The organism is Glycomyces algeriensis, from assembly GCF_027622855.1.
Classification (GTDB): domain Bacteria; phylum Actinomycetota; class Actinomycetes; order Mycobacteriales; family Micromonosporaceae; genus Glycomyces; species Glycomyces algeriensis.
The window spans coordinates 157734-215404 of sequence record NZ_JAPZVR010000003.1 but is presented as its reverse complement, the minus strand read 5'-3'; the positions used below and the strand labels follow the sequence as shown (position 1 = coordinate 215404).

46 protein-coding genes (2 of these 46 cut by a window edge) are annotated in these 57671 nt (G+C 71.7%); 20 read left to right on the top strand and 26 right to left on the bottom strand.

Features of this window, described 5'->3' with window-relative positions:
* The 3 genes in view from O2L52_RS07205 to O2L52_RS07195 are tightly spaced (each overlapping or abutting the next) and all read left to right on the top strand, a layout consistent with a single transcriptional unit that may run on beyond the window.
* Nucleotides 1-166 carry the end of a phosphotransferase family protein gene (locus O2L52_RS07205; protein WP_270114680.1) on the top strand. The gene continues 884 nt to the left of window position 1, outside the view, so the window shows 166 of its 1050 coding nt (coding positions 885-1050); its start codon lies off the left edge, out of view; its stop codon occupies nucleotides 164-166.
* Nucleotides 142-1377: an acyl-CoA dehydrogenase family protein gene (locus O2L52_RS07200; protein WP_270114679.1), complete on the top strand. Its 1236-nt coding sequence runs from the start codon at nucleotides 142-144 to the stop codon at nucleotides 1375-1377. Before O2L52_RS07205 ends, O2L52_RS07200 begins: the two co-directional genes overlap by 25 nt.
* On the top strand, nucleotides 1374-2957 hold the full coding sequence (locus O2L52_RS07195) for an AMP-binding protein (RefSeq protein WP_270114678.1): 1584 nt from the start codon (nucleotides 1374-1376) through the stop codon (nucleotides 2955-2957). The genes O2L52_RS07200 and O2L52_RS07195 overlap by 4 nt, the downstream gene beginning before the upstream one ends.
* On the opposite strand, the gene O2L52_RS07190 is transcribed toward O2L52_RS07195, so the two are convergent.
* Nucleotides 2954-3385, bottom strand: coding sequence for an acyl-CoA thioesterase (locus tag O2L52_RS07190; RefSeq protein ID WP_270114677.1), 432 nt, complete (start codon nucleotides 3383-3385; stop codon nucleotides 2954-2956). The two genes, O2L52_RS07195 and O2L52_RS07190, sit on opposite strands and share 4 nt — an antisense overlap.
* A 91-nt stretch (nucleotides 3386-3476) precedes the next feature.
* On the opposite strand from O2L52_RS07190, the gene O2L52_RS07185 reads away from it, so the two are divergent.
* A complete protein-coding gene (locus O2L52_RS07185; protein WP_270114676.1) occupies nucleotides 3477-4661 on the top strand; it encodes an acyl-CoA dehydrogenase family protein in 1185 nt (394 codons plus the stop codon).
* Between the two features lie 11 nt (nucleotides 4662-4672).
* Complete coding sequence (locus O2L52_RS07180) at nucleotides 4673-5911, top strand: acetyl-CoA C-acetyltransferase (RefSeq protein WP_270114675.1); 1239 nt, start codon at nucleotides 4673-4675, stop codon at nucleotides 5909-5911.
* A 98-nt stretch (nucleotides 5912-6009) separates the two neighbouring features.
* On the opposite strand, the gene O2L52_RS07175 is transcribed toward O2L52_RS07180, so the two are convergent.
* The 13 genes from O2L52_RS07175 to O2L52_RS07115 form a co-directional block, all read right to left on the bottom strand.
* The gene (locus O2L52_RS07175) at nucleotides 6010-6471 is read right to left on the bottom strand and encodes a MaoC family dehydratase (RefSeq protein ID WP_270114673.1); all 462 of its coding nucleotides are present in this window, start codon (nucleotides 6469-6471) and stop codon (nucleotides 6010-6012) included.
* Nucleotides 6468-7220: a 3-oxoacyl-ACP reductase FabG gene (gene fabG / locus O2L52_RS07170; RefSeq protein WP_270114672.1), complete on the bottom strand. Its 753-nt coding sequence runs from the start codon at nucleotides 7218-7220 to the stop codon at nucleotides 6468-6470. Before fabG ends, O2L52_RS07175 begins: the two co-directional genes overlap by 4 nt.
* A 31-nt stretch (nucleotides 7221-7251) precedes the next feature.
* Entirely contained in the window at nucleotides 7252-8340 is a 1089-nt protein-coding gene (locus O2L52_RS07165) for an alcohol dehydrogenase catalytic domain-containing protein (protein WP_270114670.1), read from the bottom strand.
* Nucleotides 8341-8539: 199 nt separating this feature from the next.
* Nucleotides 8540-9463, bottom strand: coding sequence for an LppU/SCO3897 family protein (locus O2L52_RS07160; protein ID WP_270114669.1), 924 nt, complete (start codon nucleotides 9461-9463; stop codon nucleotides 8540-8542).
* Nucleotides 9464-9537: 74 nt separating this feature from the next.
* On the bottom strand, nucleotides 9538-10608 hold the full coding sequence (locus O2L52_RS07155) for an alpha/beta hydrolase (protein WP_270114668.1): 1071 nt from the start codon (nucleotides 10606-10608) through the stop codon (nucleotides 9538-9540).
* Nucleotides 10605-11726: a serine hydrolase domain-containing protein gene (locus tag O2L52_RS07150; protein WP_270114667.1), complete on the bottom strand. Its 1122-nt coding sequence runs from the start codon at nucleotides 11724-11726 to the stop codon at nucleotides 10605-10607. The genes O2L52_RS07155 and O2L52_RS07150 overlap by 4 nt, the downstream gene beginning before the upstream one ends.
* Nucleotides 11727-11888: 162 nt before the next feature.
* Nucleotides 11889-14162 (bottom strand): helix-turn-helix domain-containing protein, encoded by a 2274-nt coding sequence (locus O2L52_RS07145; RefSeq protein ID WP_270114666.1) that lies wholly within the window; start codon nucleotides 14160-14162, stop codon nucleotides 11889-11891.
* Nucleotides 14163-14251: 89 nt separating this feature from the next.
* A complete protein-coding gene (locus O2L52_RS07140; protein WP_270114665.1) occupies nucleotides 14252-15307 on the bottom strand; it encodes a LacI family DNA-binding transcriptional regulator in 1056 nt (351 codons plus the stop codon).
* Between the two features lie 92 nt (nucleotides 15308-15399).
* The gene (locus O2L52_RS07135) at nucleotides 15400-17175 is read right to left on the bottom strand and encodes a glycoside hydrolase family 35 protein (RefSeq protein ID WP_270114664.1); all 1776 of its coding nucleotides are present in this window, start codon (nucleotides 17173-17175) and stop codon (nucleotides 15400-15402) included.
* Nucleotides 17176-17284: 109 nt separating this feature from the next.
* A complete protein-coding gene (locus tag O2L52_RS07130) occupies nucleotides 17285-18601 on the bottom strand; it encodes an ABC transporter substrate-binding protein (protein WP_270114663.1) in 1317 nt (438 codons plus the stop codon).
* Nucleotides 18602-18677: 76 nt separating this feature from the next.
* Nucleotides 18678-19580, bottom strand: a complete 903-nt coding sequence (locus tag O2L52_RS07125) for a carbohydrate ABC transporter permease (RefSeq protein WP_270114662.1) — start codon at nucleotides 19578-19580, stop codon at nucleotides 18678-18680.
* Between the two features lie 2 nt (nucleotides 19581-19582).
* Entirely contained in the window at nucleotides 19583-20500 is a 918-nt protein-coding gene (locus tag O2L52_RS07120) for a carbohydrate ABC transporter permease (RefSeq protein ID WP_373897068.1), read from the bottom strand.
* A gap of 223 nt (nucleotides 20501-20723) precedes the next feature.
* A complete protein-coding gene (locus O2L52_RS07115) occupies nucleotides 20724-21203 on the bottom strand; it encodes a GNAT family N-acetyltransferase (protein WP_270114660.1) in 480 nt (159 codons plus the stop codon).
* Nucleotides 21204-21373: 170 nt separating this feature from the next.
* Between O2L52_RS07115 and O2L52_RS07110 the strand changes: the two genes are divergently transcribed.
* The 7 genes from O2L52_RS07110 (at nucleotide 21374) to O2L52_RS07080 (ending at nucleotide 27892) form a co-directional block, all read left to right on the top strand.
* Nucleotides 21374-22357, top strand: a complete 984-nt coding sequence (locus tag O2L52_RS07110) for an NADP-dependent oxidoreductase (RefSeq protein WP_270114659.1) — start codon at nucleotides 21374-21376, stop codon at nucleotides 22355-22357.
* Nucleotides 22358-22404: 47 nt separating this feature from the next.
* Nucleotides 22405-23262 (top strand): alpha/beta fold hydrolase, encoded by an 858-nt coding sequence (locus O2L52_RS07105; RefSeq protein WP_270114658.1) that lies wholly within the window; start codon nucleotides 22405-22407, stop codon nucleotides 23260-23262.
* A gap of 18 nt (nucleotides 23263-23280) precedes the next feature.
* On the top strand, nucleotides 23281-24063 hold the full coding sequence (locus tag O2L52_RS07100) for a hypothetical protein (RefSeq protein ID WP_270114657.1): 783 nt from the start codon (nucleotides 23281-23283) through the stop codon (nucleotides 24061-24063).
* A gap of 118 nt (nucleotides 24064-24181) precedes the next feature.
* Complete coding sequence (locus O2L52_RS07095) at nucleotides 24182-24784, top strand: TetR/AcrR family transcriptional regulator (protein ID WP_270114656.1); 603 nt, start codon at nucleotides 24182-24184, stop codon at nucleotides 24782-24784.
* A 206-nt stretch (nucleotides 24785-24990) separates the two neighbouring features.
* Nucleotides 24991-26034 carry an ABC transporter permease gene (locus tag O2L52_RS07090; RefSeq protein ID WP_270114655.1) on the top strand — a complete coding sequence of 348 codons (1044 nt, stop codon included), beginning with the start codon at nucleotides 24991-24993 and terminating at the stop codon, nucleotides 26032-26034.
* Between the two features lie 32 nt (nucleotides 26035-26066).
* Nucleotides 26067-27101 carry an ABC transporter substrate-binding protein gene (locus O2L52_RS07085; RefSeq protein ID WP_270114654.1) on the top strand — a complete coding sequence of 345 codons (1035 nt, stop codon included), beginning with the start codon at nucleotides 26067-26069 and terminating at the stop codon, nucleotides 27099-27101.
* Complete coding sequence (locus tag O2L52_RS07080; protein WP_270114653.1) at nucleotides 27098-27892, top strand: ATP-binding cassette domain-containing protein; 795 nt, start codon at nucleotides 27098-27100, stop codon at nucleotides 27890-27892. The genes O2L52_RS07085 and O2L52_RS07080 overlap by 4 nt, the downstream gene beginning before the upstream one ends.
* A gap of 35 nt (nucleotides 27893-27927) precedes the next feature.
* Here the strand turns inward: O2L52_RS07080 and lacZ are convergent, their stop codons facing one another.
* The 6 genes from lacZ to aztB all read right to left on the bottom strand — a co-directional run bounded on the left by lacZ (nucleotide 27928) and on the right by aztB (nucleotide 38929).
* Nucleotides 27928-31674: a beta-galactosidase, LacZ type gene (gene lacZ, locus O2L52_RS07075; protein WP_270114652.1), complete on the bottom strand. Its 3747-nt coding sequence runs from the start codon at nucleotides 31672-31674 to the stop codon at nucleotides 27928-27930.
* A 19-nt stretch (nucleotides 31675-31693) separates the two neighbouring features.
* Nucleotides 31694-34537, bottom strand: a complete 2844-nt coding sequence (locus O2L52_RS07070) for a glycosyl hydrolase family 95 catalytic domain-containing protein (protein ID WP_270114651.1) — start codon at nucleotides 34535-34537, stop codon at nucleotides 31694-31696.
* A gap of 260 nt (nucleotides 34538-34797) precedes the next feature.
* Complete coding sequence (gene aztD / locus O2L52_RS07065; protein WP_270114650.1) at nucleotides 34798-35943, bottom strand: zinc metallochaperone AztD; 1146 nt, start codon at nucleotides 35941-35943, stop codon at nucleotides 34798-34800.
* A 50-nt stretch (nucleotides 35944-35993) separates the two neighbouring features.
* Nucleotides 35994-36917, bottom strand: a complete 924-nt coding sequence (gene aztC, locus O2L52_RS07060) for a zinc ABC transporter substrate-binding protein AztC (RefSeq protein WP_270114649.1) — start codon at nucleotides 36915-36917, stop codon at nucleotides 35994-35996.
* Complete coding sequence (locus O2L52_RS07055; protein ID WP_270114648.1) at nucleotides 36911-38080, bottom strand: YncE family protein; 1170 nt, start codon at nucleotides 38078-38080, stop codon at nucleotides 36911-36913. Before O2L52_RS07055 ends, aztC begins: the two co-directional genes overlap by 7 nt.
* Entirely contained in the window at nucleotides 38081-38929 is an 849-nt protein-coding gene (aztB, locus tag O2L52_RS07050; protein ID WP_270114647.1) for a zinc ABC transporter permease AztB, read from the bottom strand. It lies immediately after the preceding gene.
* A 60-nt stretch (nucleotides 38930-38989) separates the two neighbouring features.
* Between aztB and aztA the strand changes: the two genes are divergently transcribed.
* Entirely contained in the window at nucleotides 38990-39709 is a 720-nt protein-coding gene (gene aztA, locus O2L52_RS07045; RefSeq protein ID WP_270114646.1) for a zinc ABC transporter ATP-binding protein AztA, read from the top strand.
* On the opposite strand, the gene O2L52_RS07040 is transcribed toward aztA, so the two are convergent.
* The gene (locus O2L52_RS07040) at nucleotides 39652-40341 is read right to left on the bottom strand and encodes a response regulator (RefSeq protein ID WP_270114645.1); all 690 of its coding nucleotides are present in this window, start codon (nucleotides 40339-40341) and stop codon (nucleotides 39652-39654) included. The genes aztA and O2L52_RS07040 overlap by 58 nt on opposite strands.
* Nucleotides 40338-41486 (bottom strand): sensor histidine kinase, encoded by a 1149-nt coding sequence (locus O2L52_RS07035; RefSeq protein WP_270114644.1) that lies wholly within the window; start codon nucleotides 41484-41486, stop codon nucleotides 40338-40340. Before O2L52_RS07035 ends, O2L52_RS07040 begins: the two co-directional genes overlap by 4 nt.
* Nucleotides 41487-41596: 110 nt before the next feature.
* Between O2L52_RS07035 and O2L52_RS07030 the strand changes: the two genes are divergently transcribed.
* On the top strand, nucleotides 41597-42304 hold the full coding sequence (locus O2L52_RS07030; protein ID WP_270114643.1) for a hypothetical protein: 708 nt from the start codon (nucleotides 41597-41599) through the stop codon (nucleotides 42302-42304).
* Between the two features lie 39 nt (nucleotides 42305-42343).
* Nucleotides 42344-42982 carry an HAD family hydrolase gene (locus O2L52_RS07025; protein ID WP_344473101.1) on the top strand — a complete coding sequence of 213 codons (639 nt, stop codon included), beginning with the start codon at nucleotides 42344-42346 and terminating at the stop codon, nucleotides 42980-42982.
* A gap of 6 nt (nucleotides 42983-42988) precedes the next feature.
* On the opposite strand, the gene O2L52_RS07020 is transcribed toward O2L52_RS07025, so the two are convergent.
* Entirely contained in the window at nucleotides 42989-43969 is a 981-nt protein-coding gene (locus tag O2L52_RS07020) for a TIGR00341 family protein (RefSeq protein WP_270114641.1), read from the bottom strand.
* Between the two features lie 185 nt (nucleotides 43970-44154).
* Here O2L52_RS07020 and O2L52_RS07015 point away from each other — a divergent pair, with 185 nt between their 5' ends.
* Together O2L52_RS07015 and O2L52_RS07010 are read left to right on the top strand one after the other, a co-directional pair.
* A complete protein-coding gene (locus O2L52_RS07015) occupies nucleotides 44155-51171 on the top strand; it encodes a DUF5979 domain-containing protein (protein ID WP_270114640.1) in 7017 nt (2338 codons plus the stop codon).
* A gap of 401 nt (nucleotides 51172-51572) precedes the next feature.
* Complete coding sequence (locus O2L52_RS07010; protein WP_270114639.1) at nucleotides 51573-52874, top strand: hypothetical protein; 1302 nt, start codon at nucleotides 51573-51575, stop codon at nucleotides 52872-52874.
* Here O2L52_RS07010 and O2L52_RS07005 read toward each other — a convergent pair.
* Together O2L52_RS07005 and O2L52_RS07000 are read right to left on the bottom strand one after the other, a co-directional pair.
* The gene (locus O2L52_RS07005; protein WP_270114638.1) at nucleotides 52871-54265 is read right to left on the bottom strand and encodes an MFS transporter; all 1395 of its coding nucleotides are present in this window, start codon (nucleotides 54263-54265) and stop codon (nucleotides 52871-52873) included. The two genes, O2L52_RS07010 and O2L52_RS07005, sit on opposite strands and share 4 nt — an antisense overlap.
* Nucleotides 54266-54349: 84 nt before the next feature.
* Nucleotides 54350-54709: an ArsR/SmtB family transcription factor gene (locus tag O2L52_RS07000; RefSeq protein WP_270114637.1), complete on the bottom strand. Its 360-nt coding sequence runs from the start codon at nucleotides 54707-54709 to the stop codon at nucleotides 54350-54352.
* 388 nt (nucleotides 54710-55097) lie between these two features.
* Between O2L52_RS07000 and O2L52_RS06995 the strand changes: the two genes are divergently transcribed.
* From O2L52_RS06995 to O2L52_RS06985, 3 genes are all read left to right on the top strand, one after another.
* Complete coding sequence (locus tag O2L52_RS06995) at nucleotides 55098-55835, top strand: hypothetical protein (protein WP_270114636.1); 738 nt, start codon at nucleotides 55098-55100, stop codon at nucleotides 55833-55835.
* Nucleotides 55836-55890: 55 nt separating this feature from the next.
* Entirely contained in the window at nucleotides 55891-56799 is a 909-nt protein-coding gene (locus O2L52_RS06990; RefSeq protein ID WP_270114635.1) for an alpha/beta fold hydrolase, read from the top strand.
* Nucleotides 56800-56860: 61 nt separating this feature from the next.
* Nucleotides 56861-57352 carry a hypothetical protein gene (locus O2L52_RS06985; RefSeq protein WP_270114634.1) on the top strand — a complete coding sequence of 164 codons (492 nt, stop codon included), beginning with the start codon at nucleotides 56861-56863 and terminating at the stop codon, nucleotides 57350-57352.
* Between the two features lie 29 nt (nucleotides 57353-57381).
* On the opposite strand, the gene O2L52_RS06980 is transcribed toward O2L52_RS06985, so the two are convergent.
* A protein-coding gene (locus tag O2L52_RS06980; protein WP_270114633.1) for a nuclear transport factor 2 family protein crosses the window boundary here: on the bottom strand, nucleotides 57382-57671 show its 3' portion. Its footprint extends 109 nt past the window's final position; 290 of the gene's 399 nt are visible here — the last part of the coding sequence; the start codon falls outside the window, past its right edge; it ends in the stop codon at nucleotides 57382-57384.

Here is a 57671-nt window from a genome sequence, read left to right as displayed (position 1 = left end):
GCGCTGGTACCGGGCCTTCGCCTGCTACAAGCTCGCCGTCATCCTCGAAGGCGTCCACTACCGGTTCACCAAGGGGCAGACCGTCGGCGAGGGATTCGATGCGATCGGCGCGCTCGTCGCGCCGCTGGCCGAGGAGGGCCTGTGGATTTCCGACCGGACGAGATGACCGTCGCCTTCGCGGACGAGGCGCGCGCGTTCCTGGACGAGCACGTGCTGCCCGCCGAACCCGTGCTCGCGAAGCAGATCGAGGACGGGCCCGGCGACTGGACCGTGCGCCCCGTCGTGCGCGCCCTCCAGGAGACCGCGCAGGAGCGCGGCCTGTGGAACCTGTTCCTGCCGCCCGGCCCGCACGGCTACGGCGGCGGCCTCTCGAACCTGCGCTACGCGCCGGTCGCCGAGCTCACCGGCCGCAGCCCCCGGCTCGCTCCGGCCGCCATGAACTGCGCCGCGCCCGACACCGGCAACATGGAGCTCCTCGCGCACTTCGGCACCGCCGAGCAGCGGGAGGCCTGGCTCGAACCGCTCCTGGAGGCGCGCCTGCGCTCGGCGTTCTGCATGACCGAGCCCGGCACCGCCTCCTCCGACGCCTCCCAGATCGGCACCCGCATCCACCGGGACGGCGGGGAATGGGTGGTCAACGGCCGCAAGTGGTTCGCCACCGGCGCGATGAACCCCGACTGCAAGCTGCTGATCGTCATGGGCAAGACGGACCCGAACGGGCCGCGGCACCGCCAGCAGTCCATGCTCCTCGTCCCGCGCGACACCCCCGGCGTCCACATCATCCGGCCGCTCACCGTGTTCGGCTACGACGACCGCGACCACGGCGGCCACGCCGAGATCCTCTTCGAGGACGTGCGCGTGCCCGCCGCGAACCTCCTCGGCGGCGAGGGCGACGGCTTCGCCATCGCTCAGGCCCGCCTCGGCCCCGGCCGCATCCACCACTGCATGCGGGCGCTCGGCATGGCCGAACGCGCCCTCGACCTGATGCGCGGCAGGGCGAACGACCGCGTCGCCTTCGGCGGCCCGCTCGTCCGGCAGGGGGTCGTGCGCGAATGGGCGGCCGACGCCCGCGTCGAGATCGAGGCCCTGCGGCTCCTGGTCCTCAAGACCGCCTGGCTCATGGACACCGCCGGGAACCGCGCCGCCATGAAGGAGATCCAGGCGATCAAGGTCGCCGTCCCCCGTGCGGTGCAGCGGATCCTCGATCATGCGATCCAGCTGTTCGGGGCCGCCGGGCTCACCGGCGACCACCCGCTCGCCGAGATGTTCGCCGCCGCGCGGTCCCTGCGCCTCGCCGACGGCCCCGACGAGGTCCACGCGGCCGCGCTCGGGAAGACCGAACTGGCGCTCGAACCATTGGAAGGAGTGGCGCGATGACGCACCGCAACGACCCCGCCGTCGACGGCCCCGGACACGGGACCCTCTCGATCGCGGCCATCCTCGCCGAGAGCGCCCGCCGCCGGCCCGACGCCCCCGCCCTGCACTTCATGGGCCGCACCGTCAAGTACGGCGAGCTGTGGGACCAGACCCGCGCCTACGCCGGGGCGCTCGCCGCCCGCGGCATCGGGCGCGGCTCCCGGGTCGCCATGCTCGTGCCCAACGTCCCCGACTTCCCGCGCGTCTACTACGCCGCGCTCGCGCTCGGGGCCGTGATCGTCCCCATCCACCTCCTGTTCAAGGCCGACGAGATCGCGTTCGTCCTCGAGGACGCCGAGGCCGACCTCCTGGTCGCCGCCGCACCGCTCCTGGTCGAAGCCGCCCCGGCCGCCGCCCGCGCCGGCGTCCCCCTCGTCTCGGTGCTCGCCCCGGAGGGCCTCGAGATCGGCGGCCATCCGCTGCCGCGCTTGGAAGCCGAAGCGGCGCAAGCCGAACCGATCCAGCGGTACACCTCCGTCAACCCGCTTGACGCCGCCACGATCCTGTACACCTCCGGCACGACCGGGACCCCGAAGGGCGCGGTCGGCTCGCACCTGGCCATGGTCGAGCAGGTCCACGTCTCGCTCATCGACTCGTTCCCGCTGCGCAGCGACGACGTGGTCTACGGCGGCCTGCCGTTCTTCCACTCCTTCGGGCAGATGGCCGTGCTCAACATCGCGTTCCGGCGCGGGGCGGCGATCATCCTGCTCCCGAAGTTCGACCCGGACGAGGCGCTGGCGCTGCTCAACCAGTACGGGGCGACGGTGTTCACGGCGGTGCCGACGAACTTCGCCGGGATGGTCGAGGCCGCCGGGCGCACCGCGTACCGGCCGCCGCTGCGGTACGCCGTCTCCGGCGGCGCGGCCCTGCCGGTGGCGCTCCTGGAGGCGTTCGAGCGGGCCTTCGGCGCGCAGGTCCACGAGGGCTACGGGCTCACCGAGACCGCGCCGTCGTGCACGTTCAACAAAGTGGACGAGCCGATCCGGCCCGGCACGGTGGGCACCCCGATCTGGGGCGTGGACGTCGCGGTCGCCGACCCCGACACCGAGGACCGGATCGACCTCCTCGGCCCCGGGGAGCTCGGCGAGATCGTCGTGCGCGGCCACAACCTCATGAAGGGCTACCTCGGGCGGCCCGACGCGACCGCGCAGACCATCGTGGACGGCTGGTTCCGCACCGGCGACCTCGGCACCGTCGACGCGGAGCATGTGGTCACCATTGTGGACCGAAAAAAGGACATGATCATCCGCAACGGCTACAACGTGTACCCCACGGAGGTCGAGGCGGTCCTCGCCCGTCACCCGCACGTCTCGATCGCGGCCGTCTTCGGCGTCCCGCACGAGACGCACGGGCAGGAGGTGCACGCCGCGGTCGTCCCCGCCCACGGCGCCGCCGTCGACGCGGCGGAGGTCGTGGCCTACATGAAGGAGAAGGTCGCGGCGTACAAGTACCCCCGGGTCGTGCACGTGGTCGAGGAGCTCCCGCTCGGGGCGAGCGGGAAGGTCCTCAAGCGCGCGCTCGTCGAGGAGTACGGATCCTAAGGAGCCGCTACCTCGCCGATCCGCAGTTCCGCTTCGACGGCGGTGCGGATCGGCGGGGGCACCGGCACCGGGCGCCGCCCGGCGCGGTCCACGAACACGTGCGTGAACCGCCCCAGCGCGATCGGGGCGCCCCGATCGGGGGCGCCCTCGCGCAGGATCGCCAGGTCCCAGGTGATCGAGGTGGACCCGAGGCGGGCCACCGCGATGTCGACCTCCAGGACCTCCGGGAACGAGGCGGGCGCCAGGAACTCGCACGACGACGCCCGGGCCAGCCCGATCACGTCCCCGGCGGGGTCCAGGGCGGCGCGGTGCACCATCCAGGTGTTCACCGCCGAATCCATCGCCTCGTAGTACACGGTGTTGTTCATATGGCCGTACTGGTCGTTGTCGTTCCAGCGCAGCGGGAATCGGTGGCGATTGTTGTGCATGGTCGCTCCTCGGAGTGGACTGGACACCTATACTAGTTACATACCGACCGGTCGGTTTAAGCGGCTCGGTCCGAACCCGACAGGAGATGCCATGACCACCGCGCCCACCGGCCTCGACGCCGACTTCTACCACTTCCAAGACCTCCTCACCCCCGTCGAACAGGAAGCCGCCCTCCGCATCCGCGACTTCATGGAACGCGAGGTCCGCCCCATCGCCGACGACTACTGGGAACGCGCCGAGTTCCCCCACCACCTCATCCCCGGCATCGCCGCCACCGGCGTCATCGGCACCATGTGGCCCGAATCCCGCACCTTCGAGAACAGCGCCCTCTTCCGCGGCTGGGCCGCCGTCGAGATCGCCCGCGTCGACGCCTCCTTCGCCACCTTCGTCGGCGTCACCTCCGGACTCGCCATGGGCGCCATCGGCGTCGGCGGCTCCGACGCCCAACGCGCCCAATGGCTCCCTGCCATGGGCCGCGGCGAGGTCATCGGCGCCTTCGGCCTCACCGAACCCCTCGCCGGCTCCGACACCGCCCGCGGCCTGCGCACCACCGCCACCCGCCGCGGCGACACCTGGATCCTCGACGGCGCCAAACGCTGGATCGGCAACGCCACCTTCGCCGACATCACCCTCATCTGGGCCAAGGACATCGACGACGGCCAGGTCAAAGGCTTCGTCGTCCGCAAAGACACCCCCGGCTTCACGCCTGCGAAGATCGAACGCAAGCAGTCCCTGCGCGGCGTCCAGAACGCCGACATCACCCTCGAAGGCGTCGAAGTCCCCGAGACCGACCGCCTCCAGCGCATCGACTCCTTCAAAGACCTCGCCGGCGTCCTCGGCCCCACCCGCATCGGCGTCGCCTGGGAGGCCATGGGCATCGCCGTCGGCGCCTACGAGGCCGCCGTCCGCTACGCCAAGGAACGCGAGCAGTTCGGCCGCCCCATCGCCAGCTACCAGCTCGTCCAGCAGAAACTCGCCGAATCCCTCGCCGACGTCACCGCCGGCCTCGCCGTCTGCGTCCGCGTCTCCCAGATGGACGACGCCGGCACCCGCCGCGACGAGCACGCCGCCATGGCCAAGGCCTTCTGCACCGCCCGCATGCGCGAGACCGTCGCCCGCTGCCGCGAAGTCCTCGGCGGCAACGGCATCCAACTCGACCACGGCGTCGCCCGCTTCTTCGCCGACGCCGAGGCCGTCTACTCCTACGAAGGCACCTACGACATGAACACCCTGATCGTCGGCCGGGCGATCACCGGACACCAGGCATTCGTCTGAAAGGAACCGACATGACCGAGGCCTACATCGTCGCCACCGCCCGCTCGCCCATCGGGCGCGCCCACAAAGGCTCACTCAAGGACACCCGCGCCGACGACCTCGCCGCGCAGATGGTCCGCGCCGCCGTCGACAAGGTCCCCGGGCTCGACCCGGCCCGCATCGACGACCTCCTCCTCGGCTGCGGCCTGCCCGGCGGCCGCCAGGGCATGAACATGGCGCGCATCGTCGCCGTCATGCTCGGCTGGGACACCGTCCCCGGCGCCACCGTCACCCGCTACTGCTCCTCCAGCCTCCAGACCACCCGCATGGCCTTCCACGCCATCAAGGCCGGCGAAGGCGACGTCTTCGTCTCCGCCGGCGTCGAATCCGTCTCCGGCATGGACATCGGCTCCGCCGACGCCATCCCCGGCGCCGACCTCGAGAACCCCCGCTTCGCCGACGCCCTGCAGCGCACGGCGCTGCGCTCTTCAACGACGTGCGCCGGAGGCGGCGACCCCGCCTGGACCGACCCGCGCGACGAGGGCCTCCTCCCGGACCCCTACATCGCCATGGGCCAGACCGCCGAGAACGTCGCCGCCATTCGCGGCATCACCCGCGACGAGCAGGACGCCTTCGCCGCCCGCAGCCAGCAGCGCGCCGCCCGCGCCATCGCCGAAGGCTTCTGGGCCAAGGACATCACCCCCGTGACCCTCGCCGACGGCACCGTCGTCAGCGCCGACGACGGCCCCCGCCCCGGCACCACCATCGCCAAACTCGCCGGCCTAGACCCGGTGTTCCGTCCGAACGGGACGGTCACCGCCGGGAACGCCTGCCCGCTCAACGACGGCGCCGCCGCGCTTGTCATCGTCTCCGACCGCGTCGTCGCCGAACTCGGCCTCCAGCCGCTCGCCCGGATCGTCGCCACCGGCGTCAGCGGCATCTCCCCGGAGGTCATGGGGCTCGGACCCGTCGAGGCCTCGCGGCGCGCACTCGCGCTGGCGGGCATGGGGATCGAGGACATCGACCTGGTCGAGATCAACGAGGCGTTCGCCGCGCAGGTGATCCCCTCGGCGCGCGACCTCGGCATCGACGAGGACCGCCTCAACGTCAAGGGCGGCGCGATCGCCGTCGGCCACCCGTTCGGGATGACCGGCGCGCGGATCACCTCGACGCTCCTGAACGCCCTGGAGGACACCGGCGGACGCTACGGCCTGGAGGCCATGTGCGTCGGCGGCGGGCAGGGCATGGCGATGGTGCTCGAACGCCTCTGAGGCCGACGCCCCCAAAACCATATAGGATATATCCTATAGGATCTTGATTCCACACGAAAGCGGCGCAGGCCCACAAGGCCTGCGCCGCTTCGGCGTCGCTATTCGGGGACGTACAGCGTGATGGTCCTGGCGACGAGCGCGGGCTTCTCGGCGCCCTCGATCTCCACGGTCACGTCGTACCCGGCGCGCACGCCGCGCCCGGTGGCCTCGGCGGACGCGAGCACCACGACCGCCCGCACCCGAGCCCCGGCCGGGACCGGCTGGAGGAACCGGAGCCGGTCGAGCCCGTAGTTGACGGACATGGCGAGCCCGTCGATCGCGATGAGACCCTGGAGGAGCCGGGGGAGGAGCGACAGCGTGAGGTACCCGTGGGCGATCGGGCCGCCGAAGGGCCCGGCGGCGGCGCGCTCGGGGTCGATGTGGATCCACTGGTGGTCGCCGGTGGCGTCGGCGAACGCGTCGATGCGGTCCTGCTCGACCGCGAGCCACTCGCCGGTCGCCTTGGCGCCCAGGATATTCGCAAGATCCGCGGGTGAGGCCGCGGTGATCGGGCCGCTCATGCCTTCGGCCCTCCCGCCACGTACAGGACCTGGCCGGAGACGAACCCGGCGTCTTCGGAGCAGAAGTAGGCGACCGCGGCGGCGACGTCCTCGGGCTGCCCGACACGGCCGACCGGCGCCTCCTTGGCGGCGTGGGCGAGGAAGTCGGCGAACGGCACGCCGATGCGCTCGGCGGTGGCCTTCGTCATCTCGGTCTCGATGAACCCGGGCGCGACGGCGTTCGCGGTGACCCCGAAGCGGCCCAGCTCGATCGCGAGGGTCTTCGTGAGGCCCTGCATGCCGGCCTTCGCGGCGGCGTAGTTCGCCTGGCCGCGGTTGCCCAGCGCGGAAGTGCTGGAGAGGTTGACGATCCGGCCCCATCCGGCGTCCACCATGGACGACTGGACGGCGCGGCTCATGAGGAACGCGCCCCGCAGGTGGACGCTGAGGACGGCGTCCCAGTCCGAAGCGCTCATCTTGAACAGCAGGTTGTCGCGGAGGATCCCGGCGTTGTTGACGAGGATCTGCGGCGGGCCCAGTTCGGCGGCGACGCGCTCGACCGCAGCCGCGGCGGCGGCCTCGTCGGCGACGTCCGCGCCGACGCCGATGGCCTTGCCGCCCTTGGCGTTGATCGCTTCGGCGGTCGCTACCGCCTGCTCCTCGGCGAGGTCGAGCACGGCGACGGCGTGCCCGTCGGCGGCGAGCCGCCGGGCGGTGGCGGCCCCGATGCCGCGCGCGGCACCGGTGACGATGGCGGTCCTAGAGGTCATTGAGCACCTTTTCCATAAGAGGGTCAGTAGGTCAGAACACGATGAGCTGGCGCAGCGCCTCTCCCGAGGCGAGGCGGTCCAGTGCGGCCGGGAGGCCGTCAAGGCCGATCCTGTCGGAGACGAGCCGGTCGAGCGGGAGGCGCCCGGCGCGCCACAGCTCGGCGTAGCGGGGGACGTCGTCGCCGGGCACGGCCGAGCCGAGGTAGGAGCCGACGACGGTGCGGGCCTCGGCGGTCAGGAGCAGCGGGGAGATCGCGGCGCGCGCGTCGGGATGCGGCAGGCCCACGGTGACCGTGGTGCCGCCGGGCGCGGTGAGCGCGAACGCGGTCTCGAACGCCCGCGCCGAGCCGGCGGCCTCGACGACCACGGGCGCCCGCAGGCCCCCGACCTCGCCTGGGGCGCGGGCCTCGGCGCCGAGCGAGCGGGCCAGGTCGAGCTTGGCCGGCACGGTGTCCACGCCGACCACTGTGTGGCCCAACGCCTGTGCCACGAGGAGCGCCGCCATGCCGACGCCGCCGAGGCCGACCACGACCACCGTCTCGCCCGCGTTCGGCCTGCCCGCGTTGACGACCGCGCCGCCGCCGGTGAGCACCGCGCAGCCCAGGAGGGCGGCGATGTCCGGCGGCACCTCGTCGTCGACCGCCACCACCGAGCTCTCGCTGACCACGGCGTGCGTGGCGAAGGCGCTCACGCCGAGGTGGTGGCTCACGCGCTCGCCGTCGCGGCTGATTCTGACGGCGCCGCCGACCAGGGTCCCGGCGGCGTTCGCGGCGCTGCCCACCGAGCAGGGGAGCCGCCCGCCGGTGCCGCACGCCGCGCAGCTTCCGCAGCGCGGCAGGAAGGTGAGCACGACTCTTCGTCCGACCGCGGTCGCGGTGCCGGGCCCGGCCGCCTCGACGATCCCGGCGGCCTCATGGCCCAGGAGCATCGGCACCGGCCGCACCCGGCTGCCGTCCACGACGGACAGGTCGGAGTGGCACAGCCCGGCCGCCTCCACCCGCACCAGCAGCTCGCCGGGCCCGGGCTCGTCGAGCTCCAAGGGCCCCACAGTGATCGGCCTCGACTCGGCGTAGGGCGCGGGCGCGCCGCACCGCTCCAGCACGGCTCCGGTGATCCGCACGGCGACCTCCTCGTCGTCACGTCCGCTGAGACCAAGTCAGCATACCGACTGGACGGTTTGTAGCGCTACCCCCTCGCCCGGACTTCGGGCGCGGGCGGCGCACCGGATCGGATGGCGGGACCACGATGCACCCCGGCAGCGACCGCTGGGCCGAGCCGGGCCAAGTCGAGGTGGCGGCTTGCCCGGGATCCGAAGGGCCTCAGAGCCAGGCCCAGCAGACCGTGTAGGCGTGGTCGGGGAAGGCGGTGCTCCGCCAGGTCGCCCAGCCGTAGCCGTCGCAGAAGTCGTAGGCCTCGTAGTCCGAGGTGCGGCCGGTGACGTAGACGTTCGACTGCGAGCAGTCGGCGAACGCGAAATGCATGTCGTCGTCGGATCCGCTTGCGTACAGGCAGGTGTCGACCCCGGCGAAGCCGATGTCGTCGGGGTACACGATCCGCATGCAAAGCAGCAGGTCCTGCTCGTCGATATAACCGGGGAAGTCGACCGAGCCGTTGTAGTACTCCCATTCGGAGCACTCGTACGTGCCCTCCTCGCCCCAGAACCGCTCCAGCACCTGGTAGTCGCCCGGTTCGCAGTCGGTGATCGCATAGGTGCCGTCGTCGAGGAGGGTGACGCACTCGCCGGGCTCGGCGTAGTAGGCGTCGCCCCACGGGTGGAGGTAGCTGAGGCAGAGGATCGCGCCGCCGTCGCCGGGGTCGTGGCTGAACAGCGAGCGGGGGACGCCCTCGCAGTCGTCCGTGTCGCCGCCGTCGTAGACGTCGACCACTTCGAACGCGCCCGGGTCGCAGCCGGTGGACTCCAGCTCGAAGACGTCGGTCGAGCCCTCGTTCGTGAAGCATTCGCCCACTTCAGGGACGGCGACGGCGTCGGTCGTCGTCTCCTCGGCCTCCGGTTCGATGGGGAACGGGGACTGCGACGGCTCCTCATCGGGCAGCGCTTGGTCGTATGCCGACTCCGATGGGGCGGGCGGTTCGTAGATCGGCTTGTCATCGCCGCCGAGGGCCAGGAATCCGATCACGAGCCCGGCCAGCACCTCGATCACGATCGCCATGCCCACCTTGCCGAACAGGCGGGAACCGGGTGAATCGTCGGCCTGGTCCGGGCCGTCGGGCGCATTCGTCACGCTCTCCTCCTCTCCGCGGCGGGGGAGCTAACGCGGCGCGGCGATGTGGGTCGCCGCGCCGCCTCGGTGGTGGGTCAGGGGTGCTCGAGACCGGTCATGATCAGCGAGACGAAGTGGTCCATGTCGGCCTGGAGGCACGCCTGCTGCGAGTGCTTGCCGGTGCAGCCGGGCGCCCACGAGCTGCCGTCGCCGTAGTCGAGGAAGTCGTGCGCGATGCCCGCGGCGTCGAGGTAGTCCGAGGTCACGACGGCCGTCTGGCGGGCGCGGTGCTCCACGATCGCCTGGACCGGGTCGACGGTGAGATCGCCGCCGTTCCCCGCGTACAGTGCGATCCCCATGCCGCGCAGGGGTTCGACGTGCTGCGCCGGGCTCAGCCGGTTCCAGCCGCCGTCGAGCGGCCAGAACGGCGGGCCGAAGATCGCGTCCGGTGCCACGGTCGGTGTCCCGAAGGCCGCCAGCTGGGTCGAGCCGAGCACGGCGGCGCGCATCTCCTGGTTCAGCAGGTCGAGCCCGCCGGAGAACGACCCGACGTAACTGAACAGGTCGGGGCGCCGCTCGGCGTATCCGAGGGCGCCGAAGCCGCCCATGGAGTGGCCGGAGACGGCCCGCCCCTCCTTCCCGGCGATGGTCGAGAGGTTCGCGTCGATGAACGGGATGAGCTGCTCGAGGTGGAAGTCCTCCCAGTCCTGCAGGCCGAGCCCGCCCGGGTATTGCCAGTTCGTGTACCAGCCGCGCCCGCTGCCGTTGGGCGACACGGTGATCACGGGTTCGTCCGCAGTGGACGACTCGACGATCGTCCGGAGCCGCGCGCTGTTCGGGTAGTCGCCGCCGCCGTGGAGCGTGTAGTGCACCGGGTACTCGATGCTCTCGTCGTAGCCCTCCGGCAGCGTCACCATCACGACGTGCTCGCCGGAGACCTGGCCGGGCATCACCGAGTACGCCGGGACCTCCGCCGTCGCCACCGTGAAGGTGAAGGTGCGGTCGCTGCCCCCGGCCCATTCGGGCTGCTCGAGGACGGTGAGCCCGTGCTCGTCGCTGAACTGCGGCAGCGCGGTCGCCGCGTGCGCCGCAGGGGCGGCGAGCCCGCCCGCCGCAGCGGCCGCTACTGCGGTGACGAGGCCGAGTGCTCGCGTCAGGCGCTTCATGCGGACTCCCCTTCGCACAGTGCGGCGTCGAGGACCGCGACGCGGGTCGGGGCGGGCGGGTCCTTGATGAACGTGTTCGTGACGAGCGAGGCGAAGCGGCCGTCGTCGGTGACCATCGTGATCGACGAGGTGCCGGTGAGGATGTTCCCGGCATGGCCCCATGCCTGGCCGCCGCACGAGAGGTCCCAGCTCATGAGGCCGAGCCCGTAGTCCGCGCCGTACGCGGTGGAGGGCACGGCCGTGCGCATCTCGGCGAGAGCGTCCGCGGAGACCACGGATCCGGCCGCGAGCGCCCGGTAGAACGCGACCAGGTCCTCCATCGTGGAGGTCATGGCGCCGGCGGTGGTGTTCACGGACATGTCCTGGTTGAACGTGGTGTCGAACCAGTAGAAGAACGGGCCGAGCCGCCCGCCCGAGTACCCGGGGAGGTACGGGCTCGGCAGCGTCCCGTTGTCGGGCACCGGGAACGAGGTGCCGGTCAGGCCCAGCGGCTCGATGATGCGCGCGGTGATCGCCTCGGCGACGGTCGTGCCGGTGAGCTCCTCGATGAGCATCCCCGCGATGAAGTAGTTGACGTTGGAGTAGCCCCAGCCGGTCCCGGGCGCGAACTGCGGCGGCTGGGCCAGGCCCGCCCGCACGAGCTCGGTGAGGGTGTAGGTGCCGTCGGCCCCGGGCGCGGCGTCGAGCGCGTCGCGGGCGATCCCGCTGGTGTGCTGGAGCATCTGCCGGACCGAGATCGCGTTCCCGTCGTAGTCGCCGGTCAGCAGGCCCGGCAGGTACTGCTCGATCGGCGCGTCCAGGTCCACCAGGCCCTCGTCGACCAGCTGCAGCACCACCGAGGCGGTGAACGTCTTGGTCTGGCTGGCGATGCGGAAGTGGTCCTCGGCCGTGATCGGCCGGTTCGCGAAGATGGTCGCGGTACCGCTGGTGAGCGTCCACGATTCGGTGCCGTCGCCGGCATGCAGGCCCGCGCCCGGGCCCGCCTGCGACTGGTACTGGTTCAGCAGCGTCTGCGCCGCGGCGTGGTCGGCCGCCTGCGCCTGCACCGGCGCGGCGGGCAGCACCGCGGCGATCGCGAACGCGATCACCGGGAGCCACTGCCTGATCGTTCTCGTCATGGTCTGCCCCTCGCTCATGACAGCGGGGCGCCGGGGTGGTCGTGCCTCCCGGGGTGCCGCTGTCTCCTTGCCGCCGACCGGAAGTCGGCGGCATCGACTCTTTCGATGATTCAAGGAGCGGCGGCGGATCGGAAGGACATCGACCCGGACAAAATCAGGACATCAGCGCTGACCTGCTGATCGGTACGATGCGGCGAGGTGGTCCTGGAGCCGCGCGTGCCGGAACTGGTAGACCACACCGGACCGGCGCAGGACGCCGAGGCGGTACGCGTCGTCCAGGAACTCGGGCACCGCCCACGGCAGCCGGCCCGTCAGCGGCAGCCAGAACCGGCCGAAGACGGCCCACTGACCCCACGCCGACAGGCCGAGCACGTAGCCGAGGGAGCCGAATCCGGCGGCATACAGGCCCAGGACCATGCCTTCGGCAGGGCTCCAGTGCCATTCGCCGAACCGGGGCGGGAGCAGCTGGAGGAGTTCGACCAGCGCCCAGACGGTGCCGGGGACGACGAGCGCGAGCGCGGGGGCGAACAGCAGCGCCTGCACGACGACCGTTCTGCGGCTGGAGCGGATGAGCCCGGCCGGGCTCTGCACGGACGCCAGGTCGAGCGGGCGCTCCCAGATCGACATGAGCGCGTAGGTGGTCCCCGCGCCGAACCCGAAGACGAGGGCGAGCAGCACCGAGTTCACCAGGACGAGGCTGAGGACGGTGCGCGGGTCGAGGCCGAGGATGAGGCCGCGCGCGACCTCGCGCGTGACGCCGTAGGCGAGGCCGAGCAGGACTCCGGCCGCGAATCCGATCCCGAACCGGCGGGCGAGGCTCCTCCGCGGGGCGGACCGCTTGCCGCGCAGCCGGATCTGGATCCCCGACGGTTCGAAGGCGGCGCCCCGGTACTTGGCCAGGAGGCCGTGCGCGATCCCGATCGCAGCTCCGGCGGCGAGGTCGACGACGACGCCCGCGGTGAACTGGATCGGGTCGAAGCCCAGCAGCAGGCCGAGCAGGACCGAGTCGACAAGGGCGAAGGCCAGGCTGAGCGCCAGCGACATGGCGAGGACGCGCGCGGGCCGGCGCATCGAGGTGCCCAACCGCCACCAGGCGAGGTCGTGCTCGCCGAGCCGGTTCAGGTGGTGGGCGAGGTAGCCGAGCCAGCGCTCCGCCCGCTCGGGCTCGAAGCGCCGCTGCTCGGTCCGGAACCGGTAGACGGTGGGGACGAGGTTCCCCAGGAGGTGCGCCTCGACGGCTGCGGGAGCGGGGAACCGTTCCTCGTCCAGGAGTTCGGCCGGGTTGTGGGTCGGCGCGTCGCTGTAGATGGTGCGGGCCAGGGCGACCATGAGCGGGGTGGTGAAGACCGCGGCGAGCGTCTCGCCGGCCGCAGTGCGCTCCTCCCTGCGGAGCTCGTCGAGGACCGGCTGCCAGAGCGGGGCGCCGTCGCCGGACGTGCGGACCGTGGTGAGCGGCAGGTAGTCGGCCAGGTCGTCGACGGTGAGGTCGGTCAGTTCGATGCAGGCCGCCGCCGTCAGCACGTCCGATTCGGCCACGGCCTCGCGGTACTCCGCGGCCCGGCTGGTCAGGACCAGCGGCATGCGGGCGGTGCGGTTCAGCTTCTCGAGCGGGTCGCGGACGAGGCCGCCGGCGATCTCGTCGAAGCCGTCCATGACCGGCAGGATGCAGTCGTTCTCGACGAGCGCGGCGGCGAGCGTCGACCCGTCGGGCAGCACCTGCCCCAAGCCGGGGTGGTCGCGCAGGAGCTGCGCGGCGAGCCAGGCGCGCAGGTCGACCGCGGGGTCCCACGAGCCCAAGCTGAAGATCACCGGCACGGGCTCGCCGGACCGGCGGGTCTCCAGCAGGTCCGTCACCAGCCGGAGGGCGAGCACGGTCTTGCCCGACCCGGCCTTGCCGAGCAGCACCAGCCGCCCGGAGGGGACGCGCCGGTAGACGTCCGCGATCTGCTCGAGCTTCCCAGACAGGTCTGGAACATCCTGCGCGCCAAGGGATTTCGACCCGAGTACGACCTCCCAGTGGTCGCTGAGCCCGGTTTCGGCCTGCCACCGGACGGCCAGCGGATCCGGGTCGAGGACCTGGCGGTGCTCCACTTCGCGCTTCCAGTGGACGCGGACCGCGGCCGCGAGCTTGTCGGCGGCCTCGACCAGCCGGCTCTGGAACAGCGGTTCGGCCCGCGGCGGGGCGTGTTCGCGGGCCGTTCCGGGGGGCGGGTCCGGGCGGTACCCGGCGGCGGCCAGGAGATCGGCCTGCTCGTCCGGTGCCAGGTCCAGCGCCTTGGCGAGCCGTTCCGCGGTTTCGCGCTTGGGGAGGAGCTCGATGTTCTCGTATCTGCTGATCATGCGGACCGACACGCCGGACCGCTCCGTCAGCCGGTCCTGCGAGAGCCCTGCGCGTGACCGGAGGTCTCGGAGCTTCTTGCCGAAGGGGGTGGGCATCGGTCGATTCTAATCGCCGCGCCCGATTCCGAACTCCCGCAAGGAGGTCCGGAACGCTCCACTAGGCCGGGACCCTCGCCGGCAGCGCTTCAGGAGGCGGGAGGCGCGGTGCTCTCGCGCACGACGAGCTCGACCGGGACGGTCTCATGCACGTCCTCGAGCCGTTCGCCGTTGCGGATCTGCCGCAGCAGCAGTTCGAGGAGGCGCTCGCCGATCTGGGCGAAGTCCTGGCGCACCGTGGTGAGCGGGGGCCAGACGTCGGCCGCGAGGGCGATGTCGTCGAAGCCCGCCACCGAGACGTCGGCGGGGATCCGGCGGCCGGCCTCGTGGAGGGCGTGCATGACGCCGATCGCCGTCTCGTCGTTGGCGCAGAACACCGCCGTCGCATCCGTGTCGCGGGCGATATGCTTCCCGGCCTCGTAGCCGGACCGGCCCGTCCAGTCGCCCCGGAAGATCGGCGGCGCCGGGCGCTCAGCCTGGTCGAGCGCGGCGCGCCACCCGTCGATGCGCAGCTGCGACGGGCCGGAGCTGTCGGGGCCCGCGACATGGTGGACCGTGCGGTGCCCGAGCCCGAGCAGGTGCTCGACGGCCCGCCGCGAGCCCTCGAGCTGGTCGGCGCCCACGGCCGGGTGGTGGCCGACGAAGCGGGAGTCGGAGACGACGACCGGGAGCCCGGCCGGGATGGAGAGCATCGCCGGCGTCACCGACTCGGCCCGGATGATCACCAGCCCGTCGATCGACTGGTTGGAGAGCCGGGTGACGGCGTCGGAGACCTCCGTCGACACCGGACTCTCGACGTCGACCAGGGTCACGGTGTACTGCGCGCTCCGTGCCGCCTCGACGATCGCCTCGACGGTCCGGGACTCGCCGGTGCGGCTGAACTTGTGGGTGATGACCCCGATGGTCTGGAACGTGCCGTAGCGCAGCGCCCGGGCGGCCGAGTTCGGGGAGTACCCGAGCTCGGACATGGCGGCGAGGACCTTGTCGCGCGTCGCGGGGCGCACATTGGTCGCGCCCATCGACACCCGCGAGACGGTCTGGGCGGAGACGCCCGCGCGGACCGCCACGTCGAACATCGAAGGCTTCGACTTGGATCGCGTGCGCTTCCCCGAAGCCTCACCGCCCGAAGCCTCACCGTCGTCCATGAAAACGCTCTCGTTCGCTGTCGCCGTCCATCGGATCCTTGAGGATACAACCGCCCGGGCCCTGCTAGGCGCTCACACCTGCAGGGACCCGGTCAGACCGCCGTGACCCCGAGGTCGGGGGCTTCGACGAAGCTTGCCTTCCGGGACGCCGCGCCGTGCAGCTCGAGGAGCACCAGCTCATTGCCGCGTTCGCGCAGGAGCGGGCCGGGCACGTACAGCGTGCCGGTCGGCCCCGCGCTCCAGTAGCGGCCGAGGAGTTCGCCGTTGATCCAAGCGAGCCCCTTCGTCCAGCCCGCGAGCCGCAGGTGGTGGTCCGCTCCGGCGACGGTGTCGAAGACCCCGCGCGCGAGCACCGGCCCCGCCAGCGGTCCCAGGCCGGACCCGTCCCGCCAGGGACGCGAGGCCAGGAACTCAGGGGCCCGGTCGAGCGCGACCGGCGCCGCCTCCCACTCGGTGAGCTCGCGCGTAGCCGTGCGCGCAGTGCCGATGAGGCCCTTCGGTTCCCCGATGCGCGGACCGTAGTTGACCCGGCCCTGGTCCTCCACGAGCAGTTCCAGCAGGCCGTCGCGCTGCGGCAGTGCGATCGCGCGGGTGTGCGTGCCGCGGTCCAGGACCCCGACGGGCTCGCCGTCGAGCATCACGACGGCGCGGTCCCGGATCTCATCGACCACGAGCACCGCGTCGTCGGCGCGCACACGGGTCCGGTACAGCGCGAACCCGGACCACTGCCGCATCGCGTCCATGGTCGGGGCCCGGTCGTAGGAGCGCATTGGCGCCGGCAGCTCGGCCGCCTCGCCGAGCGGCAGGTACTCGGTGAGCGCCACGTCGAACGCCGGGGCCGGCGCGGGAGGCTCGGGGAGCTCGTCGGGCACCGGGGCGTGCTTGTCGATCACTGCCCGCATCGCGTGGTACTTCTCGGTGACGGCCCCGTGCTCGGCCAGCGGCGCGTCGTAGTCGTACGACGTCGCGATCGGACGGTAGAGGCCCTTGTCGTTGGCGCCGTTGGTCAATCCGAAGTTCGTGCCGCCGTGGAACATGTACAGGTTCACCGACCCGCCCGCGGCGAGCAGCTCGTCGAGGTCGCGCGCGTTCGCCTCGGAGGGCGCGAGGTGGTGCTCCATGCCCCAGGAGTCGAACCAGCCGTTCCAGAACTCCATGCACATCAGCGGCCCGGTGGGCTGGTGCCGGCGCAGCGTCGCCAAGCGCTCGGTGCTCCGGGAGCCGAAGGTCGCGGTCTTGTGCAGCTCGGGGAGGCCGCCGCGGGAGAGCATCGCGTCGTCGGCCTGGTCGCAGGTGAACAGCGGGACCTCGATGCCCTGGGCGCGGGTGAGGTCGACCAGGGCGCGGAGGTAGCGCTCCCGGTCGGGCGCCGGGTCGTCGCCGTACGCGCCGTACTCGTTCTCGATCTGCACCATCAGGACCGGCCCGCCGCGGGTGACCTGGCGTTCGGCGACCACGGGCAGCAGCCGCTCGAAGTAGTACCCGACCGCCGCCATGAACCGCGGCTCGTACCGCCGCATGCCCACGCCCTCGACGGCCGAGAGCCACGCCGGCAGTCCGCCGCCGTCCCACTCCGCGCAGATGTACGGGCCCGGCCGCACGATCGCGTGCATGCCCGCGTCCGCGACGAGGTCGAGGAACCGGCCGAGGTCGCGCCGGCCGGACAGGTCGAACACCTCGGGCTCGGGGGAGTGGAAGTTCCACGGGACGTAGGTCTCGATCGTGTTGAGGCCCATCAGCTTCGCCTTGCGGAGGCGGTCGGCCCAGAGGTCGGGGTGGACCCGGAAGTAGTGCAGGGCGCCGCTGATCACCTGGTGCGGGCGGTCGTCGAGCAGGAAGTCCCGCTCGCCGATCTCGAAGGTCGGCATGGAGGTCTCCAAACGGTGGTGGGAGGGTCGGACTCGGTCGGCACGGCTCCGCCCGGCCTCCCCGGTCTCGCGAGGGGGTCGGGCGGAGCCTGGGTTCGTCTGGCGGGGGCTAGCCCATGGTGAAGCCCTGGTCGGAGCCGTACGTGATGCACTGCTCCTGCCAGGCGGCCAGGCCTTCGTCGAGGGTCGTGCCGCTGACGTACGCCTGCCCGACCGTGTCGTTGAAGACCGAGTTGGCGTATACCTGGAACGGCAGGTACTGCCAGCCCTCGACGACGTTAGCGGCCGAGTCGGCGAGGATCTCGTTGACCTTCTGCCCGCCGAAGTACTCGAACTCCTTGCCGCGGAAGTCGGCCGACTCCAGCTGCTCGGTGGTCGCCGGGAAGGCGCCGCCGTCGACGCGGGTCTGCGCGCCCTCGCCGGTGGTGGCGTACTCGGTGAACGCGTAGGCCAGGGCGCTGTTCGCGCTGGCGGCCGGGACCGCGAGCGAGGAGCCGCCGTTCTCGGAGGTGGCGTGCGCACCGGCCTCCCACTGCGGCATCTCGGCCACACGCCAGGCGCCGGAGCCCTGCGGCACACCGGATTCGAGGTTCGCGGGCATCCAGGCGCCGATGGTGAGCGAGGCGATCGTGCCGCTGCCCAGGCCCTGGTACCACTCGTCGCTCCAGGAGCCGACGGGGGCGAGGAGCTCTTCGTCGATCAGCTGCTGCCACATCGCGGTGAAGGCCTTCGTGCCCTCGTCGGTGAAGTCGACGCCCACATCGGTGCCGTCCACCTGGTACGGCCGGCCGCCGGCCTGCCAGATCATGCTGGTGGCGAAGCCCGCGTCGCCGATGTCGTTGGCGATGTAGGCGTTCGGGTCGGCGGCGTGGATCGCCCGCGCGGCCGCGAGGTACTCGTCCCAGGTGGTCGGCACGGCGACGCCGAGGCGGTCGAAGACCTCCTGGTTGTAGAACAGCGCCATCGGTCCGGAGTCCATCGGCAGGCCGTACAGGCCCTCGCCGCTGTGGACGGAGTCCCACGGGCCGGTGCTGAAGGTGCCTTCCAGGTCGGACGCGCCGAGCGGGCCGAGGTCGGCGAGCGACTCGGAGATGGCGAACTGCGGCACGGCGTAGTACTCGATCTGCGCGACGTCGGGCACGCCGTCGCCGGCGGAGATCGCGTTCTGCAGCGCCGTGTACTGGTCGTTACCGGTGCCGACGTTCTCGAGGTTCACCGTGACGTTCGGGTACTTCGCCTCGAAGTCGGCGACGACGGCCTCGAGGGTGGGCTCCCAGGCCCAGACGGTGATCTCCCCGCCCTCCTCGAGGGCCGAGGCGGTGTCGACGGGCCCTTGGTCCTCGGCTCCGCCGCAGGCGGTCAGGCCCAGGGCCAGCAGCCCGGCGACGGCGGTGCCGGCCAGGGCGCGGCGCGGTCGTGTGCTCATTGGTCTCTCACTTCATCGTGTGAACGGTTTCGGGCGGTGCCGGCGGCCTCGCCTGTGGACAGTGGGTGGCGGTGGCTCACTCCTTCACGCTCCCGAGCGTCAGGCCCGACTGCCAGTAGCGCTGGAGCAGGAGGAAGGCCGCGAGGAGCGGCAGGATCGTCAGCAGCGAGCCGGTGATCACGAGGTTGAAGATCGCCTCGCCGCCGGCGGTCGAGGCCTGCGCGTTCCAGGCGTTGAGCCCCAGCGTGAGCGGGTACCAGTCCGCGTCGCGCAGCATGATCAGCGGCAGGAAGTAGTTGTTCCAGGTCGCGACCGTGGTGAACAGCAGCACGGTCACGGTCCCGGGCGCCAGGAGCGGCAGGCTGATCTGGAAGAACGTGCGGAACTCCCCGGCGCCGTCCATGCGGGCGGCCTCGAGCAGTTCGGCGGGGATCGACTCGGCGGCGAAGACCCACATGAGGTAGAGCCCGAACGGCGAGATCAGGGACGGGATGATCACGGCCCACGGCGTGTTCGTCAGGCCCATCTGGCTGAACATGAGGAACGTCGGCACGGCCAGCGCCGTGCCCGGCACGGCCACGGCCCCGATGACGAGGGCGAACACGCCGCGCCTGCCCGGGAAGTCGAACTTCGCCAGGGCGTAGCCGCCGAGGACGGCCAGGAACGTGGCGCCGCCCGCGCCGGCCACCACGTACAGCACGGTGTTGGCGAACCAGCGCCCGAAGACGCCGTCGTCGTACGCGAGGGTCTGCTGGATGTTGTCCCACAGCGCGAAGTCACCGCCGAACCACAGTCCGAACGAGTCGAACAGGTCCGCCTGGGTCTTGGTGGCGTTGATGAACAGCCAGACCAGCGGGGCGAGCGAGTACACGAGCACGATCAAGGTGAGGGCCGTCAGCAGCGGGCTGCGCCGGGGCCGGGTGAGGGAGCGGTGCTGGGCGCGCAGGCGCGGCAGGCGCTGCTTCGTGGAGGTCGTCATGGTCACTGCTCCTTGCGCATGCCGCGCAGCTGGACCGCGTAGGCGACCACCATGGTGACCAGGCCCATGATGATGGCGACCGTCGCGGAGTAGTTGTACTGCTGCCCGGAGAACGAGAGCGAGTAGGCGTACAGGTTGGGCGTGAACGCGGTCGTGATGGCGTTGGGCGCCAGCGACTGCAGGATGGTCGGCTCGTTGAACAGCTGGTAGCTGCCGATGATGGAGAAGATGAGGGCGACGACCAGTGCGCCGCGGATCGCGGGCAGCTTGATCGCGGTGATGACCCGCCACTCCCCGGCGCCGTCGATCGCCGCCGCCTCGTAGAGCGAGTGCGGGACGACGCGCAGGGCGGCGTAGAAGATGAGCATGTTGTAGCCCACGAACTCCCAGGTCACGATGTTGCCGATGGAGGCGAGCACGAGTCCGGGGGAGAGGGGGTCGGGCAGGTCGATGCCGAAGGCGTCGTTGAGGTTGGCCACGAGGCCGAACCGGGTGCCGTACATGAAGCCCCACATGAGGGTCGCGACGACGGCCGGGACCGCGTAGGGCATGAACACGGCGACTCTGAAGAAGCTGCGGCCCCACAGGCGTCCGCTGTCGATCGCGAGCGCCACGAGCAGGGCGATGCCGAGCATGATCGGCACCTGCACGACGAGGAAGAGGCTGACCCGGCCGAGGCCGTCCCAGAACTGGGCGTCCTGGAGCGCCCGGGAGTAGTTCTCGAGGCCGACGAACTTCGTGCCGCCCACCATCTGGGTGCGGAACACGGAGAGGTAGACCGAGTAGGCGATCGGCGCGAGGAAGACCAGCGCGAACACGGCGATGAACGGACCGACGAACAGCCATCCGGTCCAGCGCCGTCCCCGGCGGCGCCGGCGCGGGAGGGCGCTCGCCTCCGGTGGCGCGGGCGTCTCGGCGATTGCGGTCACGGGAGCACTCCTTCGGCCGATACCAAAATGTTTACGTAAACAATCAACACGAACCATAGTGCTTCGGCGTGAAGGCGGTTGTCAAGCAGATCCCGAGCGGGAAGGATTCCAGTTCGGTCACGAAGCGGCGGCACGGTTCGCGCACGCACGCGGCCGCACGGCCCGCTCGCGTGAGCCGTTTCGGGGAGGTTCGATCGGGGTCGCGGGCGAGGCGTCAGGCCTCGAGCGGTTTCGCCATCTGCCAGGTTCCGTGCGCGTCCTGTGATCCCGGAACGTCGTAGAACCCGTTGCGCCGGTACATCGCCGCCGCGGCGGCGTTTTCCGCGGCGACGGAGAGCCGCAGTGTTCCGGCGCCTGATCGCCGCGCCCACTGCTCGACCGCGGTGATCAGGGCGTCGCCGACGCCGCGCCCGCGGGCCTCGGGCGCGACCCACATGGAGATGAGATCGACCGTGCCCGGGTCCTCGGTCTCGATGCCGCTCGCCATGCCGACCGGGCTGTCCCCGTCCTCGGCGACGAGGTCGTGCGTGTTCGTGCCGGCCAGGCGTGCGCGCCACCGCTCCTCGGTGTCCGACGGCCCCTGCCAGTCGGCGAGCCGGGACATGAACGCATACGGGGCCTCTTCGAGCGCGGCCAATCGCAGGCGCCGCCAGATCTGCCAGTCGTCGGCGCCGAGCTCCCGAATTTCGATCACGTCGAACATTCTGCCGCCGCCCCGGCGCTCCGATCCAGCGAGTTTCATGCCCGGCCGGGGCCGCTCGAGCGGCTCACACCGCGGTTTCCTTGACAATATTTCTGAGTCGAGTCATATTTGAGTTCACTCATAAAAATGAGCGGTAGGACAAACGAGAACGGAGCAAGCACGTGAAAGCGTTCGTCGTCAGCAAGTACAAGGCCCCGCTGCAGCTCGAGGAGGTCGCGGAACCGCGAGTCGGCGACAGCGACGTGCTCGTCGAAGTGCAGGCCGCCGGCCTCAACCTCCTCGACGAGAAGATCCGGCTCGGGGAGTTCAAGCAGCTCCTGCCGTACCGGACGCCGTTCGTCCTGGGCCACGATGTCGCCGGCACCGTCATCGAGACCGGCGCGAACGTGCGCGGGTTCAAACCCGGCGACGAGGTGTACGCCCGCCCCGGCGACCACCGCATCGGCACCTTCGCCGAGCGCATCGCCGTCGCCGAGGCCGACCTGGCCCTCAAGCCCGCTTCGATCAGCATGGAGGAGGCGGCCTCGCTGCCGCTCGTCGCACTGACCGCATGGCAGGCCCTCGTCGAGAAGGGGCGCGTCCGCCCCGGCCGGCGCGTCCTCATCCACGGCGGATCGGGCGGCGTGGGATCGATCGCGGTCCAGCTCGCCAAGCACCTCGGTGCATCGGTCGCCACCACGGCGAGCGCCGACTTCGTGCGCGAGCTCGGCGCCGACACCGTCATCGACTACCGCACGCAGGACTTCGAGCAGCTGCTCGACGGCTACGACCTGGTGCTGGACAGCCTCGGCGGGGAGAACCTCGAGAAGTCCCTGCGGGTGCTCAAGCCCGGCGGCAAGGCCATCGGCATCGCCGGGCCCCCGGACCCGGCCTTCGCGCGCGAGATCGGCGCGAGCGCGGCGATCCGGCTGGCGATGACCGGACTCAGCGCCGGCATCCGCCGCAAGGCCCGCGGGCTCGGCGTCACCTACGAGTTCCTCTTCATGCGCGCGAGCGGCGACCAGCTCCGCGAGATCACCGCTCTGGTCGACGGCGGCGCGCTGCGCCCGATCGTGGGCAGGACGGTGTCCTTCGATCAGCTTCCCGAGGCGCTCGAGGCGCTCGGCCGGGGAGGCATCCGAGGCAAGGCCGTCGCAACCGCCTGACCTGGCGCTCGGCCGCCAGTAGGCTCGATCATCTACGGGGAGCAACCATGAACATGCAGGATAAACCGGTCACGTCGTACGTCGATGCGCCCACGAGCACCGTCACTGCGAACGGCGCCACCTTCGTCTACCGCGAGCTGGGGCCGCAGGGCGGCATCCCGGTCGTCTTCTTCGTCCATCTCGCCGCGACCCTCGACTACTGGGACCCGCGGATCGTCGACGCGATCGCGAAGGACCGCCACGTCATCACCTTCGACCAGCGCGGCGTCGGCGCCACCACCGGCGACGTGCCGGACAGCATCGAACTGATGGCCGACGACGCCTACGCCTTCATCAAGGCGCTCGGCTTCGACCTGGTCGACGTCTTCTCCTTCTCACTGGGCGGCTTCATCGCCCAGGCGCTCATCGCCGAACACCCCGAGCTGGTCCGCAGACTGGTCCTCACCGGGACCGGCCCCAAGGGCGGCAAGGACATCGACAAGGTCGCCGGCGTGACCTACCGCGACATCCTGCGTTCGACGCTGACGCGCTCGGACGCCCGGGAGTTCCTGTTCTTCGCCCGCGACGACGAGGGCAAGCGCGCCGCGAAGGCGTACGTCGAGCGGACCACCGGAGCGCGCACCGAAGCACTCGACGCGCCGATGAAGCTGAAGGGGTTCCAGACCCAGCTGAAGGCCATCAAGCGGTACGGGCGCGGGAAGCCGCACGACCTGTCGAAGCTCACCCAGCCGACGCTGATCGCCAACGGGGACCACGACCGGATGGTGCCCTCGGTCCTCTCCGAGGACCTGCACCGCCGCATCAAAGGCTCTGAACTGGTCATCTACCCGGACTCCGGGCACGGCGGCGTCTTCCAGCACCACCGGGAGTTCGCGCCGGTCGCCGCCGAGTTCCTGAACCGCTGAGGTCGGACCATGACACACATGCCGCGTTACACCAGGAAACCGCTGGTCTCGTCCATCCCGCTGTGGATGCGCGACGACCGGCCCCGCCGGCAGGGCATGGACCGCTGGAAGGGCCCGCACTCCCAGATCATCAGCGCCACACCGGGACTCGAGGAGTACCGCCAGATCCACCTGGCCGAGTCCAACCCGGGTCTGTGGCCCGCGATCGACGGCGTCGAGACGGCCGCTCCCACCGACCGCAGGATCGACGGGGTCGCCGAGGTCACCATGAAGTCGCTGCTCTCGCCGCTGCTGGGCCGCGAGCAGACCAAGCTCGCCCACCTCGACGAGGTGAACCTGTTCCGGCGCACCGTGCTCTACGCGGGACCGCCGTACTCGGCCCGCTGGTACGACGTCGGGACCGGCGAGCGGCCCGGGGCCCGGGCGCTGGTCTACCTCAGGAGAAGGGCGAGCGTCGGCACCGGCGCCTTCCGGAAGGTCGTCACGGACCGGCTCGTCCCCGCGCTCGCCCGCGCCGCCGCGCTCAAAGAGCTGCGGACCCAGATGTTCATGCAATGGCGCAGGGGCCTCTGGGACTCGCCGAACGTCGCCCACGACAACCCGGTCGAGAGCCGGTTCCACGCCTCGCTGATCCTGGGGTTCACCGACGCGGACGCACTCCGGGCGTTCTTCGCCGGCAGCGCGGTCGCCGAGGTGTCGTCCCGGCTCCCCGCGTTCGCCTCGGCGGTACACGCCTATGAAGTCGAGGAGACACTGACCTTCGTGGAGCACGGGCGGGCACTGACGAGCGCTCACAGCTGAGCGGTCACGACCGCCCGACCTCGGGCCGGCGTGGGAGAATGCTGCACGGCACTCCCGGGCCCGCCCGGCAGCGACACCAGCAACGACCGGCCAGATCCCAGTCCCGAAGGATGCACCCATGCCAGCCGCCCCGCAGCGGGTCGGGCGGCGTGAGCGGAACAAGCAGGAAAAGCTCGACCGCATCACCGCCGCCGCCAGCGAGCTCTTCGCCGAGCACGGCGTCGACGAGGTGACCACCCAGCAGGTCGCCGAGAAGGCCGACATCGGCACCGGCACCCTGTTCCTCTACGCCAAGAACAAGGGCGAGCTGCTCCTGCTCGTGCAGAACTCCACCTACGCCGAAGCGCTCGTCGAAGGCCGGGCCGCCGCCGAGCACCTCGCCGACGTCCTCGACGCGGTCATGGCCGTCATCGCGCCGGTCGTGGCGTGCAACCGCAAGCAGATCGACAACGGCCGCACCTACCTGCGCGAGATGGTCTTCGGCGACCCCGCCGAGCCCCACCACCGCGAAGCCCTCTCCCTCACCGCGCAGACCGAGGGCGCGGTCGCCGAGGTGCTGCAGCGGGACCCGCGCATCGACGCCGGCACCGCGGCCACCCTGGCGCACATCGTCTCCGCCATCATGTTCGTCAGCATGGCCGCCACCGTCAACATCGACCACTCCGTCGACGAACTCCTCGGCGAGATCCGACACCAGGTGCAGGCCCTCCTGCCGCGCTGAACCCCCGGGCTGGAACACGAAGGGCCCCTGAGCCTCACGAGGCCACAGTGCTCATCTGATGTATGTCCGCTGTCCACCCTCCAAAGGCGCGAATCTCGCCCTTGCCATGGGAGATACCGCCATGAAATGATGACGTCTGCTCGTGTATACGTCTGACCTTTGGTCGCCGAGCGGCGGCCCGCGGTCAGGAGGAGGCAGCGTTGCCCATGCGTCGTCCACCCCGATCCGACCGGCCGGACACGGCCGCGACCGGCATCGAGCCCGCCCTCGGAACACGCGACCGGCTGCACGCCCGGCTGCAGGAGCACCTCGCCTCCGCCGTCTCCGAGTTCACGGCCGCAACCGCACTCGTCGTGCTCGTCATCGCCCTCAGCTTCGCCAGCCCCAACTTCCTCACCGCCGACAACCTGTTCAACATCGGATCCCAGACGGCCGTCATCGCGATCATCGCCGTGGCCCAGACGATGGTCATCATCACCAAGGGGATCGACCTGTCAGTCGGCTCAGTCGCCGCGCTGGCGGGCGTCGTCGGCGCCATCGTCGTGCGCGACCTCGGCTTCTCCGTATGGGAGGCCACCGTCGTCGCGATCGCCGTGGGCGCGGCGGCGGGCCTCGCCAACGGCCTGCTCGTCGCGGGCGCGCGGCTCCCGCCCTTCATCGCCACCCTCGGCATGATGTCCGCCGGGCGCGGCCTGGTCTTCATCATCACCGGGGCCGTGGGCGTCTACAGCCTTCCGGAGTCGTTCCAGCTCCTCGGCAACGGCCAGATCGCCGGCATCCCCTTCGCGATCGTCATCACGGCGATCGTCGCCGTATCCGCGGCGTTCATGCTCTCGCAGTCCCGCTTCGGCCAGTACGTCTACGCCATGGGCTCCAACATGGAGGCCGCTCGCCGCTCGGGGATCGCCGTGCGCCGCAACCTCACCGCCGTCTACGTGCTCGCCGGCGCCCTCGTCGGCCTCGGCGGCATGGTCGCGGCCTCCCGCGTGAACTCGGGCCAGCCGAACTACGGCATCGGCCTCGAACTCGACGTCATCGCCGCGGCCGTCATCGGCGGCGCCAGCCTCTTCGGCGGCCAGGGCCGCATCGCCGGCACCCTCATCGGCGCGTTCCTCATCGCCGTGGTGCGCAACGGCTCCGTGCTCCTCGGCATCAACATCCACTACCAGCAGGTCATCGTCGGCCTCATCATCTGGGCCGCCGTCTACTTCGACCAGTACCGGCGGCGCCGCCTCGAAGCCCGCGGGTGACGCGCCCACCGCTCACGACGGAAGGACCAGCCATGTCCAGCAACACGAGAACCCGCAGAGGACTCGCCGCACTCGCGGCCCTGGCGGCCATGACCGCCGGCGCGTGCGGCGGCGTCGAGGTCCGCGACGACTCCGGCGACGGCGGCGCCGCGACCACCGACGGCCCCCTCGAGCTCGCCGTCGTCCCCAAAGCGGTCGGCCACGAGTTCTGGAGCACCGTCCAGGCCGGCGCCGAATGCGCCGCCGAACTCGACGGCGACGTCACCGTCAACTGGGACGGCGTCAGCGCGGAGACCGATGTGGAGGGCCAGGTCAACCTCATCCAGAACTTCGTCACCCAGGACGTCGACGGCATCATCTACGCCGCAACGGATTCCGCGGCCCTGGCCCCCGCGACCCAGCAGGCCCTCGACGCGGGCGTCCCCGTCGCCATGATCGACTCCGGCACCGACCCGCAGCCCGACGAGGTCCCGCTCTACGCCACCGACAACCGCGCCGGGGCCGCCGAGGCCGCGAACCTCCTCGCCGAGGCGCTCGGCGAAGGCGACCACCAGGTGGCCCTCATCGAGTTCCAGCCCGGCTCGCAGACGAACACCGAGCGGGTCGAGGGCTTCACCGACGGGCTCGCCCAGCACGCCAACCTGACCCTGGTGGGCCAGCAGCCCAGCCACAGCGATGTGAACGAGGCCCGTCGCGTCACCGAGGACCTCCTCATCGCCAACCCGGACCTCGCCGGGATCTTCGCCGCCAACGAGCCCAGCGTCCTCGGCGCCGTCCAGGCCGTCGAGGCCGCCGGCCGGACCGGCGAGGTCGTCATCATCGGCTGGGACGCCGCCCCGGACGAGATCGCGGGCCTGCGCGCGGGCCAGATCTCGGCGCTGGTGGTGCAGAACCCGTTCCGGATGGGCTTCTTCGGGGTCCAGAACATGGTCGAGCACCTGCGCGAAGGCACGCCGATGGCGTCCGCCGACACGGGCGTCACCTTCGTGACCCCGGAGAACATCGACACCGAGGAGGTCAAGGCCGTGCTCGAGCCCAGCTGCGACAACCCGCCGGTGGACCAGTGAGCACGGTCGAGGGCGCCGACCCGCCGGTGCTGGAGGCGCGTGGGATCGTCAAGCGCTTCGGCCACGTCGAAGCGCTCCGCGGCGCCGACTTCGCCGTCCACCGCGGCGAGGTGGTCGCGCTGATCGGCGACAACGGCGCCGGCAAGAGCACCTTGATCAAGGTGCTCTCCGGGGCGCAGCCGCACGACGAGGGGGAGATCCTCATCGGTGGGCGCCCCGAGCGCTTCAGCTCCCCAGTGGACGCCCGAAGGGCGGGCGTGGAAACGGTGTACCAGGACCTCGCCGTCGCCGACGACCTCAGTGTCGCGGCCAACCTCTACCTCGGCCGCGAGATCATGCTCGGCGGGCTCGGGGGACTGCTCGGCCTGCTCGACAAGCGCGCGATGCGGCGCGGCGCGGCCGAAGCCCTCGAGCAGCTCGGGGTCCGGATTCCGCGCGTCACGACGCCGATCGCCATGCTCTCGGGCGGCCAGCGCCAGAGCGTCGCCGTCGCCCGCGCGGTCATCTGGGCGACGAGCGTGGTGATCCTCGACGAGCCGACCGCGGCGCTCGGCGTGGTCCAGACCCAGCGCGTCCTGGAGGTCGTGGACCGGGCCCGCGACGCTGGTATGTCGGTGGTCCTGGTCAGCCACAACATGCCGCAGGTCCTGGAGATCGCCGACCGGGTCGAGGTCATGCGGCTGGGGCGGCGCACGGCCCGCTTCAGAGCGGCGGACGCCACCACCGACGACCTGGTCGCGGCCATGACCGGGGCGCTCGTCACCGAGCCGGAGGACGCGGACCTGCGTTGAGGGCCGGCGCGCCGATGGCGCGCCGGCCCTCAGCGTCACATGCGCTGGAGGTTGAACCGCTGGTTCGCGCCGCCGCCGGTGTTCCACTGCGAAATGCGGGAACCGTCCGCAGTGGACGCGCTCCAGACGTCCATCGCGAGGCCGCTGGCGCGGTTGACGAACCCGACCGTGCCGCCGCCGTGGTCGACGACCTGCCACTGCTGGGTCGTCGCACCCGAAGACGCCTGCTGGGTGATGTCGGCGCCCGTGCCGGTGCCGGACACCTGGAGCACCAGCCCGGAGTGGCGCGCCCTGATCCGCCAGTACCCGCCCCCGGCGTCCACGAAGTCGAACTGCTGGTTGGCGCCGCTGTTCGCGGTCCACTGCACGAGCGCGGCACCGGCGGCGGTGGAGGCACCGGTGATGTCGGCGGCCTTCCCGCTGTGCTGCGCCACCAGGCGGTAGTGCACGCCCGGCTGCACGGGTCCGCCGCTGCCGCCGCCGGTCTCGGTGGGCTTGCGGGACAAGGCGAACGCCTGGCCCACGGCGGGCAGCGGCTTGAGCCGGTAGGTGAACGAGTACTCGCGGGTGGGGAACAGCTTGTACTGGTCGAGCGGCTGCGCGCCCCAGCTGTTGTCGCCGCCGACGCCGGTCTGCCGGTGGTTCAGTCGCAGCACGACCTCCTGGCGCGGGGTCAGCTGGTAGTCATGGCGGACGCCGCCCGAGAGGTCCTCGGGCGTGTAGTGGGAGGCGTTCACCTCCAGCGGCGCGTCGCCGGTCGCGAGCAGGCCGCGCCCTGAGCCGTCGACCAGGGCGGCCCAGCGGACGTCGGTCTTGTTGCCGTTCTCCTGCGGCCGGATGTAGCCGGTCCACTGTCCAGACACAGTGGACGAGTAGCGGCCGATGTCGGTGCCGGTGCGGCGGTCCCAGTGGTTCTCCTCCGGGCCGCGCCCGTAGTAGTGCAACTGCTCCAGCGCCCCGGGCAGCATCAGGATCGTGCCGACCTCCGGGATGTAGGGCAGGCTCGACGAGCCGGGGCGCAGCGTGCTGTCCACTTTGATCTCACCGTTGCCGTACACGGTGTACGCCAGGGTGAACGACGACGGTGTGCTCGTCGGCAGGGTCCCGGTCACGACGATCCTCCGGGACCGGTCGGAGGGCCGCGTGATCGCCGTCCCGGTCACCGTGCGGTTGCGTCCGGCCGCCCGCCAGGTGCCGTTGCGGTTCGGGTGGCCGTTGCCGCGGTCGTTGTCGGTGGGTGCGCGCCAGAAGTTGGGGACCGGGCCGGAGTTGACCAGCCGCATGCCCATGGCGTCGTACGCGGTGATCTCGCCGGTCGCCTTCGAGACGGTGAGCGAGAAGCCGCTGCCGGTGATCGTGATCCGGTCGCTGGTCTCGGCGTCGGTCAGCGTCGGGACCTCGCCCAGCGGCACCGGGACGACCGGCGGGCTGCCGAAGTCGACCGGGAGCTGCTGCGCGGCCACCTCGTGCCCCGCGTCGGCCCAGAGGTTCGCGGCCTTGAGCTTGAACGAGAACTCCAGGAAGTGCTCGGTCCCCGGCGCGACGGCGGTCGGACGCTGGACCGGCACTTGGATCGATTTGCCGGTCAGCGGAGCGACGTCGAGCTGCGCGGCCGTCAGGTCGCCGCTCTGGACCACCGCGCCGTCGGCGACCAGCGTCCAGGAGCCGGCGAACTCGTTCACGTTCGCGAAGGCGAACTCGTTGGTGATGCGCACCTCCCCGGCGGCGAGGTTGCTCCCAGCGGACACATTGATCGCCTGGTAGACCCGTTTGACTTCGGCGGCCTTGCCCGCCGCCTTCCGCTCGGCGGACACGATGCCGTTGGCGCAGAAGTTGCCGTCGTTGGGGTTGTCGCCCCAGTCGCCGCCGTAGGCGAGGTAGGTCGCCCCGCCGCCGAGCGGGATCGGCCAGCGCAGCCCCTCGTCGGCGAAGTCCCAGATGTAGCCGCCCTGCAGGACCGGGTACTGGCGGATGACGTCCCAGTACTCCTTGAAGCCGCCGTTGGAGTTGCCCATCGCGTGGGAGTACTCGACGAGGATGTAGGGCCTGGTGTCGCCGGTGTCGTTGGCGCGGTCGCGGATGCCGGCGGCGGTGTTGTACATCTGGGAGCGGATGTCGCTGACGGAGGACCGGTTGTCGCCCTCGTACTGGACGATCCGGGTCGGGTCGGCGGCCTTGATCCAGTCGCGCATGGCGACGAAGTTGGAGCCGCCGCCGGCCTCGTTGCCGAGGGACCACATGACGACCGACGGGTGGTTCTTGTCGCGGTGGACCATCTGGGCGGCGCGGTCGATGACGGCCGCGGTCCACGCCGAGTTGGAGGCCGGGTAGGTGTCGCGGACGCCGTGGGTCTCCAGGTTGGCCTCGTCCATGACGTACATGCCGTACTCGTCGGCGAGGTCGTACCAGACGGGGTTGTTGGGGTAGTGCGAGGTGCGCATCGCGTTGATGTTGAGCCGCTTCATGACCTCGATGTCGCGGACCATGTCCTCGCGGGTGAGGGCCGCGCCGTGGTCGGGGTCCATCTCGTGCCGGTTGACGCCGCGCAGCGAGACCGGCTTGCCGTTGATCCGCATGAGTCCGCTGCGGATCGCGAACTCGCGGAACCCGATCCGCGCCGAGACGGTCTGGGTGACCGCTCCGGAGGGGTCGCGCAGGCGCAGCACCGCCGTGTAGAGGTGCGGGTGCTCGGCCGACCAGAGCTTCGGGGCCGCGACGGCCTTGGTGCCGCGCGCGGTCGCGTCCTGTCCCACCGGGACCGAGCCGATGGCGACCTGCGTCGCCAGCGGGGCGGGCCAGAGCGGCTGGTCGTTGTCGTCGTAGAGCTGGGTCTCGACCGTGTAGGTCCCGGACTGCTGGGCGCCGCGGTTGCGGACGGCGACCGCGACGGCCAGGTCGGCGTTGGTGTAGTTGTCGCGCAGCGGCGTGTCGATCTTGAAGTCGCGCAGGTGGACCGCGGGGAGGGAGTAGAGGAAGACCGGGCGGAAGATCCCGGAGAGGCGGATCATGTCCTGGTCTTCGAGCCAGTCGCCGTCGGGGAAGCGGTAGACCTCGACCGCGATGAGGTTGGTGCCGGTGCGGACGTGGTCGGTGATGTCGAACTCAGCGGGCGTGTAGGAGCCTTCGCGGTAGCCGACCTTGGTGCCGTTGACCCACAGGTAGAAGCCGGATTTGACGCCTTCGAAGTGGAGGTGGACGCGCCGGCCCTGCCAGGCGGTCGGCAGGTCGAAGGTGCGGCGGTACTGGCCGACCGGGTTGAACCTGGTGGGCGCGTAGGGCGGTTGGGCGTTCTCGTTCTGGCCGTTGGCGCCCCACCACGGGTAGGTGAAGTTGAGGTAGATCGGGAAGTCGTATCCGGCGAGCTGCCAGTTGGCGGGCACCGGCATGGTGTCCCACTCGCTGTCGTCGCGGTCGGTGCGCCAGAACTCGGTGTCGCGGTCGGCGGGCCGGCCGGCGTGCTGGAACCGCCAGTCGCCGTCGAGGCCGAGCCGGTAGGGGGAGTCGGTGCGGTCGGCCCGCAACGCCTGCTGGAGGTCGGCGTACGGCATGTACGTGGCGTGGGCGGGCTCGGAGCCGACCTGGAAGATCCCGATGTTGTTGTTCCACTCGGGGTAGCCGTTGGGCGGGTCGGTCCACGCCGCCGCGGTCACGTCGGGAACGTCGTCCTGGGCGGCGACGGGGTTGGCCCCCAGAGGAATAGAAGCGCTCCCAAGCGCGGCGAGGCCGCCCCCGAGGAGGGTGCGGCGCCGCGCTTGGGCGCGCTTGACGGGTTCTTCGGACATGGTCGGTCTCCTTGGGGGCTTAAGCGCGCCGGAGTTCGAAGCGCTGGTTGCTGCTGCCGGTGTAGTTCCATTGGGAGAGGCGGGCGCCGTCCGCAGTGGAGGCGCTCCAGACGTCGAGTGCCAGGCCGCTGGCGCGGTTGACGAGGCTGACGATGCCGCCGCCGTGGTCGGTGACCTGCCACTGCTGGGTCGTCGCACCCGAAGACGCCTGCTGGGTGATGTCGGCGCCGGTCCCGATGCCGGACACCTGGAGCACCAGCCCGGAGTGCCGGGCCCTGATGCGCCAGTACCCGCCTCCGGCGTCAACGAAGTCGAACTGCTGGTTGGCGCCGCTGTGGATCGCCCACTGGATCGCCGTCGCACCGGCCGCGGTGGACGCGCCGTTGACATCGGCGGCCTTCCCGCTGTGCTGCGCCACCAGGCGGTAGTTCACGCCGGGCTCGACCGCTGATCCGCCGCCGAGCGCGGTCGCCCGGTAGGTGCGGCCGGCCTGGGCGTCGAACTCGATCACGTCGCCCTCGGGCTCGCGCGGCACGATCACCGCGCCGTTCGACTCGTCGACAAGCTCGTAGTCGCCGGTGAACATGCGGCTGCGGACCTTGACGGCGCCGGTGCGGTCGGGCCTGACGGTCAGGTCGTCGATCGTGCCGCCGCTCCAGGTGGCGCCGATGGTGTGCCCGCCGCGCCCGCGCAGGCCGGACACGGACCCGGCGGGCCAGGCGGCCGGCAGCGCGGGCAGCAGGTGCAGTTCGCCGTTGTGGCTCTGGAGCAGCATCTCGGCGATCCCCGAGGTCGCGCCGAAGTTCCCGTCGATCTGGAACGGCGGATGGAGGTCGAACATGTTGGGCGCGAGCCGTTCCGGCGTCACGAGCTGGCGGATCAGGTCGTGCGCCCGCGTTCCCTCCTCCAGGCGCGCCCAGTAGTTGATCTTCCAGGCGAGGGACCAGCCGGTGCCCGCGTCGCCGCGCAGCTCCAGGGTCCGGCGGGCGGCCGTGAACAGCTGCGGGGTGCCGCGCTTGGTGATCTGGTTGCTCGGGTGCAGGCCGTAGAGGTGCGAGACGTGCCGGTGCTGCGGGTCGGTCTCGATCCAGTCGTGCAGGTACTCCATGATGTTGCCGCGCGAGCCGACCCGCATGGGGGCCAGCCGGTCGCGCGCCGCCCGGACCTGGGTCCGGAAGTCCGCGTCGATGCCGAGGACCTCACTGGCGCTCGCGCACCCGTTGAAGAGGTCCCGCAAGATCTGATTGTCCATGGTGGGCCCGGCGCAGACCGTGGCGTCGTTGTGGTGCAGCATCTCCGGCGAGTTCGACGGGTTGGTCACCAGCCAGCCCAGGCTCGGGTGCTCGACCAGGGTCTCCAGGAAGAACTGCGCCGCGCCCTTCATGGCCGGGTAGTTCGCCTCGAGGAAACCGCGGTCGCCGGTGAACCGGTAGTGGTCCCAGATCATGGTCGCCAGCCAGGCGCCGCCGGTGGGCCACATGCCCCAGCGGGCGTCGTCGACCACTGAGGACCCGCGCCAGCCGTCGGTGTTGTGGTGCGCGACCCAGCCGCCCGCGCCGTACTGGACGTCGGCGGTGCGGGCGCCGGTCTCCGTGAGGTCCTCGATCATGTCGAAGACCGGCTCGAAGCACTCGGCCAGGTTGGTGGAGTCGGCCGGCCAGTAGTTCATCGGCAGGTTGGCGTTGAGCGTGTACTTCGACTCCCATGACGGGGTCAGCGAGTCGTTCCAGATGCCCTGCAGGTTCGCCGGCTGGGTGCCGGGCCGCGAGGAGGAGATGAGCAGGTAGCGGCCGTACTGGAACAGCAGGGCCGAGAACTGGGGATCGGTGCCCGAACCGTGCTGGGAGATGCGGGTGTCGGTCGTCTGGTCGGCGGCCGCGGTGCGGCCGAGGTCGATCACGGTGCGGTCGAACAGCTCCCGGTAGTCGGCCGCGTGCCGGGCCCGGAGGTCGGCGTACGAGCGGTTCCCGGCGGCGTTGAGGCGGTTCCAGGCGGCTCCCTGGTAGTCGCCGTTCGCGTTCTGGTAGTCCACATAGCTCGTGCCGATCGAGACCAGCAGTGTCACGGCGTTCGCGTTCGTCACCTGGAGGCTGCCGCCGGAGGAAGAGGTACTGCCCCCTTCGGCGACGGCCCGCGCCAGCGCGAGGAATCTGACCGCGCCCGGGATGCCCCGCTGGTCGCCCGATCTCCCGTCGAGGGCGATGGTCCGGGAGTCGGGGCTGGACTTGGTCGCGCGCTGCGGGGTGTTGAACGAGGCGGTGAACGAGATCCGGCCCGCGGTGCCCGCAGTGAGGCGGACGGCGATGACCTGGTCGGGGGCCGTGGCGATGACCTCGCGCTGGTAGCGCACGCCGTTCGCGAGGTAGCTGACGCCGGTGGCGGCGGTGGTGAGGTCGAGCCACCGCTCGTACTCGGAGGTCCCGCCGATGCCGGGGAAGGCGAGATTGAGGTCGCCTACGGGCTGGTAGGCGAGCTGCCCGGCGGGTTTGCCGAGCATGGTCTGGTTGATGAGGTCCTGCGCCTGGCCCCACTGGTCGGCGAAGACCAGCTGCCGGATCTGCTGGAGGGAGTTCGCCCCCGCGGTGTTGCTGTAGTCGTGCGGGCCGCCCGCCCAGACGGTGTCCTCGTTGAGCTGCAGGCGTTCCGTACCGCTGTTGCCGAACACCATCGCGCCGAGGCGGCCGTTGCCCACGGGGAGGGCGCGCAGCCAGTCGGTGCCCGCCTGCTCGTCGTACCACAGGGACAGGTCGCCAGCGGGTCGCGCGGCCGCCGAGGCGGTGCCGGGGGCGGCCCACTGCAGCGGGGCCGCTAGAGCGCTTGCCGCTCCGTACTTCATCACCTGTCGTCGCCGCAGCGCTGCCATGTCGATCCTCCGAGGGGTGGTCGCGAGCGCGGCCAAAGGCTGAATATCGAAGACAGTCTATATAGGTTGGATCTTTGTAGTCAAGTATGTACATATAGAGCCGTATGGGGTCGGATGTGAAGGCGGTGCGGGAGGGAATCATCCGATCAATGAGCCTCGGACCTGCATGGACACGGCGAACGGCCGCCGCCTGCTTCCCTAGGAAGCGGGCGGCGGCCGGGTCGCTCATCGCGTCATCACGCGTGCTTTCAGGCGCGCTGTCAGACCCCGGTCATCTCGTTGGCCGGCTTCGGCAGGTCCGCTTCGGCGGTGACCTCGCCGGTCGCGATGTCCACCGAGTAGATCTTCGAGGCGGTCGGGTCGTTCACGTAAGCGGTGCCGCCGCGGACGAACACGGACGGGCGGGCCTCCTGCCATTCGAGCGGCTCCTCCCAGGCGTCGACCACCGGGAAGGACTCGACGACCGCGGCGTTCGCCATGTCGATGACGTGGAGCGCCCCGTCGGTGCCCAGCAGCAGGCCCTCGCCCTCCGGCCCGCGGGCCAGCGAGCGGAAGCTGTAGCTGGTCCCCACGTCGAGCAGCCTGAGCTCGCCGGTCTCGGTGTCGATGATCGAGACCCGTTCGGGGCGTTCGAGTTCGGCCTCGGGGTCGACCTTGTAGTCGCCGAGGATGAACGGGGACTCCTCGTGCCCGCGCGAATTGCCGATGCGGCCGTAGGCGTCAGGGCTGGAGACCTTGGTGATGACCCCGTCGCGGTAGATGAGGACGCCGTTCTCGCAGCCGACGACGACCGCCTCGTTCAGCCCGGCGGACTCGCCGTGCACGCCGGGGCAGTCCTCGCTGCGGGTGATCTCGTTGCGGTCGGCGTCGAGGACCTTGATGCCGGAGCGGGTCTCCGCGTCGCCGAGGGTCACGAGGAGTTCGCCGTTCTCGAGCTGCACGGCGACGCCGTGGTGCGGCTGCTCGGCCGTGTAGGTCTCGGCCTCCGGCAGGCCGTCGCCCAGGTCGTCAGGATCGAAGACGGTGACTTCACCGGCGCCGTCCGAGAACAGCGCGGTGACGCCGGCGTGGTTGACCGCGTGGCCGGGTTCGGGGGCGGCGAACTCGTCGTCGGTCAGTTCGGCCGCCACCGCGTCCATGATGCGGAACCCGTCAGCGGTCGAGACGAGGACGTGGCGGTCGTCGCCGGCGGGGTTGAGGCGGTTGAAGCCCTCCAGGGGGAGGTCCGCCTTCACTTCGAGGGTCGTGCCGTCGAGGACGTAGATGCCGCCGTCGTAGGTGACGACGACCGGGTCGGCGACTTCGACGGGCGCCTCTTCGGAGGCCTCTTCGGCGGGGGCGGAGCAGCCGGCGAGCAGCAGCCCGGTGGCCAGGAAGGACGGTACCGCCAGGGTACGGATTCTCATGCGCATTGCTTTCTGTTGACGGGAACGGGGTCTTGCGCGGCGCGGAGTCGCTACTCCGCGCCGAGTCCTGCGGCGATGGCCTCGGCGTTGCTCCGGGTCATCTCCAGGTAGGTCCCGGCGCCTTCGCCGGGTTCGGTGAGCGATTCGGTGAACAGCGGCACGACCTCGATGTCCACACCGGCCTCCTCGGCCATGGCCTGGACGAGCCGGTCGGGCTGCGAGGAGTCTGCGAACACCACGGGGACGCCCGATTCGGCGACGGCGTCGGCGAGGTCCTTCAGGTCGGAGCCGCTGGGCGAGGCGAGCGTGGTGCCGCTGGGGATGACCGCGCCGATGATCGCGAAGTCGTAGCGCTGCGCCAGGTATCCGAAGACGTGGTGGTTGGTGACGAGCTTGCGGTGCTCCGGCGGGATCCGGGCGAACAGCTCGGTGGCGTCCGCGTGCAGGTCGTCGACCTGCGCCCGGTACGCGTCGGCGTTGGCGCGGACCTGCTCGGCGTCGACCCCGGGGACCTGCTCGATCACCTTGTCCGCGATGACGTCCACGGCGTCGCTGACGCGCACGGGGTCGGTCCAGAAGTGCGGATCGGGCTCTCCGGCGCTCTCGTCGGCGGTGTAGTCGATCGGGTCGACGTGCTCGCCCACGGCCAGGTCGGGCACGCCGCTCGCCACGGCCGCCTCGACATGGCCGAGGACGCCCTCTTCCAATCCCAGTCCATTGTGTACCAGCAGTTCGGCCTGCTCGAGCGAGGCGGCCTGCTGCGCGGAGACGCCGAAGGAGTGCGGGTCGGCGTTCGCCCCCATCAGCACCGTCACCTCGGCCTCGTCGCCCACGATGCTGCGGGTGATGTCGCCCAGGAGGTTGGTGGTGACGACGATGCCGGACCGCTCGGATTCGAATGCGGCGCAACCTGACAGTGCGGCGGCGGCGACCAGGGTCAAGGCCGCGAGGGCGCGCCCGGTGGGGCCTACCATCCCGTCTCCACCATGAAATCGGGCTGGAAGTCCAGGTCGAAGGTGCGTGCCAGGCGCAGGTCGTCCCGGTAGTCGATCTCGTGGACGGCCGTACCGCCCGGATCGTTGACGTAGGCGCGGGCGGTGTCGACCTGGATCGTCGGCACAGTGCCGTCAACGGCCTGCGTCAACGCGACCCGGGCGAGTTCACCGCCGGTGGCGGGGTCGAAGGAGTGCAGCACGCCGTCCTCGGTGAGCACCAGGACGGGGGAGTCCTCGCCGGTCGCGCTCACGGCGACCGCATCGGGGACGTCGAGCTCCCGCCACTGCCGCTCTTTGAGATCCAGCACCAGCACCGCGCCGGTCCGGCTGCGGGCGGCCAGCAGGGCGGTGCCGGGGCGCTGGTGGAAGCCGCCGTCGATGCCGCCGCTGTTGAGAGTGCTGTCGGGGAACGGGATCTTCTCCGCGGTCAGCTCCGCCTCGCCGCTGACCAGCAGGGCCCCGTCCTCGCAGGCGAAGACGGCGCCGCGCCGGGTGACCGTGGGCGCCTGCGGTTCCGGGCAGGGCTCGGCCAGTTCGGCCTCGAGCGCGCCGTCGCGGCCCAGCACCTGGACCGTGCCGTCGACGACCGCGAGCAGCCGCTGGTCGTAGGTGAGGGCGGCCTGCGCCTGCAGGTCGAAGGCCGGTGCGATCTCGCCGGCCTCGAGCGCCTCGCGGTCGAGCGGCAGCACCTGCTCGGCGGCGTTCAGGACCGTGACGGCCGGGTCGCCGACCGGCGTGAACCCGGTGCCGTCGACCGCTCCGACCATTCCGGGCTCGGTCTTGTAGTAGTGCACGTGGTCGCCGTGGTCGACGGTCCAGACCCCGCTGTCGACGACCTGGGTGCCCGATGCGCCGGTGATGTAGGCGAAGCGCCCGTCCGTGCTCGCGGCCTGCGCGCCGTCGACCGAGGCGATCTCGGTGGACTCCTCGGTCACCGGGTCCAGGAGGTGGACCGCGCCCGTGCCGGCCTCGGCGATGACCAGGCGCCATTGCGCTTCGGCGGTCTCCTCGGCGCCCTCGACGTACCCGTGCGGGGTGGCCTCGGCTTCGGCGGGCGGAGTGCCGGAGCCGCTGGAGCAGCTCGCCAGCAAGGCGCATCCGGCGGCGGCGGCGACCATCCGGGCCCTCGTTCCGATCGGCATTCAGTGTCCTTTCAGCGGTGTTGCGGTGAACCGGAGTCGATCGCGCACCAGGGTGGCCAGTACGGAGACGAAGAAGCAGGCGACGGCGAACGCGGCGATGGTCGCCCCGGCGGCCGTCCCGAGATGCCAGGAGATGAGCAGCCCGCCGACGGTGGCGGCGCCGCCGATCAGCGCGGCGCCGATCATGATCGCCGGGATCCGGTTGGCCCACAGGGCCATTGCCGCGGGCGGCGCGATCAGCAGGCCGAAGACGAGCAGCGTGCCCACGACGTGGAAGGACGCCACGATCGCCAGGGTCAGCAGCGACACCATGAGCCCGTGGGCCAGTCCGGGCCGCAGCCCGAGGGTCGCGGCCTTGCGCCGGTCGAACGCCAGCGCCACGAAGGAGCGGTGGAAGGCGACGGTGAGCAGCAGCGCCAACGCCAGCGCCCCGGCCAGCATCAGGAGGTCGGTCTCGCGGACCGCCAGCACGTCGCCGAACAGGAACCCGGTGAGGTCCACGGCGAAGGACTGGGAGTGGGACACGATGATGACGCCCGTCGAGAGCATGCCGACGAACAGCAGTCCGATGCCGGTGTCCTGGGAGAGCCGGGAGGTGCGCGAAAGCGCCGTCACGCCGAGGGTCATCGCGACCGTGCTGAGGGCGGCGCCCAGCAGGAGGCTGCCGCCGAGTAGGGAGGCGATCGCGACGCCGGGGAGCATGCCGTGCGCCATCGCGTCGCTCATGAAGGCCATGCCGCGCAGCACGACCCAGGTGCCCGCCAGTCCGCAGATCACGGAGACGAGCAGCCCGCCCCACAGCGCCCGCGCTACGAAGCCGACCTCGAAGGGATCGGTCAACCATTCCATGGCGGGAACTATAATGATAATCGTTTTCGTTTATCAACCGTCTTGAGAGTGATCCCCGACATGTCGAACGCCATCGAGCTGACCGAGGTGAGCGCCCGCCACGGCGCCACTACCGTGCTGTACGACCTCACCGTTTCCATTCCGGCGCAACAGGTCACCGCGGTGACCGGGCACAACGGCTCAGGGAAGTCGACGCTGCTCGGCCTCCTCGCCGGCGCCCATCCGGCGGCGGCGGGGTCGCTCCTGCGGGCGCACCAGCACAACGCCGCCCTCGTGGTCCAGCGCAGCGAGGTCCCGGACGCACTGCCCATCACCGTCCGGCAGGTCGTGACCATGGGCCGCTGGGCCCACCGGGGCGCATGGCGGCGCCTCACCCGCGAGGACCGCGCCGTCGCCGACCGGTGCATGGAACGCCTCGGCGTCGCCGCCCTCGCCGCTCGGCGACTGAGCACCCTCTCAGGCGGACAGCGCCAGCGAGTCCTGCTGGCCCAAGGGCTCGCGCAGCAGTCCGACCTCCTGCTGCTCGACGAGCCCGCCACCGGTCTGGACGCCGAGGCCAAGGAGCAGATCGCCGCCCTGCTCACTGAGGAGAGCGCCCGAGGCGTCACGGTCGTACACGCCACCCACGACCTCGAAGACGCCGCGAACGCCGATCACCGCATCGTCTTGGCGAACGGCCGGCTCGTGACCGAACAAGGGCCACATGGGGAAGGGCGCGGCGGTCAGGCCTCCGTGTCGCCTTCGGGGGAGCGGCCGGTGCCGACCAGTCCGGTTTCGTAGGCGGTGATGACGAGTTGGGCGCGGTCGCGGGCGTGGAGCTTGGCGAGGAGGCGGCTGATGTGGGTCTTGACCGTCGCCATGCTGACGTAGAGCTCGGCGGCGAGCTCGGTGTTGCTGAGCCCGCGGGCGATGAGGACGAGCACTTCGCGTTCGCGCTCGGTGAGGGCGTCGAGGCGGCGGCCCGGGGCGGGCCCGGGCTCGGGGCGGAGGCTGAAGGATGCGATGAGCCGGCGGGTGATCGTGGGCGCGAGCATGCCCTCGCCGGAGGCGACCGTGCGGATGCCGGTGAGCAGCGCCGCCGGCGAGGTGTCCTTGAGCAGGAAGCCGCTCGCGCCCGCGCGCAGGGCCGCGTAGACGTACTCGTCGAGGTCGAACGTGGTCAGCATCAGCACGCGCACTTGCGAAAGCGCGGGGTCGGCGCCGATGCGGCGGGTGGCCTCGATACCGTCCATGCCCGGCATCCGCACGTCCATGACGATCACGTCCGGCCGCGCGGTGGAGGCGAGGGCCAGCGCCTCGCCGCCCGAGCCGGCCTCGCCGACCACGGTGAGGTCGTCGGCGGATTCGATGAGCAGACGGAAGCTGGCGCGCACGAGTTCCTGGTCGTCGGCGATGAGCACGCGGATGGTCATCGGACGGCCGCGCTCTCGACCGGCATGACCGCCCGGACGGTGAACCCGCCGCCGTCGCCGGGCCCGGCGGTGAACGTGCCGCCGTACATCAGGACGCGTTCGCGGATGCCGATGAGGCCGTGTCCGCCGTGGCGCTGCCGGGGTTCGCGGCCGCCGTCGTCGGTGACCGTGACGTGCACGCGCCCGTCCTCGGCGCGCACTTCGACCTCGCAGCGGCCCCGCCCCGCGTGTTTGACCACATTGGTCAGTGACTCCTGGACGATGCGGTACACCGCGAGGGCGATGCCCGGCGGCAGCGGCCGCCGCACGTCGACGCGGAGGCCGACAGCGACGCCGGCGGCGCGGGTCTGCTCGGCCAGGGCCTCGAGCTCGGCGAGTCCGGGCGCCGGTTCGGGCACGGTGTCCTCCACGGGGCCGGAGCGCAGCACGGTGAGGACGCTGCGCATCTCGGCCAGTGCGCCTTTGCTCGTGGATTCGATGGAGCGCAGCGCTTCCCGCGCGCGCTCGGGCTGCTCGTCGGCGAGGTGGTTGGCGACCCCGGCCTGCACCGCGATGAGGCTGAGGTTGTGGGAGACGATGTCGTGCAGCTCGCGGGCGATGCGCAACCGCTCCTCGGCGATCACCCGCGACCGGTCCCTGGCCTGCTCCGCCAATTGCGTCTCACGGCGGCGCCGCATGGCGACGCCCGCCGCCCAGCCGCCGCCGGCGCTCAGCCAGACCGCCCCGGTCAACCCCAGTGCTCCCAGCAGCGACTCGGATGGCGTGTGCGCGTAGACGCCGATGAACAGGCTCGCAGTCAGGATCGCGAGCGCGGCCGCGAGGACGACACGTGACAGCCGGGGCGCGACCGCAGTGCCGACCGCGTACAGCACCAGGCCCGCCGGGACGAACGGCTCGCGGGCGAAGTCGAGGAGCGCGGCCGCGGCGCAACCCGCGAGCGTGACCGCCGCGGACGGCACCGGCCACCGGCGCCGCGTCGCGATCGGCAGGCCGATGGCCGCGGAGACCAGCCACCCCAACCAGGCCGGGCCCGTGAAGACCGGCGTGCCGTCACCGCCGCCGTACGCGGCGAACGACAGGTAGACGGCGACGACCGCGAGCGCGACGACGGCGTCGACCAGGACGAGGCTGCGGCGAGAGGACACCGGCAAACGATAACCCCGCGTTCCCGAACAGTCGTCATACCTGGGTCTGACGACCGATCCCAGGCTCCGGGCTGACGCGGCGGACCCCTCCCCGGACCCATCCTTGGGGCATGACCGAAACACGCTTCCCCGGCCGCTGGCTCGGCGGCACCGCCCTCGTCCTCGGCCCACTCCTCCTGCTCACCGGCGTCCTCCTCCGAGCGGGGACGCCGTTCTTCTTCCCCGACCAGCTCCGCGCCTACGCTGAGCATCCGATGCTCATGACCGCCGCTTACAGCTGCTTCCTCGCCGGCATCGTCCTGCTCTGGCCCGCGGTCCTCGTACTCGCCCAACGCATCGGGCAGCACCGTCCGAAGTGGGCGCTGTGGGGCGGGGCCATGGCGGTCTTCGGCCTGTTCGCCCGGGCGTTCCACGCCGGAGCCGACCACCTCGCCTTCCAGCTCGCCGCCGACCGTGGCCCCGACGAGGCGACGCGCGCGGTCGCCGACGCCTACGGCGCCTGGCACCTCATGTCCGCCTTCTCGGTCGCGATCATGGCCGGCTGGATCGTCCTCGCCATCGGCGCCTTCCGCGCGAAGACCTTCGGCTGGATCCGCGCCGCACTCCTCGCCTCGGCCGCTTTGCTGCCTCTCGGCGTCCTCAAGGGCACCACGCCACTCTCGGTCGTCGCGGCACTCGGACTCGCCATCGCGCTGGTGCCCTTGGGGATCGCCGTGCTGCGGGAAGGCCCCGTCCCGCGTCCGCGGACCCTCATCGGCAGGACCGCCGGGATGCTCGCACTGATCGCGGCGATGGCCCTCGCCGGGACGCTCGGATAGGCTGGTGCACCGGCGTCCGCGACTGAGAGGTTCACGATGGTGAAGGCGTTCGTGCTCTTCGACCACGACGGCGTCCTGGTGGACACCGAGGCCTGGTACTACCGGGCCGGCGAGCGTGCGCTGGCTGACGTCGGTGTGGCCCTTGACAAGGACCGGTACCTCCGCGACATGGCACAGGGCCTGGGCACCTGGACCCAGGCCCGGGCGGCGGGCGTCGACGAGCCGACCATCGACCGGCTGCGGGCGGCCCGCGACGCGTACTACCAGGGGTACCTGCGGACCGAGGCCATCGAGATCGAAGGCGTCACCGAAGTGCTCGCCGACCTCTCGAAGCACGTGCGCATGGCGATCGTGACGACCGCGAAGCGCGCGGACTTCGACCTCATCCACGAGCACCGCAGCATCCGGTCGTTCATGGAGTTCGTCCTCGTCCGGGACGACTACGAGCGCTCCAAGCCGCACCCGGAGCCGTACCTGACCGGCCTGCGACGCTTCGGCGCGACCAAGGAGGCGGCCCTGGTCGTGGAGGACTCGGCCCGGGGCCTGCAGTCGGCCGTGGCGGCCGGCATCGACTGCGCGGTGGTCCACAACGACTTCACGAAGGACCAGGACTTCGCGCAGGCCCGCCACCGGATCGCCACACTGGCCGAGCTGCGGGACCTCGTGCTCGCCGACTGACGGCTGTCAGCCGGTCTCCTTGCTGATCCGCTCGCCCACGGTGTGCACCACGGTGACCGTGGGGTCCGTCGGCAGGATCGCGTCGACCGCGTCCTGCAGTTCGGCGATGTCGGGCAGCTCCTCCGGACTCCGCACCTCGACGACCAGGCCGTGTGCGTGCCACGAGACGTCGCTGACCTCGGCCTCGGCGGTGTCGCTGAGCCAGTCCTCGGCGAGCGTCCGCACCTCCTTCGCCCAGACGGCGGTGATCGAGTTGAGCGTCATGGGGATGCCGACGGCGAGCAGCATGACGGCGAGCGCCGCATAGGCGCGACCGCGCCACTTCGCGTTCGGCGACTCGGCGGACTCGCGCGCGTACCCCGCGGCCATGAGCACCACCACCGCGGCGATGATGAGGACCACCATGTTGGACGCGAACAGCACCAGCGCCCCGAGCGCCAGCTCCGGCTCGCCCGACCCCAGGCACACGCCGACGACGGCGAGCGGCGGCACCAGGGAGATCGCGATGGCCACGCCGGGCAGCACGTCGCCGACGTCCCGCCGCGCGATCGCGATCGATCCGGCGAAGCCCGTGGCGATGGCCGCGGCCAGGTCGGTGAGCGTGGGGGAGACGCGGCCGACCACCTGGGAATTGGTGAGGACGTTCGTGGGGTTCGGCAGGACCAGGGCGATGAGGAAGCCGATCGCGACCACGGCCGCCACGCTCACCAGCACATAGAGCAGTGAACGCCCGACCAGCGAGAGGCGCCCGGTCACGATCCCGAGCCCGATCGCCAGGATCGGCGTCGACAGCGGCGCCACGATCATCGCGCCGATCACGGTCGCCGTCGAGTCCCCGATGACGCCGGCGGTCGCGATCACCCCGGACAGCAGCAGCATCGTCCAGTACGCGGAGCGCTTGGCGGACCGGTCGCCGTCGCTGAGATCGATCCGGTCGTACAACTCCGACAGCGTCCGCCGCTGACTCGAGGGAATCAGAATGCCCATAATCGCCTCCGCGTCCATTATGGGCGCCATCGCACGGCCGGGACCGGTTTCGGGAGCCGTGCCGCCGGGACTCGCCACCGGTCACTGAAATAGCACACGTTCCTCACTGTGAGTGATAGCGTGCCGGGAGCTGTGCCCGCGACCCGGCGGCCACAGTGGTCGGTACCGACGCGGAAGGTGTCCCCATGCGGTCGATCGGACGAAAGGCGGCGACCGCCATGGTCGCCCTCACGGTGGCCTTGTGCTCCACGCTCATGCCGGCCACTCCGGCGGCGGCGCAGGAACCGGCGACGCTGAGCCTCTCCAAGACCGCCTCCGCCACCACGGTCCAACCCGGAGAGACCTTCACCTACACCCTCACTGTGGGGTGCACGACCTTCGGCTCCGGCTGCATCGACGCCGAGATCACCGACGTCGTCCCCTCCGAGTTCATCGTCCAGGGCACCCCGCAGGTCAGCGGCGCCTCCGCCGACGCCGCCGCGGACGGCCAGACCGTCACGGTCACCTTCACCGACGCGCTGGCGAGCCCCGCCGGAGCCCAGGGCCTGCCCGCGGCCACCACCGCCCAGGTCCAGATCCAGGTCCGCGCCGACCCGGACCTGCCCCACTCGGCCGACGGCATCCCGGTCAGGAACACCGCGACCTTCGACGCCTCCAACGCCGATGAGGTCCCCGACTACGTCGACGTCACCCCGGAAGTGCCGCTCCAACTGGCCGTCGAGGCCTCGAAGTCCTTCGACCCGGACCAGGCCGTGGCCCGCCCGGGCACCGCGACGACCATGACCATCGGCGGCACCAGCGGCTCGAACGGCGAAGTGGACTCCCTCGTCCTCACCGACCCGACCGACCCCGCCGCCGACCCCAACCCGTTCGACTCCCTCGCCTTCGCCGGCTTCGGCACCGTGACCTTCCCCGAAGGCGCCGACCAGGTCCAGGTCGACGTCTGGAACGGCACCGCCTGGGTCGACGGCACGCCGGGAGCCGCGCCGGCCCTCCCCGCGGGCGTCACCGACGACCAGGTCAAGGGCCTGCGGTTCACCTTCACGGACTCCGCAGGGGACCCGCTTCCCGCCGACGCCTCCGCCGAGGTCGAAGTGGACCTCGTCCACACCGACGCCGTCGCGGACATCACCGCGCGGACCGCCGTGAACAACACGGTCACCGCCGAGGTCACCGCCGAAGGCGAGACCGCCACCGACGAGGCCGACGCCGACTACACCCTCATCCCGCTCCAGATCGCCGCCGGCGCCGCGAAATCCTTCGACCCCGACCCGGTCGCCGCGGGCGATCCGAGCACGGTGACGCTCACCGGCACCAACGCCGGCACCGCGGTCGACACCATGACCATCACCGAACCCGACCCGTCCACAACGAACCCGTTCGCGAACGGGCTCACCTTCACCGGCTTCACCGACGACGTCGCCTGGCCCGCCGGCGCCACCGCCGCCTCGGTCACCTACCAGTACGACGACGAGACCTCCGAAACGCTCGACACCACTGAGACGGACACGCTCCCCGCACCCGCGGACGGCAAGACGGTCATCGGCTTCACTGTCGTCTACACCGGCGACATCATCGCCGGAGCCGAGGCCACCGTCCCGTTCACCGTGGACACCGACCCCGACCAGACCGAAGAGGAGGTCGTGCACGGCAACCAGGTCCTCGTCGAGGTCGCCGACGGCGACGACACCGGCTCCGCGACCGCCGCCGACACGCTCACCACCCTCGCCGCCCGCCTCGCGGTCGACGCGGACAAGCGCATCAGCCCCAGCGAGATCAACTCCGTGCCGGGCGAGAAGATCATCGTCGAACTCCCCGCGCGGATCGAGCCGTTCCCGGCCTCCACCACCGACGCCACGCACCTCATCGTCCAGGACCCGACCGCGGTCCCGCCGAACCCCGATCCCGACCCGTTCTGGAACAGCTTCAACGCCACCGCGATCACCCAGACCGCGATCCCCGCGGGCGCGACCCTCACCGTCTCCTACTGGGACGGCACGCAGTGGGTGGTCCTGCCCGGCGCCGAAGCCCTGCAGGGCGCGGCCGTCGTGAACATCCCGATCCCGGCCGACCTCCAGGACGACATCCAGGGCCTCAAGTTCGACTACTACGACCCCGACGGCTTCGCGCCCGGCACCGGCGTGCAGCCGAACTTCCAAGCCGCGCTCCGCGACCAGAACCGCGACGGCTCCGGTGGCGCGGCGGGCTCCGACGGGCCCGTCACCGACTGCGCCTCCTCGGCCGCCTCCGCCGGCGACGTCACCGCCACCAGCGACGACGCCTGCGCCACCGTCGACCTCGTCCCGGTCACGCCCGGCGAGGGCGACCTGATCGAGAAGACCTTCCTCGAACCCGAACCCGGCGCGGGCAAGACCATCACGGCCCGCTCCGGCGACCGGATCGACGCCGAACTCGACTGGTCCACCGGCGGCTACTCCGGCCTCGACGAGGTCGTGGTGTCCGATGTGGCCGACCCGACGGTCCCCGTGGGCGACACCTTCTTCAACGCGTTCGACCTGGTCGACATCGACCCGATCATCGCCGCCGACGACCCGTGGCTCACCTACGACGCCGTCGACCGCGTCGAACTGTGGAACGGCACCGCCTGGGTCCGCGCCGCCGACGACCCCTGCCCGGACGCCTGCGACGGCACCTTCCCGGGCTACACGCTCACCAGCGATGAACGCGCCTCCACCACCGGCGTGCGGCTCGTCTTCACCGAGAGCCCCACCCGCGCCGACCGCATCGGCACCGACCCGACCCTCCCGCAGGTCGGCGACGGCGTCGCCCGCTCCAGCGGCGACGACCGCGCCGTCCGGCTCACCTTCCAGATCCGCGACGAGGTGCGCGACCCGCAGGCCGACCCGGACCCGGTCCTCGGCAGCCGCGAGTACAACGTGCCCGGATCGCCCGGCCAGGTCCACGACACCGCCAGCGCCACCGGCTACACGAACGGCAACCAGGTCGTGCGCGACGAGGACGGCGACGACGTCATCATTATCGACGTCCCGCTCAACGTCGGCATCGCCAAGGACTGGACCGGTGGACCGCTCGGCATCCCGCCCACCGGCACCGACCCCGCCGACTACCCGTCCGGGCGGGTCGCGATCACCGCGACGAACCGCACCGCGGCCGACGTCGACTCGCTGACGATCACCGACCCGCTGAACGACGCGCCGTTCGACGTCTTCGACCTCAAGGAGATCGTCGCGATCACCGTGCCCGAAGGCGCGACCGGCACGACCGTGACCATCACGGCCGCGGGCGGCGGCACCGCTGTGTACACCGTCGAGGAGGCCTTGGCGCTCAGCGAGTCCGACCTGGCCGACGCCGTCGGCATCAGCGTGGTCCACACCGGCCGGATCGAGTCCGATGCGCAGGCCGAGCTGGTCATGGACCTGCGGCTGCGGGCCGTGCACCGCGACGGCGGCGCGGCGGTGACCACCGCCGACTCGCCGGTCGCGAACGACGCCCAGGCCTCGGTCGCCGACCTCGGCGGCACCGGCACCGATACGCCGACCGCCGTCGACGACGCCTCGATCGAGCTGACCGACACGGACATCTCGGTCACCGCCGGGAAGTCCTTCGACCCGGCCACCATCACCGAGCCGTCGGACGGCCCGGTCACCATGACGATCACCGGGCAGCCCGGCGGGCCGACCCGCACGAACCTGATGACGCTCACCGACGACGAACCGCTGCTGTGGAACCAGTACGACTTCGCCGGCTTCGGCGACTTCGCGTTCGCCGCGCCGATCGACCGGGTGCAGGTCGACGCCTTCACCGGCGGCACTTTCAGCGGCACTGGCTCCGGGGTCGCCGTGACCGGTGGCTCCTGGACCGAGGGTGAACCGGGGACGGGCCTCGCCCTGCCCGACGGCGTGGCCGCGGCCGACGTGCAGGGCCTGCGGTTCACCTTCACCCGCGCCGACGGCGCGATCTGGGAGAACCCGGCCAACCCGCTGCAGGCCGTTCCGATCGAGCTGACCCGCCGCGACGCACTGCGCACGAGCGGGCCGGTCCTCACCGACCTCGCGGGGAACGACCCCGCGCCGGGCGAGACCGCCGCGGGGGTCGCCACGAACAATGTGGACGTCCTCGTCGAAGGAGCCGTCCTGGTCGGCGGTTCGCCGGTGAGCGCCACCGACACCGCTCAGGCCACCGTCCTCTACAAGCACGCGGTGAACGGCGTCGCGATCGTCAAACTCGCGGACGGCGCGGTCGACGGCGGCATCAAGCCGCCCGCGACCTCGTTCCCTTACTCGATCGAGGTCACCAACACCGGCGACCGGGCCATTGTGGACCCGGTGATCACCGATGTGATGCCGACCGATGCGAACGGCGCGCAGCTGACCTTCGACCCGGTGGACCATCCGGGCGGCGAGGGCGCGTTCGCTTACGCGCTCGCGGGCGCGGCGCCCGACCCGGCGAGCGGTCCGGCCCTGCCGACCGACGCCGCGGACGTCACCACCGACATCACCGTGGACGTCGAGCAGATTGTGTTCACCTTCCCCGAAGGCTCGGTTCTCGAAGTGGGCCAGACGTACACGATCACCATCCAGCTGATGGTCCGGCCGGGCGTCGCCGGCGGCACGGTCGTGGCGAACACCGCGGGCGTCACCGGCGACCGGCCCTGGGACGAGTGCACCGGCACCCTCGAAGCCCCCACCGGCGAGTGCCGGGCCAGCGCCTCGATCACGGTCTCCACGACCGCGTCGATGCGTTCGGCCAAGTCGGTCCGCGCCGTGGACGACGAGCTCGGCGAGCTCTCGGTCGACTCCAGTGTGGATCCGGAGGACTGCGCGCCGAACGCGGACGGATTCTTCGTCTCGCCGTGCATCCCGATCCTCAAGCCCGGCGGCGACCACTTCTGGCGCTTCGAGGCCATGAACACCGGCAACCAGGGCATCGACACCGTGGTCGGCTTCGACCAGCTCCCGGCGGTCGGGGACACGGGCGCGATCAACGACAACCCGCGCGGTTCCGAGTGGCGCCCGCTGTTCGAGGGCACCGCGCGGCTGACCACGGCGGTCCCGGCCGGGACCGCGACCAGGATCTTCTGGACCGACGACGCCGCGCAGTGCACCGAAGTCCAGCGCATGGTCTGCCCGACCGGCTCGTGGACGCCGTTCCCGCAGTCCGGCGGCCCGGCGTTCACCGAGGAGATCCTCCGCAGCATCACCGCGCTGCGCTACGAGGCGGACTTCCCCGACGGCGACCCGTTCGAGCCGCTCGAGAAGATCGGATTCGAGTTCATCATGACCGCGCCGGCGGATTCGCCCGCCGAGGGCCCGGACTCGATTGCCTGGAACTCAGCCTCGGTCGGCGGTGAGACCGCCACGACCGAACGGGCCGAGCAGCTCTCGCAGCAGCTGCCGCTGACCGAGGGCGAGCGCGTCGGCGTGGCCCTCGCGACCGGGCACCTGCGGATCACGAAGGAGGTCGCCGGCGAAGGCGCGGCCTACGCGCCCGACGAGTTCACGCTGCATCTGGCCTGCCGCTCGGCGATCGGCACCCGGGTCGAGGACGATGTGGACCTCGGCGACGACGCCGTGCAGACGGTGAAGGCCGGGGAGACCGTCACCGTGACCGACCTGCCGTACGGCGCCGAGTGCACCGTCACCGAGGACGACGCGAACGGGGCGACCTCGTTCGAGGCCACCACGGTCACCGCGGTCCGCGAGGACGAGGACCCGCAGACGATCGTCGCCGTCAACACGTACGAGCTGGCCGGCCTGACCGTGGGGAAGACCGTCGACTCTGCGGCAGTCGACCAGGACGGCAACCCGATCACATACGGGCCCTTCGGCATCGAAGTGGACTGCACGTTCCTCGGCGAAGCCGTCTACGCGGACGGGTACGGCCCCGACGACCCGATGACCGCCGAGCTCGCCGATGGCGAGACGGCCGAGTTCACCGGGCTCCCGTCCGGATCCGAGTGCACCGTGACCGAGACCGAAGCCAAGGGCGCGGCGACGACCACCGTCACCACCGTCGCCGGCGACGGCGACCCGGCCACGACCGACGGGAACGCCGCCGCAGTCGTCCTCGCACCGGACGACCCCGGGACCGCCAACACGGCCGACGTCACGAACACGTTCGACACCGGGAAGCTGGTGCTGCGCAAGCACGTCTTCGGCGGGGGCACGGGCCCGGTGACCCCGGGGCCGTTCACGGTCCAGGTGCTCTGCACCCTCGACGACGCCTCCGGCACCCGCACCGTCTGGCAGGGCGAAGTGGTCCTCGGCGGCACGCAGCCGATGGAGGCCGAGATCGACGATCTGCCCGCCGGGGCCGCCTGCTCCGCGATGGAGACCGGCACGGGTGGCGCGACCTTCGCGATCGTCCTGCCCCGCCAGGTGACCGTCGGGGCCGACGCGCCGGTGACGCTGCACGCGGTGAACGTGCTCTCCGCCGGCTCGCTCCGGGTGGTCAAGGAGGTCACCGGCGACGGTGCCGACCAGTACGGCGCCGGGCCGTTCGCGGTCACGCTCGACTGCCTGTTCGACACCGGTGAGGGCGTCGTCGAGGTCCCGGTCCCCGGCGGTGCGACCCGCGAGTTCGCAGTGGACGAACCCGCGGTCTACGAAGGCCTGCCGACCGGAGCGGTCTGCACCGCGACCGAGTCGCAGACCGGCGGCGCCACCGAGGTGACCGTGACCGGCGGACTCGACGGCGGCGACACCGCGGCCATCCCGATCCGCGACACGGCCGAGCTCACGGTGACAAACCGGTTCGACAGCGGCGGCCTCCTGGTCCGCAAGGAACTCGCCGGTGCCGGTGCGGCCGACCACGAAGGCGAGACCTTCGAGGTCGAGCTCGCCTGCGTCCGCGACGCCGACGGCGCGACCGTCCCGGTCGACATCCCGGGCGGGGCCGCCCGCGAGATCGAGGCCGGCGGCGAGGCCGCCTACACCGGCCTGCCGGCCGGGGCCTCGTGCACGCTCACCGAACCCGGTGACGGCGGCGCCGGCTCGACCGCGATCGCGGTCAACGGCACCGACGGCGCCGAGTTCACCGTGACCGCCTGCGACGCGGACACCTGCGACGCGGCCGTGGTCACCAACACCTGGTCCGCGACCGGGCTGATCGTCACCGGCCCGGCCGTCCACCACCTGCTGCAGGCGGCGGCGGTCCTCGCGGCGCTCGGCGCCGCGGCGATCATGCTCACCCGCCGCCGCGACCGCGGCCTCCGCATCTGAACCGGCCCGGGGGCGGCCGGCCCCGCCCGCCGGGCCCCCGCCCCCCGCCGCGGCGGGGTGGGGGGGGCCAGGCCCCCCCCCCCCCCCCCGCCCCCGCCGCCGCCCCACTCACCCGGGCGGGGGCCCGCCCCCCCCCCCCGCCGGCCCCCGCGCCGCGCTCATCGTCGCTTTCGGGTGACACAGCCGCCAGGGGCCCGGTTCTCATCGGACCCGGGCGGGATGTTCGCGGCGGACCCTGCTTCCCCTCCAGCGGTGGGAGGGGGTTCGCGGATGCCCCGAGCGAAGCCGGGGAAACTGCGGAAACGCAGGCCCGGCCCCGCGTCTGGACCGTACGATCTGGAGGTTCGCGCCCCCCGGCGAGCGCCCGCGGCGACGCCGCGGCCGACCGAAGGAGCGAGACCATGGCCGACGCAGCGCTGAACCGGGCCGAACGCGCCGAACTGGAGCGCCTGCGGGCGCAGACCGCCCCGGGCAGGGGCAAGCGCGCCGCCCGCTGGGCCGGATCGGTCGCGCTGCTCGTCCTCGCCGCGATCGTCCTCGTGCTCGCCTCCGTGACCGTGTTCGCGCGCAATGAAATCCTCAACACCGACCGGTTCGCCGCCACCATGGCGCCGCTCTACAAGGACGAAGAGGTTCGCGCCGCGATCGCCGTCCGCGTCAACGGCGCCGTGAACAAGGCGCTCGACACTGAGAAGCTCGTCGCCGAGGCCATCGACGCCGTCCAGACCAAGGGCGGCCCCGACGTCCTCGACCGCCTTGCCGTGCCCCTTGCCTCCGGCATCGACTCCTTCATCGACAAGCAGGTCACCGCCGTCGTCTACTCCGACCAGTTCACGGAGCTCTGGCGCGAGGCCACCCTCCGCGCCCACACCTCCCTCGTCGCCCTGTTGAACGGCGACAGCGGCGGCGCGCTCGAACTCAAGGGCCAGGACCTCGTCCTCGACCTCGGGCCGCTCGTCGAACGCGTCAAGAACCGCATGGTCGAGGCCGGGTTCGGACTGGCCGAACGCATCCCGGCGGTGTCGGTGAACTTCACCATCGCCCAGTCCGAGGCCTTCCCGAAGCTCCGGGTCGCCGCGTCCCTCCTGGACGCCGCCTCCTGGATCCTGCCGATCGCCGGACTCGCGCTCTTGGCCGCCGGGATCGCCGTCGCCCCTAACCGCCGCCGCGGCCTGCTCATCGGCGCGCTCTGCCTGGCGGTCGGGATGCTCCTGCTCTCCGCGGGACTCACGATCGGACGCGGCGCGTTCCTGGCCGGCCTCGGCGACGGCGTCCAGTCGCAGCAGGCCGCCGTCAACGTCTACGACACCCTCACCCGGTTCCTCAAGGGCGCCGCCGAGACCATCACCGTGCTCGCGGTCATCGTCGCCCTGGCCTGCTGGGTCACCGGTCCCGGAAGGGCCCCGACCGCCCTGCGGCGGCTCGGCGGCGGCGGCCGGAACGCCATCGCCCGCGGGCTCGCCGGAGCGGGCGTCACCTTCGGCCGCTTCGGCACCGGCGTCCACCGCAACCGCCGCGCCATCGAGATCGCACTCGTGGTGGCGGGTCTGCTGTGGCTCGTGCTCTGGCGCCACCCCGGCGTCTCCGGCGTCGTCACGGTCGCGATCGTCGTGGCCGTGCTGGTGCTGATCGTCGAACTCATCGGCCGCGCCGCGGTCGAGGCCGGGAGCGGCACGGACGCACCGGCGCCGTACTCGGTCTAGCCGACGCTGACCGACTTCCGCCGGGCCGGTGCCCGCTCGTCGCACGCGCTGGTCGCGCCGTTCGCGGGCCAGTGCGTGTGCAGCGCATCGATGACGAAGTTGTGCGAGTGGGTCCAGCCGTGCGCCGCCGCGTGGGCGCCGGCCAGGTGCGGGTCGGCCGGGTCGAGCCGGGTGTGGACGTGGGGGAGGACCGCGGTGTCGCGCCGGGGCCAGACGAGGAGCCCGGCGACGGCCGCGGTCGTGGCGCAGGCGGCGAGCGCTCCCGCTGCGACGGCCGGGTTTGCTTGGGCGGCAAGCCATCCGGCGACCGGGTAGGCGATGAGGAACCAGCCGTGGGAGAGCGAGAACTGGGCGGCGAAGGCCGCGGGCCGGTCCGCAGGGGTCGCCGACGCGGCGACCAGGCGGCCGGTCGGGGTCAGGATCGCGCCGGTGGCCGCACCGAGCACCGCCCAGAGCGCGAGCAGGCCGGCCCAGGCGAGTGCGCCGCCCGCCAGCGCGGCGGTGAGGACCGCCAGACCTGCGGCGAGGACGCATGCGGCGGGGAGCATGACCTGCCGGTCGGTGCGGCGCTTGAGGAGCCCCGGCAGCAGCAGTGCGGCGGTCATCGAGCCGATGCCGAACGCGCCCAAGGCGACCGCGACATCACCGGTGCCGCGACCGAGCACGTCCTGGACGAGGACGACCGTGTTGACGATGACCATCGCGGTGGCGGCGGCGACGGCCAGGTGCATCAGCAGCAGGCCGCGCAGCCGGGGCGTGGCGAGGTAGAGGCGGAACCCGCGCGTGGTCTCCGCCCAGCGCCCGCCGCGCCGCGCGGGAGCTGGTTTCGGCAGCGCCACCGATGCGACGAGCACCGCCGAGGCGAGGAAACCGATGGTGGTGCCGGTGAACAGCCATTGGTAGCCGGCCAGGGCCAGGAGCACGGCCGCGAGCGCGGGGCTGAACAGGCTCTCGAGGTCGTAGGCGAGGCGCGAGAGGGACAGCGCCTTCGTGTAGTCCGCTTCGCGGGGCAGGATTTCGGGGATGACCGCCTGGAAGGTCGGGGTGAAGGCCGCCGACGCGGCCTGCAGGACCAGGACGAGTACGTAGACCTGCCAGACTTCGGTGACGAACGGCAGGGCCAGTGCGACGGCGGCGCGCGCGATGTCCATGGCGCACAGGAGGGTCCGCCGGGGCACCCGTTCGGCGAGCGCCGTGGCGACCGGCCCGATGAGCAGGTACGCGAGCATCTTGATCGCCAGCGCGGTCCCGAGCACGGCGCCCGCGCGGGCCCCGGCGAGGTCGTAGGCGAGGAGGCTGAGCGCGACCGTGGCGAGGCCGGTGCCGGCCAAGGCGATGGCCTGGGCGGCGAACAGGTGGCGGTAGGTGCGGTGTCGCAGCACGGAGAGCACGGCGCGGTCCTCGGCTCGGAGACGGTGACGCCCCGACCGTACCATACGTGTGCGCATGTGCGCACATATCGAAAATGTGTGGTGTCAGGCGTGCCAAGGCTTGCCGGTGACCTGGTGGTCGGCCCGGCTGAGCGCTTCGAGGACGAGGCGGCGCAGGTGCCCGTCCGTCAGGGAGTAGACCGCGCGGCGGCCCTCGCGGCGGGGCTGGACGAGACCGGCGAGGCGCAGCTTCGCCAGATGCTGGCTGACCGCCGTGCGGGCGGCCCCGGTGGTGGCGGCGAGGGCGGTGACGTCGGCTTCGCCTTCGGCCAGCACCCACAGGAGGTGGAGGCGGGTCTGGTCGGCCAGGAGCGCGAACACGCTTGCGGCGGCGGCGAACTGCTCACCGGAGGGCGGGTCGTGGTGCAAACCGTTTGCAGGAGCCGGTCGTTCGCGTTCGGGCATGGTCCCATCCTACGTGCGGTGCGGCTCGCGCCAGTGCCGCGCGAAGACGCGCGGAGGCTGCGGTTCACTGAGCCGGCCTCGCGCGCGCCCGGGTGGGGCAGGATCGCTCTGGTGCCGCGAGGGTGCGGTCTGCCGCGCTCGACACTGCGCCGGCCCGGGTCATGCATGGGGTTGCCGCGCCCTCTCTGCCGGTGCCGCGCGACGGCCGCGGCTAGGGCTGCGGCCTTCCGTGCTTCGCCGGCCCAGATGACGCAGGGAGCTACCGCGGCTCGTCCCTGCCGGTGCCGCGCGATGGCTGCGGTTCGCTCCCCCCGGCGCCGCGATCGCCCCGGAAGGTTCAGTGCCTCCGGGCGTAGCGCGGCGGCGCGTCGTCGGGTTGGATCGCACTATGGCCCTCCACTCGTTCCACCTCGCCCGCGTGCCGCTGCGCGACTCCCTCGGCGCGCTGCTGCGGCCGCCTTCCGCGCCCGGACTCCAGCACATCGAAGTCCTCGTCGGCATGAAACTGGGCGCGCCCGTGGTGTCGCCGAGCCGGATGCGGCTGCGGCACCTCGCCGTGTTCGCCGAATGGGCCGACGAAGCGGCGCTCGAGGCGTTCCTCGCGCAGCAGCCGTTCGGCCGGACGCTCAGCGCCGGTTGGCATGTGCGGCTCGCATACCTGCGCCGCTGGGGCTCGGTCCGGGAGCTGGCACACCTGCCCGCCGAAACGGGGCGCACCGATCCCGGCGAACCCGTGGTCGCCGTGACCGTCGCGCGGATGCGCCTGCCCGAGCTGCCGCGCTTCATCCGGTGGGGCCGACCGGTCGAACGCCAGGTCCGGGACCACCCCGAGACCACGCTGGCGCTCGCGGCGATGCGGCCGAACCGCACCGTCTGCACCTTCTCGGTCTGGACCAGCGCCCGCGCCATGACCGGCATGGTCTTCGGACGCGACGCCGGCGCCGCCGCCCGCCTCCACAACGAGGCGATGGCGGAACGCGACCGGAGGGACTTCCACCACGAGTTCACCACGCTGCGGTTCCGGCCGCTCTCCGAACACGGCACCTGGGAAGGGCGGTCGAACATCGTCCCGGCGGCCGGGCACGGGCGGCCCGCTTCCGACGAAGACCGCGGCCCCAACCGGTGACGCGTCGGCTCGCCGCCTCGGCATAACCCCTCCCCGCCCTGGGTAACCGGTCCGCGTGAACCGACAGCGACACCCCGCCCGGCGCTCGGGCAGCAAGCTCGAACGGCCCTCGGGTGCCGTGTCGGAGGGCAAGTGGCGCTGGCGGACCATGCGCGCGAAGTACGCGGTGGCGACCCGCGCGCCCGAGGCGGACGGCGACTTCGAGAGCCGCTGGGCGACCGTGCGCGGCCTGCGCCTCCACTACCGGGCGACCAGGGACGACCCGCCCGGCGAGGCGCCGGTGGTTCTGGTGCACGGGCTGGCGGTGTCGCACCGCTACCTGATGCCGCTCGCCGCGCAGCTCGCGTCCGAGTACCCCGTGCGCGCGGTGGACCTGCCCGGGTTCGGGCTCAGCGAGGGTCCCCGCACCGTGCTGGACGTGCCCGCACTCGCGGACTGGCTCGCCGAGTGGATGCGGGCCACCGGCAACGCTCCGGCCGTGCTCATCGCCAACTCCTTCGGCACGCAGATCGTGGTCGACCTCGCGTACCGCCACCCCGACCTGGTGCACAGCCTGGTCCTGGTGGGCCCGACCATGGACCCCCGCGCGCGCAGCATGGCGCGGCAGGCGTTGCGGTGGCTTCGCGGCGCCCCGCACGAGGACCCGCTCCAGCTGCCGATCCTCCTGCGCGATCTGGTCGACGCCGGGCTGTTCCGCGCCGTGCGGACGCTCCGCCTGGCACTGCGCGACCGGGTCGAGGACAAGCTGCCGGGCGTGCGGGCGCCGACTCTCGTGACGCGCGGCGAGCGCGAGGCGGTCACCCCGCAGGCGTGGGCGGAGGAGGTCACGCGGCTGCTGCCGTGCGGCGAACTCGCGGTCGTCCCGTCGAGCCCGCACGACGCCGTCTACACTTCCGCAGCTCAGCTCGCCGACATCGCGGTGCCGTTCCTCGAGCGCACGGCGGCCGGGCGCACCGGCGTCTGACCGGCGGGTGCATGGCAGGCCCCCGGGCGGGGTACTTCCCCGTCCCTAGAAGGGGGAAGCCATGACGGATCGGAACCAGACTTACGACGCCGCCGAGCACGAGACCTTCGGGTTCGTGGACGACGAGCAGCCGAACGAGGAGGGGCTCACGGACGCCATCCTCGACGCGGAGGGGTACCAGGAGGCCGACAAGCCCGGTATGACGCCGGAGGAGGAGCGCCGGGGCGCATCGCTCGAGCAGCAGCTGGCCGCCGAGGTCCCCGAGGACACGGGCGAGGCGCGCGAGCGCGACCCGGGCGAGCCGGTCCCCGACGAGGCCGATCCGCTGCTGCCGGTCCCGGACGACGGCGAGCCGAGCGAGCCCGCGCCGGGCGAGTCGGACCCGCTCCAGCCGATCCCGGGCGACCCGAACGACCCGGACCCGGTGCCGCCGGAACCGGAGGAGGCCTACGACCCGAACGCGCCCGATCCGACGCGCCCTGAGAGCGGCGTGCCGTACGGCGTCGACCCGAACCGGCCGCTTCCCGACGAGCCGGTCCCGCCCCGGCCCTGACCGGAGGCCAGGACCGGTGCGGTCAGGTCCTAGCCCTGGCCCCAGAAGGCGTCTTCGGCGTCCTGGTCGGCGGAGAACAGCCAGGCTTCGGCGACCTTGCCGTCCTTGACGCGCAGCAGGTCGACGCCGTCCATCGCCATCTCGGCCCCGTCGCGGCTGCCGGAGAAGCGGATCGGCAGCGCGGCGAGGTCGCCGTTCACCATGGGCGCGCCGGTGGACTGCAGGGCGAACGTGCCGCCGCTGACGGCCATCATGGCGCCGATCATCGCGCCCACGGCGGCGCCGCCGTGCTTGACGCCGGAGAATTGGTTCGCGCCCG

What these genes read in the sequence shown, in the direction of transcription:
- O2L52_RS07195 (WP_270114678.1), top strand. Translation starts at nt 1,374, where the DNA reads ATGACGCACCGCAACGACCCCGCCGTCGACGGCCCCGGACACGGGACC.
- O2L52_RS07190 (WP_270114677.1), bottom strand. Translation starts at nt 3,385, where the DNA reads ATGCACAACAATCGCCACCGATTCCCGCTGCGCTGGAACGACAACGAC.
- O2L52_RS07185 (WP_270114676.1), top strand. Translation starts at nt 3,477, where the DNA reads ATGACCACCGCGCCCACCGGCCTCGACGCCGACTTCTACCACTTCCAA.
- O2L52_RS07180 (WP_270114675.1), top strand. Translation starts at nt 4,673, where the DNA reads ATGACCGAGGCCTACATCGTCGCCACCGCCCGCTCGCCCATCGGGCGC.
- O2L52_RS07175 (WP_270114673.1), bottom strand. Translation starts at nt 6,471, where the DNA reads ATGAGCGGCCCGATCACCGCGGCCTCACCCGCGGATCTTGCGAATATC.
- fabG (WP_270114672.1), bottom strand. Translation starts at nt 7,220, where the DNA reads ATGACCTCTAGGACCGCCATCGTCACCGGTGCCGCGCGCGGCATCGGG.
- O2L52_RS07155 (WP_270114668.1), bottom strand. Translation starts at nt 10,608, where the DNA reads ATGAAGCGCCTGACGCGAGCACTCGGCCTCGTCACCGCAGTAGCGGCC.
- O2L52_RS07150 (WP_270114667.1), bottom strand. Translation starts at nt 11,726, where the DNA reads ATGACGAGAACGATCAGGCAGTGGCTCCCGGTGATCGCGTTCGCGATC.
- O2L52_RS07145 (WP_270114666.1), bottom strand. Translation starts at nt 14,162, where the DNA reads ATGCCCACCCCCTTCGGCAAGAAGCTCCGAGACCTCCGGTCACGCGCA.
- O2L52_RS07140 (WP_270114665.1), bottom strand. Translation starts at nt 15,307, where the DNA reads ATGGACGACGGTGAGGCTTCGGGCGGTGAGGCTTCGGGGAAGCGCACG.
- O2L52_RS07135 (WP_270114664.1), bottom strand. Translation starts at nt 17,175, where the DNA reads ATGCCGACCTTCGAGATCGGCGAGCGGGACTTCCTGCTCGACGACCGC.
- O2L52_RS07130 (WP_270114663.1), bottom strand. Translation starts at nt 18,601, where the DNA reads ATGAGCACACGACCGCGCCGCGCCCTGGCCGGCACCGCCGTCGCCGGG.
- O2L52_RS07125 (WP_270114662.1), bottom strand. Translation starts at nt 19,580, where the DNA reads ATGACGACCTCCACGAAGCAGCGCCTGCCGCGCCTGCGCGCCCAGCAC.
- O2L52_RS07105 (WP_270114658.1), top strand. Translation starts at nt 22,405, where the DNA reads ATGAACATGCAGGATAAACCGGTCACGTCGTACGTCGATGCGCCCACG.
- O2L52_RS07100 (WP_270114657.1), top strand. Translation starts at nt 23,281, where the DNA reads ATGCCGCGTTACACCAGGAAACCGCTGGTCTCGTCCATCCCGCTGTGG.
- O2L52_RS07095 (WP_270114656.1), top strand. Translation starts at nt 24,182, where the DNA reads ATGCCAGCCGCCCCGCAGCGGGTCGGGCGGCGTGAGCGGAACAAGCAG.
- O2L52_RS07090 (WP_270114655.1), top strand. Translation starts at nt 24,991, where the DNA reads ATGCGTCGTCCACCCCGATCCGACCGGCCGGACACGGCCGCGACCGGC.
- O2L52_RS07085 (WP_270114654.1), top strand. Translation starts at nt 26,067, where the DNA reads ATGTCCAGCAACACGAGAACCCGCAGAGGACTCGCCGCACTCGCGGCC.
- lacZ (WP_270114652.1), bottom strand. Translation starts at nt 31,674, where the DNA reads ATGTCCGAAGAACCCGTCAAGCGCGCCCAAGCGCGGCGCCGCACCCTC.
- O2L52_RS07070 (WP_270114651.1), bottom strand. Translation starts at nt 34,537, where the DNA reads ATGGCAGCGCTGCGGCGACGACAGGTGATGAAGTACGGAGCGGCAAGC.
- aztD (WP_270114650.1), bottom strand. Translation starts at nt 35,943, where the DNA reads ATGAGAATCCGTACCCTGGCGGTACCGTCCTTCCTGGCCACCGGGCTG.
- aztC (WP_270114649.1), bottom strand. Translation starts at nt 36,917, where the DNA reads ATGGTAGGCCCCACCGGGCGCGCCCTCGCGGCCTTGACCCTGGTCGCC.
- O2L52_RS07055 (WP_270114648.1), bottom strand. Translation starts at nt 38,080, where the DNA reads ATGCCGATCGGAACGAGGGCCCGGATGGTCGCCGCCGCCGCCGGATGC.
- aztB (WP_270114647.1), bottom strand. Translation starts at nt 38,929, where the DNA reads ATGGAATGGTTGACCGATCCCTTCGAGGTCGGCTTCGTAGCGCGGGCG.
- aztA (WP_270114646.1), top strand. Translation starts at nt 38,990, where the DNA reads ATGTCGAACGCCATCGAGCTGACCGAGGTGAGCGCCCGCCACGGCGCC.
- O2L52_RS07040 (WP_270114645.1), bottom strand. Translation starts at nt 40,341, where the DNA reads ATGACCATCCGCGTGCTCATCGCCGACGACCAGGAACTCGTGCGCGCC.
- O2L52_RS07030 (WP_270114643.1), top strand. Translation starts at nt 41,597, where the DNA reads ATGACCGAAACACGCTTCCCCGGCCGCTGGCTCGGCGGCACCGCCCTC.
- O2L52_RS07020 (WP_270114641.1), bottom strand. Translation starts at nt 43,969, where the DNA reads ATGGGCATTCTGATTCCCTCGAGTCAGCGGCGGACGCTGTCGGAGTTG.
- O2L52_RS07015 (WP_270114640.1), top strand. Translation starts at nt 44,155, where the DNA reads ATGCGGTCGATCGGACGAAAGGCGGCGACCGCCATGGTCGCCCTCACG.
- O2L52_RS07010 (WP_270114639.1), top strand. Translation starts at nt 51,573, where the DNA reads ATGGCCGACGCAGCGCTGAACCGGGCCGAACGCGCCGAACTGGAGCGC.
- O2L52_RS07000 (WP_270114637.1), bottom strand. Translation starts at nt 54,709, where the DNA reads ATGCCCGAACGCGAACGACCGGCTCCTGCAAACGGTTTGCACCACGAC.
- O2L52_RS06995 (WP_270114636.1), top strand. Translation starts at nt 55,098, where the DNA reads ATGGCCCTCCACTCGTTCCACCTCGCCCGCGTGCCGCTGCGCGACTCC.
- O2L52_RS06985 (WP_270114634.1), top strand. Translation starts at nt 56,861, where the DNA reads ATGACGGATCGGAACCAGACTTACGACGCCGCCGAGCACGAGACCTTC.